The organism is Streptomyces sp. NPDC023573, from assembly GCF_055559735.1.
On the sequence record NZ_JBVHKB010000001.1, the window covers coordinates 998253 to 1055034 of the forward strand.

The 56782-nt window shown below is 71.7% G+C and carries 46 protein-coding genes and 3 pseudogenes (1 of these 49 running past the window's edge); 28 read left to right on the forward strand and 21 right to left on the reverse strand.

Features of this window, described 5'->3' with window-relative positions; translation table 11 throughout:
• Positions 1-245: pseudogene (locus ACZ32T_RS04485) on the reverse strand (hypothetical protein); the annotation flags it as partial.
• Between the two features lie 344 nt (positions 246-589).
• A complete protein-coding gene (locus ACZ32T_RS04490) occupies positions 590-1390 on the reverse strand; it encodes an HAD-IIA family hydrolase (protein WP_467262758.1) in 801 nt (266 codons plus the stop codon).
• Positions 1391-1490: 100 nt separating this feature from the next.
• Between ACZ32T_RS04490 and ACZ32T_RS04495 the strand changes: the two genes are divergently transcribed.
• The 7 genes from ACZ32T_RS04495 to ACZ32T_RS04525 all read left to right on the forward strand — a co-directional run bounded on the left by ACZ32T_RS04495 (position 1491) and on the right by ACZ32T_RS04525 (position 8790).
• Positions 1491-2765 (forward strand): phosphoribosyltransferase family protein, encoded by a 1275-nt coding sequence (locus ACZ32T_RS04495; RefSeq protein WP_467365276.1) that lies wholly within the window; start codon positions 1491-1493, stop codon positions 2763-2765.
• 160 nt (positions 2766-2925) lie between these two features.
• The gene (locus tag ACZ32T_RS04500; RefSeq protein WP_467263394.1) at positions 2926-3477 is read left to right on the forward strand and encodes a GNAT family N-acetyltransferase; all 552 of its coding nucleotides are present in this window, start codon (positions 2926-2928) and stop codon (positions 3475-3477) included.
• Between the two features lie 244 nt (positions 3478-3721).
• Positions 3722-5245, forward strand: a complete 1524-nt coding sequence (locus tag ACZ32T_RS04505; RefSeq protein WP_467262760.1) for a sugar ABC transporter ATP-binding protein — start codon at positions 3722-3724, stop codon at positions 5243-5245.
• The gene (locus ACZ32T_RS04510; RefSeq protein WP_467262761.1) at positions 5242-6294 is read left to right on the forward strand and encodes an ABC transporter permease; all 1053 of its coding nucleotides are present in this window, start codon (positions 5242-5244) and stop codon (positions 6292-6294) included. Before ACZ32T_RS04505 ends, ACZ32T_RS04510 begins: the two co-directional genes overlap by 4 nt.
• Positions 6278-7333, forward strand: a complete 1056-nt coding sequence (locus tag ACZ32T_RS04515) for an ABC transporter permease (protein WP_467365278.1) — start codon at positions 6278-6280, stop codon at positions 7331-7333. Before ACZ32T_RS04510 ends, ACZ32T_RS04515 begins: the two co-directional genes overlap by 17 nt.
• Before the next feature lie 39 nt (positions 7334-7372).
• Positions 7373-8458 (forward strand): rhamnose ABC transporter substrate-binding protein, encoded by a 1086-nt coding sequence (gene rhaS / locus ACZ32T_RS04520; RefSeq protein ID WP_467365280.1) that lies wholly within the window; start codon positions 7373-7375, stop codon positions 8456-8458.
• Positions 8459-8475: 17 nt separating this feature from the next.
• Entirely contained in the window at positions 8476-8790 is a 315-nt protein-coding gene (locus tag ACZ32T_RS04525; RefSeq protein WP_467262764.1) for an L-rhamnose mutarotase, read from the forward strand.
• A 48-nt stretch (positions 8791-8838) separates the two neighbouring features.
• On the opposite strand, the gene ACZ32T_RS04530 is transcribed toward ACZ32T_RS04525, so the two are convergent.
• The 5 genes from ACZ32T_RS04530 to ACZ32T_RS04550 all read right to left on the reverse strand — a co-directional run bounded on the left by ACZ32T_RS04530 (position 8839) and on the right by ACZ32T_RS04550 (position 16500).
• Positions 8839-10032, reverse strand: a complete 1194-nt coding sequence (locus ACZ32T_RS04530) for a wHTH domain-containing protein (RefSeq protein ID WP_467365282.1) — start codon at positions 10030-10032, stop codon at positions 8839-8841.
• 67 nt (positions 10033-10099) lie between these two features.
• Positions 10100-11050: an STM4015 family protein gene (locus tag ACZ32T_RS04535; RefSeq protein ID WP_467262766.1), complete on the reverse strand. Its 951-nt coding sequence runs from the start codon at positions 11048-11050 to the stop codon at positions 10100-10102.
• Positions 11051-11162: 112 nt separating this feature from the next.
• A complete protein-coding gene (locus tag ACZ32T_RS04540; RefSeq protein ID WP_467365284.1) occupies positions 11163-12743 on the reverse strand; it encodes a vWA domain-containing protein in 1581 nt (526 codons plus the stop codon).
• 140 nt (positions 12744-12883) lie between these two features.
• On the reverse strand, positions 12884-13774 hold the full coding sequence (locus ACZ32T_RS04545; protein ID WP_467262768.1) for an ABC transporter permease: 891 nt from the start codon (positions 13772-13774) through the stop codon (positions 12884-12886).
• Positions 13771-16500, reverse strand: a complete 2730-nt coding sequence (locus ACZ32T_RS04550; protein ID WP_467365286.1) for an alpha/beta fold hydrolase — start codon at positions 16498-16500, stop codon at positions 13771-13773. The genes ACZ32T_RS04545 and ACZ32T_RS04550 overlap by 4 nt, the downstream gene beginning before the upstream one ends.
• A gap of 127 nt (positions 16501-16627) precedes the next feature.
• Between ACZ32T_RS04550 and ACZ32T_RS04555 the strand changes: the two are divergent.
• Together ACZ32T_RS04555 and ACZ32T_RS04560 are read left to right on the forward strand one after the other, a co-directional pair.
• Positions 16628-16861, forward strand: a pseudogene (locus ACZ32T_RS04555) (GNAT family N-acetyltransferase); the annotation flags it as partial.
• Between the two features lie 109 nt (positions 16862-16970).
• Positions 16971-17645 (forward strand): annotated as a pseudogene (locus tag ACZ32T_RS04560) (phosphatase PAP2 family protein); the annotation flags it as partial.
• On the opposite strand, the gene ACZ32T_RS04565 reads toward ACZ32T_RS04560, so the two are convergent.
• From ACZ32T_RS04565 to ACZ32T_RS04575, 3 genes are read right to left on the reverse strand one after another with little or no spacing between them, the layout of a single operon-like run.
• Positions 17640-18323 carry a response regulator gene (locus tag ACZ32T_RS04565; protein ID WP_467365288.1) on the reverse strand — a complete coding sequence of 228 codons (684 nt, stop codon included), beginning with the start codon at positions 18321-18323 and terminating at the stop codon, positions 17640-17642. The pseudogene ACZ32T_RS04560 and the gene ACZ32T_RS04565 sit on opposite strands and share 6 nt — an antisense overlap.
• A gap of 7 nt (positions 18324-18330) precedes the next feature.
• A complete protein-coding gene (locus tag ACZ32T_RS04570) occupies positions 18331-19761 on the reverse strand; it encodes a sensor histidine kinase (RefSeq protein WP_467365290.1) in 1431 nt (476 codons plus the stop codon).
• Positions 19762-19816: 55 nt separating this feature from the next.
• Complete coding sequence (locus ACZ32T_RS04575; protein ID WP_467365292.1) at positions 19817-20422, reverse strand: DUF4291 domain-containing protein; 606 nt, start codon at positions 20420-20422, stop codon at positions 19817-19819.
• 171 nt (positions 20423-20593) lie between these two features.
• Here ACZ32T_RS04575 and ACZ32T_RS04580 point away from each other — a divergent pair, with 171 nt between their 5' ends.
• The 3 genes from ACZ32T_RS04580 to ACZ32T_RS04590 are packed head-to-tail and all read left to right on the forward strand — an operon-like array spanning position 20594 to position 22773.
• A complete protein-coding gene (locus ACZ32T_RS04580; RefSeq protein ID WP_467365294.1) occupies positions 20594-21175 on the forward strand; it encodes a hypothetical protein in 582 nt (193 codons plus the stop codon).
• 11 nt (positions 21176-21186) lie between these two features.
• A complete protein-coding gene (locus tag ACZ32T_RS04585) occupies positions 21187-21660 on the forward strand; it encodes an SUKH-3 domain-containing protein (protein WP_467365296.1) in 474 nt (157 codons plus the stop codon).
• Between the two features lie 33 nt (positions 21661-21693).
• On the forward strand, positions 21694-22773 hold the full coding sequence (locus ACZ32T_RS04590; protein ID WP_467365298.1) for a hypothetical protein: 1080 nt from the start codon (positions 21694-21696) through the stop codon (positions 22771-22773).
• A gap of 3 nt (positions 22774-22776) precedes the next feature.
• On the opposite strand, the gene ACZ32T_RS04595 is transcribed toward ACZ32T_RS04590, so the two are convergent.
• Genes ACZ32T_RS04595 through iolC form a run of 6 tightly spaced genes read right to left on the reverse strand, consistent with a single transcriptional unit; the run spans position 22777 to position 30220 of the window.
• A complete protein-coding gene (locus tag ACZ32T_RS04595) occupies positions 22777-23817 on the reverse strand; it encodes an aminoglycoside phosphotransferase family protein (RefSeq protein WP_467365299.1) in 1041 nt (346 codons plus the stop codon).
• A gap of 42 nt (positions 23818-23859) precedes the next feature.
• A complete protein-coding gene (locus tag ACZ32T_RS04600) occupies positions 23860-25368 on the reverse strand; it encodes a CoA-acylating methylmalonate-semialdehyde dehydrogenase (protein ID WP_467365301.1) in 1509 nt (502 codons plus the stop codon).
• 13 nt (positions 25369-25381) lie between these two features.
• Entirely contained in the window at positions 25382-27298 is a 1917-nt protein-coding gene (iolD, locus tag ACZ32T_RS04605; protein WP_467262778.1) for a 3D-(3,5/4)-trihydroxycyclohexane-1,2-dione acylhydrolase (decyclizing), read from the reverse strand.
• On the reverse strand, positions 27295-28176 hold the full coding sequence (iolB, locus tag ACZ32T_RS04610) for a 5-deoxy-glucuronate isomerase (protein ID WP_467365303.1): 882 nt from the start codon (positions 28174-28176) through the stop codon (positions 27295-27297). The genes iolD and iolB overlap by 4 nt, the downstream gene beginning before the upstream one ends.
• A gap of 29 nt (positions 28177-28205) precedes the next feature.
• Positions 28206-29096, reverse strand: coding sequence for a Cgl0159 family (beta/alpha)8-fold protein (locus ACZ32T_RS04615; protein ID WP_401623442.1), 891 nt, complete (start codon positions 29094-29096; stop codon positions 28206-28208).
• A complete protein-coding gene (gene iolC, locus ACZ32T_RS04620) occupies positions 29093-30220 on the reverse strand; it encodes a 5-dehydro-2-deoxygluconokinase (protein WP_467365305.1) in 1128 nt (375 codons plus the stop codon). The genes ACZ32T_RS04615 and iolC overlap by 4 nt, the downstream gene beginning before the upstream one ends.
• Positions 30221-30388: 168 nt before the next feature.
• On the opposite strand from iolC, the gene ACZ32T_RS04625 reads away from it, so the two are divergent.
• Positions 30389-31315, forward strand: coding sequence for a sugar phosphate isomerase/epimerase family protein (locus ACZ32T_RS04625; RefSeq protein WP_467365308.1), 927 nt, complete (start codon positions 30389-30391; stop codon positions 31313-31315).
• Positions 31316-31484: 169 nt separating this feature from the next.
• Positions 31485-31676 (forward strand): helix-turn-helix transcriptional regulator, encoded by a 192-nt coding sequence (locus ACZ32T_RS04630; RefSeq protein ID WP_467365310.1) that lies wholly within the window; start codon positions 31485-31487, stop codon positions 31674-31676.
• A 19-nt stretch (positions 31677-31695) separates the two neighbouring features.
• On the opposite strand, the gene ACZ32T_RS04635 is transcribed toward ACZ32T_RS04630, so the two are convergent.
• Positions 31696-32745, reverse strand: coding sequence for a zinc-dependent alcohol dehydrogenase family protein (locus ACZ32T_RS04635; protein WP_467365312.1), 1050 nt, complete (start codon positions 32743-32745; stop codon positions 31696-31698).
• A 224-nt stretch (positions 32746-32969) separates the two neighbouring features.
• On the opposite strand from ACZ32T_RS04635, the gene ACZ32T_RS04640 reads away from it, so the two are divergent.
• A complete protein-coding gene (locus tag ACZ32T_RS04640) occupies positions 32970-33275 on the forward strand; it encodes a heavy-metal-associated domain-containing protein (protein WP_467262784.1) in 306 nt (101 codons plus the stop codon).
• A gap of 705 nt (positions 33276-33980) precedes the next feature.
• On the opposite strand, the gene ACZ32T_RS04645 is transcribed toward ACZ32T_RS04640, so the two are convergent.
• The 3 genes from ACZ32T_RS04645 to recD2 form a co-directional block, all read right to left on the reverse strand.
• Positions 33981-37586, reverse strand: coding sequence for a hypothetical protein (locus ACZ32T_RS04645; protein ID WP_467365314.1), 3606 nt, complete (start codon positions 37584-37586; stop codon positions 33981-33983).
• A 215-nt stretch (positions 37587-37801) separates the two neighbouring features.
• Positions 37802-39100 (reverse strand): citrate synthase, encoded by a 1299-nt coding sequence (locus tag ACZ32T_RS04650; protein ID WP_073746777.1) that lies wholly within the window; start codon positions 39098-39100, stop codon positions 37802-37804.
• 197 nt (positions 39101-39297) lie between these two features.
• Entirely contained in the window at positions 39298-41529 is a 2232-nt protein-coding gene (gene recD2, locus ACZ32T_RS04655) for an SF1B family DNA helicase RecD2 (protein WP_467365315.1), read from the reverse strand.
• 179 nt (positions 41530-41708) lie between these two features.
• Between recD2 and ACZ32T_RS04660 the strand changes: the two genes are divergently transcribed.
• Positions 41709-43133 carry a hydrolase gene (locus tag ACZ32T_RS04660; RefSeq protein WP_467365317.1) on the forward strand — a complete coding sequence of 475 codons (1425 nt, stop codon included), beginning with the start codon at positions 41709-41711 and terminating at the stop codon, positions 43131-43133.
• A gap of 246 nt (positions 43134-43379) precedes the next feature.
• The gene (locus tag ACZ32T_RS04665) at positions 43380-44126 is read left to right on the forward strand and encodes a class I SAM-dependent methyltransferase (protein ID WP_467365319.1); all 747 of its coding nucleotides are present in this window, start codon (positions 43380-43382) and stop codon (positions 44124-44126) included.
• Here the strand turns inward: ACZ32T_RS04665 and ACZ32T_RS04670 are convergent.
• Positions 44116-44523, reverse strand: a complete 408-nt coding sequence (locus ACZ32T_RS04670) for a RidA family protein (RefSeq protein ID WP_467262789.1) — start codon at positions 44521-44523, stop codon at positions 44116-44118. The two genes, ACZ32T_RS04665 and ACZ32T_RS04670, sit on opposite strands and share 11 nt — an antisense overlap.
• A gap of 127 nt (positions 44524-44650) precedes the next feature.
• Between ACZ32T_RS04670 and ACZ32T_RS04675 the strand changes: the two genes are divergently transcribed.
• From ACZ32T_RS04675 to ACZ32T_RS04725, 11 genes are all read left to right on the forward strand, one after another.
• Entirely contained in the window at positions 44651-45052 is a 402-nt protein-coding gene (locus ACZ32T_RS04675) for a winged helix-turn-helix transcriptional regulator (protein ID WP_467262790.1), read from the forward strand.
• A gap of 131 nt (positions 45053-45183) precedes the next feature.
• Positions 45184-46404, forward strand: a complete 1221-nt coding sequence (gene hemA, locus ACZ32T_RS04680; protein WP_467262791.1) for a 5-aminolevulinate synthase — start codon at positions 45184-45186, stop codon at positions 46402-46404.
• A 73-nt stretch (positions 46405-46477) separates the two neighbouring features.
• Positions 46478-47371: a TauD/TfdA dioxygenase family protein gene (locus ACZ32T_RS04685; protein ID WP_467262792.1), complete on the forward strand. Its 894-nt coding sequence runs from the start codon at positions 46478-46480 to the stop codon at positions 47369-47371.
• Complete coding sequence (locus tag ACZ32T_RS04690) at positions 47359-48318, forward strand: 3-oxoacyl-ACP synthase III family protein (RefSeq protein WP_467262793.1); 960 nt, start codon at positions 47359-47361, stop codon at positions 48316-48318. The genes ACZ32T_RS04685 and ACZ32T_RS04690 overlap by 13 nt, the downstream gene beginning before the upstream one ends.
• Complete coding sequence (locus ACZ32T_RS04695) at positions 48315-49523, forward strand: ATP-grasp domain-containing protein (RefSeq protein ID WP_467262794.1); 1209 nt, start codon at positions 48315-48317, stop codon at positions 49521-49523. The genes ACZ32T_RS04690 and ACZ32T_RS04695 overlap by 4 nt, the downstream gene beginning before the upstream one ends.
• Positions 49520-51454, forward strand: coding sequence for a phenylacetate--CoA ligase family protein (locus ACZ32T_RS04700; RefSeq protein WP_467365321.1), 1935 nt, complete (start codon positions 49520-49522; stop codon positions 51452-51454). Before ACZ32T_RS04695 ends, ACZ32T_RS04700 begins: the two co-directional genes overlap by 4 nt.
• Positions 51455-51514: 60 nt before the next feature.
• Entirely contained in the window at positions 51515-52513 is a 999-nt protein-coding gene (locus ACZ32T_RS04705) for an NADP-dependent oxidoreductase (protein ID WP_467365323.1), read from the forward strand.
• Positions 52510-53769, forward strand: coding sequence for an MFS transporter (locus tag ACZ32T_RS04710; RefSeq protein WP_467262797.1), 1260 nt, complete (start codon positions 52510-52512; stop codon positions 53767-53769). Before ACZ32T_RS04705 ends, ACZ32T_RS04710 begins: the two co-directional genes overlap by 4 nt.
• Before the next feature lie 71 nt (positions 53770-53840).
• Positions 53841-55115, forward strand: coding sequence for an aminotransferase-like domain-containing protein (locus ACZ32T_RS04715; RefSeq protein ID WP_467365325.1), 1275 nt, complete (start codon positions 53841-53843; stop codon positions 55113-55115).
• Positions 55112-56377, forward strand: coding sequence for a M20 metallopeptidase family protein (locus tag ACZ32T_RS04720; RefSeq protein ID WP_467262799.1), 1266 nt, complete (start codon positions 55112-55114; stop codon positions 56375-56377). The genes ACZ32T_RS04715 and ACZ32T_RS04720 overlap by 4 nt, the downstream gene beginning before the upstream one ends.
• A protein-coding gene (locus ACZ32T_RS04725; protein WP_467365327.1) for a hypothetical protein crosses the window boundary here: on the forward strand, positions 56377-56782 show its 5' portion. 233 nt of this gene lie beyond the right edge of the window; the window shows 406 of its 639 coding nt (coding positions 1-406); it begins with the start codon at positions 56377-56379; its stop codon lies off the right edge, out of view. Before ACZ32T_RS04720 ends, ACZ32T_RS04725 begins: the two co-directional genes overlap by 1 nt.

A 56782-nucleotide genomic window follows, 5' to 3' on the forward strand; every position in this document is an offset into this window, starting at 1 on the left:
ATCTCGGCGTTCGAGCGGGAGTCGCCCGCGTAGTCGATCCGGTCCGTGCACTTCGTGTCGGACTCGGCGGGCGTGCCGGACGACTTGCCCTCCACCGCGTCGGACTGCGACGTGCTCGCGGCCGGCGCCGACGAACTGCTCGCGGCAGAGGCCGCGTCGCCGCCACCGTCGCTGCCGCACGCCGTCAGCGCCAGGCCGAGGGCCACCGCGGTCATGGTCAGTGCCGAGATCTTCCGAGTGCGCATGCTGGTCCCTGTCCTCTGCGTGGGGGGCGCGGGCGAGTCGGCTGGGTGACCGTTCGCCCGGGTGGCTTTCTGTCTTCCCAGACGGCCGCTGCGGTTGCCCGAGTTGCCTCTTGATCGTCTTCAGGACACTTTCGTGACATGACAGTGGTCACGTCGTGAACTCCGCACCGGGCGTGTCGCCCGCGGGGCAGGCTGCGGCGATCTCGCTCTCACGGCGCCCCCGGCCACAGCGCTCTTCCGTGGGTCCAGGACGAGGCCCCTCCACCGTCATCCGCTCAACCAGCAGTTCTACCGTCGCCGCGCACGGTCGGGCAGGGTTACGAACCCTTCCCATGTGACCCGCGTCAGCGCCCCAGCCGTTCCAGCAACGCCGGCACGTCCGCGAATGAGTCCAGGACGTGGTCCGGGGTCCCGTCGGCGGCCTCGTGGGTCTCCGGCCGGTACTTGCCCGTCCTGACCAACACCCCGGTGATTCCGTGGCGTCGGGCGGCGAGCACGTCCGTCTCGATGTCATCGCCCACCATCAGCGTCCCGCCGGGTCCGGTGCCGAGGTGGGCCAGTGCGGCGGCGAAGAAGGCACTGGACGGCTTGCCGGTGATGACGGCCTCAGTACGCGCGGCGCGCTCCAGGCCGGCGAGGAAGGCACCGGTGTCGAGGTCGAGCCCGTCGGCGGTGCGCCAGTAGAGGTTTCGGTGCATGGCGACGAGCGCCGCGCCCTGCTGGACGAGGCGGAAGGCGCGGTTGAGCGCCGCGTACGTGAAGGCGCCGCCCGCGCCGCCGAGGACGACGACATCGGGCACGGCCCCCTCGGTGTCCTCCTCCTCGACAAGGGCGACCCCGGACAGGTCGTCCCGCACGTCACCGGTGTTGATCAGCAGACAGCGGGCCTCCGGGTGGTGCTCGCGGAGATGGGCGGCGGTGACGGCGGGCGCGGTGAGGATGTCGCCGGGACCGACGGGGAAGCCGGAGTCCGCGAGCCTTTCGGCGATGCGGGCGCGCGTCCGGGACGTGGTGTTGGTGACCAGCGCCAGGGGGACGTCAGCGGCGCGGAGCCGTCGCATGGCCTCCACCGCGCCGGGCAGCGGTTCCCAGGACACCGTCAGTACGCCGTCGATGTCGATCAGGACCGCGCCGATCGGCTCCATGCACCCACCGTCTCCGACTTGCCCGGCCGCCGCAAATGCGGTTCCTTCGAAGGTGGGGGCAGGTGTGTTCTGCTCTTCCCTCGGTTGGAGGTGAACCCCCGTGCTGTTCACCGACCGCACGGACGCCGGGCGTCGGCTCGCCGTGGCGCTGCGGCACCTGGAGCGCAGCGATCCCGTCGTCCTGGGGCTGCCGCGCGGCGGCGTCCCGGTGGCGTACGAGGTGGCGCAGGCCCTCGGCGCCCCGCTCGATGTGATCGTGGTCCGCAAACTCGGCGTTCCTCGTCACCCCGAGCTGGGTTTCGGCGCGATCGGCGAGGGCGGGGTGCGGGTCATCAGCGACGAGATCGTCCGCCATGCCGGTGTCCGGGAGAAGGACCTCGACTCCGTCGAGCGCGCGGAGGAAGCCGAGCTCCTCCGGCGGGCACAGGCCTACCGGAAGGGACGCCCACGCCTGCCGCTCAAGGGGCGCGCGGTGGTCGTGGTGGACGACGGGGTGGCCACCGGAGCGACCGCGCGGGCGGCCTGCCAGGTGGTGCGGGCGCAGGGTGCCGCCCATGTCGTACTGGCCGTGCCGGTCGCGTCACCGGATGTCGCCGACAGGCTGCGCGAGGACGTCGACGAGGTCGTCTGCCTCTCCGCACCGCAGCTCTTCTCCGCCGTGGGTGAGTGGTACCGGGACTTCTCCCAGACCTCCGACGAGGAGGTCGTCTCCCTGCTGGCACGGGCCGGTGGGGGTACCGCCGCGGCCGAGGAGGTCGAGGTGGACGCGGGCGGCGTCCCGCTCCCCGGGGACCTCGTGCTCCCCGGGGACGCGGGTGCGGTCGTGGTGTTCGCCCACGGCTCGGGCAGCAGCCGCCACAGCCCGCGCAACCGCGCCGTGGCGACGGCGCTGAACCGTGCCGGCCTGGGCACCCTGCTCTTCGACCTGCTCACGCCCGGGGAGGAGGGCTACCGCGCCAACGTCTTCGACATCGGCCTGCTGGCCGGGCGGCTGGCGGACACGACCAGTTGGCTCCGCCGCCGGGTGTCCCTCCCGGTCGGCTCCTTCGGGGCGAGTACGGGCGCGGCGGCTGCGCTGCGGGCCGCCGCGGCGACGGACTCGGGTGTCGGCGCCGTGGTCTCCCGCGGCGGGCGCCCCGATCTGGCCGGGGCGGAACTGTCGGCGGTGCGTGCGCCCACCCTGCTCATCGTGGGCGGAGCCGACACCACGGTGATCGGCCTCAACCAGCAGGCGCAGGCGGCGCTGCACTGCGAGAACCGTCTGGAGATCGTCCCGGGCGCCACGCACCTGTTCGAGGAGCCGGGGGCACTGGACCGGGTGGCGCGGCTGGCCGAGGACTGGTTCACCACGCACCTGGTGCGGCCGGCCGGCTGATCGGGGAATCCTCCCGGGAGTTGTGGCCCGATGGATCGGCCCCTCCTATCCTGTCGTGAGCAGTCCTGTCGTGAGCAGTCCTGTCGTGAGCAGTCCTGTCGTGAGCAGTCCTGTCGTGAGCAGTCCTGTCGGGAACGGTCCAGGGGCGGGTGGTGCGGTCGTGCGGGTCCGGCTGGTCGAGGGCGAAGGCCTTTCCGCGCACGCCGACGGGATCCGGCGGGTGTACACCGAGGTCTTCTCGGCACCGCCCTGGCACGAGGAGCCCTCCGCGGGCGCGCTGTACGTCGAGCGGCTCGCAGCCGACGCCCTGCGCCCCGGATTCACCGCCGCGCTGGCCACCGACGGGGGCATCGTGGGCGGCTTCGCCACGGCCTGGACCACGCCCTGCGCGTTCCCCTCCGGCCGCAGTTACGGCCACGTCGCCGAGGCCCTCGGTCCCGGCCGCGTCGCTGACTGGCTGTGCGGGGGCCTGGAGGTCGACGAGCTGGCCGTCGCCCCCGACGCGCGCCGCACCGGACTGGGCGCGGCCCTGCTGTCGGCGGTCACCGGGGCCGCCCCGGACGGGCGGTGCTGGCTGCTCACGTCCGTACACGCCGGGGCGACCATGCGCTTCTACCGGCGCGCGGGCTGGCACCAGGTGCCGGTGCCCGTGCCCGGCAGGGCCGGCCTTGTCGTCCTCCTCGGGCCGGGGCATCCCGCAGCGCGGTCGTAAGCGGAGCGATGCGCGCCCACCCTCATGAATCGATTCAAAAGCCGGGAAGATAGTGGCCCACCCCGAAGGCTGTCAAGGGTGCCCATCCCTTCCCCTCGTTCGGCTCGCACATCGCTTCTCTTCCTGGAACTTCCCGCCATCAACCCATTGACGGCGCCCGCAATCCCCGTTTAGCTTCCGAGCAACCTCATTGAAACCTTTCACGGCGGGCGGAGCGGAACAGTCCCTCCGCTGAGGAGCTCACATGAACCAGTCCGCCCCGGGCCCGGCCCCGGTCCTGGCCCTGAAGGGCGTGAGCAAGTCCTTCGGCGCCGTACGGGCCCTGAGGGACGTGTCCTTGCAGTTGTTCCCCGGCGAGGCTCACGCACTCGCGGGTGAGAACGGCGCCGGCAAGTCGACTCTGATCAAGGCCCTCGCCGGGGTGCACCGCCCGGACGGCGGCGAGGTGCTGCTCGACGGCGAGCCCGTCGTCTTCCACGGCCCGGCGGACGCCCGTGACGCCGGCATCGCCGTCATCTACCAGGAGCCGACGCTCTTCCCCGATCTGTCCATCGCCGAGAACATCTTCATGGGCCGTCAGCCCCGGCGCTCACTGGGCCGGATCGACCGCAGGGCCGTGCACGGGACGACCGCCGGACTGATGCGGCGGCTGGGGGTCGATCTGGCACCGGACCGGCCGGCGCGCGGACTGTCGATCGCCGACCAGCAGATCGTCGAGATCGCCAAGGCGCTCTCCTTCGACGCGCGCGTCCTGATCATGGACGAGCCGACGGCGGCCCTGACCGGCAGTGAGACCGCCAGGCTCTTCTCCGTCGTCCGTACGCTGCGCTCCGAGGGCGCGGCGGTGCTGTTCATCTCGCACCGCCTGGACGAGATCTTCGAGCTGTGCCAGCGCGTCACGACCCTGCGCGACGGCCGGTGGATCTCCTCCGAGCCGCTGGAGGGGCTCACCGAGGACGACCTGGTGCGCAGGATGGTCGGCCGTGACCTCGACGACCTCTACCCCAAGCAGGACGCCGAGGTCGGCGAAGTCGCCCTGTCCGTACACCGGCTGACCCGTGAGGGTGTCTTCCGCGACGTGTCCTTCGACGTCCGCCGCGGGGAGATCGTGGCGCTCGCCGGACTCGTCGGCGCCGGGCGCACGGAGGTCGCCCAGGCCGTCTTCGGCGTCGACCGCGCCGACGCGGGCGAGGTGAAGGTGGCCGGTGCGGTGCTGCGCCCCGGTTCACCGACCGCCGCGATGGGCGCCGGGCTCGCGCTCGTACCCGAGGACCGCCGCCAGCGCGGGCTGGTCATGGATATGTCGATCGAGCGGAACATCGGCCTCACCGGCCTCGGCGAGGTCCGCAGGCGCGGGCTCGTCAGCCGGGCCCTGGAGCACGACCGGGCCGCCGACTGGGCGGTGCGTCTCCAGCTCAAGTACAACCGGTTGGCCGACACCGTGGGCGTGCTCTCCGGCGGCAACCAGCAGAAGGTCGTGCTGGCCAAATGGCTGGCGACCGCGCCCACCGTGCTGATCGTCGACGAGCCGACCCGCGGGATCGACGTCGGCACCAAAGCGGAGGTCCACCGGCTGCTCTCCGCGCTCGCGGCCGACGGCCTCGCCGTGCTGATGATCTCCTCCGACCTCCCCGAGGTCATCGGCATGGCCGACCGGGTACTCGTGATGCACGAGGGCCGGCTCGTCGCCGAGATCCCGCGCGGGAGCGCCACCGAGGAGTCGGTCATGGCCGCGGCCACCGGACGCGACGAGAGGGCAGCGGCATGACCACCACCGTCGAGAGCCCCCCGGACGCCGCGAAGGCGCCGGAGCGGAGTGCTTCCTCGCTCGTGGACGCGGTCTTCCGGGCGCGGGAGATCTCCATCGCGGGGGCGCTGGTCCTGCTGATCCTCGGCACCTACCTGGCCAACCCGCGCTTCCTCTCCGACCAGGGCGTCAAGGACCTGCTGCTCAACGCGTCGATCCTGGTGCTGCTCGCCGTCGGCCAGTCGGCGGTCGTGATCACCCGCAACATCGACCTGTCCGTCGGCTCCGTCGTCGGCCTCTCCGCCTTCGCCTGCGGCAAGTTCGTCGCTGGCAGCGACCACGGTGTGCTGACCGTGATGCTGCTCGGCGTCGCCATCGGCGTGGTCTGCGGCCTGGTCTCCGGCGCCCTCGTCAGCTTCGGCGGGGTCCCGGCGCTCGTCGTGACCCTGGGCATGCTCTACATCATTCAAGGTGTCGACTACTGGTGGGCGCAGGGCGAGCAGATCAGCGCCTCCGACGTCCCCGAGGCCGTCCTGGGGCTCGGCAGCGGCAGCGTGCTGGGCGTCCCGTACCTCCCGCTGATCGCCCTGGCCCTGCTCGCGGCGACCGCGTACTTCCTGCGCAGCTACCGCTCGGGGCGCGAGCTGTACGCGATCGGGTCGAGCCCCGAGGCCGCCCGCCTCGCAGGAATCCCGATCCGGCGCCGGGTGCTCGCCGCGTACGCCTTCTCCGGGGCCGTCGCCGGCTTCGCGGGGGCGCTGTGGCTGGCCCGCTTCGGCACCGTCGTCGCGGACAACGCGCACGGCTGGGAGCTGACCGTCGTCAGCGCCGTCGTCGTCGGCGGCGTCGCCATCACCGGCGGCACAGGCACCGTCTGGGGCGCCGCCCTCGGCGCCCTGCTGCTCACCACCATCGGCAGCGTCCTGGTCGTGCTGAAGGTGGACTCGTTCTGGCAGGGCGCCATCACCGGTGCGCTCCTCCTGCTGGCCATCAGCGTCGACCGGATCGTGAACCTGCGGATGACCGCCGCCCTGAGGAAGAGGAACGCCCGCCATGACGACGGCGCCTGACACCGAGTCGGCCCCCACGCCGCGGGCCGCCACGAAGCCCTCTCCCCTGCGCGCCCTCGCGCTGCGCTGGGACACCGCGGTCGGTGTCCTGCTGGTCGCGGTCCTCGTCGTCGGGCTCGGGTCCACGGAGGGTTTCGGTTCGGCTGAGAACCTCGCGTTCGCCTTCAACGACATCGCCGAAGTCGCCCTCATCGCCCTGCCGATGACCCTCCTGGTCGTCGCCGGGCAGGTCGACCTGTCGGTGGCCTCCATGCTGGGCCTGGGCAGCGCGCTGACCGGCGCGCTGTGGGAAGCGGGCTGGGCCTTCGAGATGATCGTGCCGGTGGTGCTGCTGGTGGGCGTCGCCGGAGGCCTCCTCAACGGCTGGCTGGTCACCAAGGTGGGCCTGCCCTCCCTGGCCGTCACCATCGGCACCCTCGCGCTCTACCGGGGTCTGGCATCGGTGGCGCTCGGCAGCGACGCGGTGACCGACTTCCCGCAGGTCTACACGGACTGGGCGGTCGACACCACGACCGTCCCCGGCACCTTCCTCACCTATCCGGTGCTGCTCTTCGTCGTCCTGGCCGCGGTCACCGCCGTGGTGCTGCACGCCACCGGGTTCGGCCGCTCGCTCTTCGCGATCGGCGCCCAGGAGGAGGCCGCGTACTTCGCCGGCATCCGGGTCAAGCGGGTCAAGCTGCTGCTCTTCGTCGTGACCGGCCTGTTCTCCGCCTTCGCGGGCGTCGTCTTCACCCTGCGCTACGGAAGTGCCCGCGCGGACAACGGACTCGGCTTCGAGATGCTCGTCATCGCGTCCGTCCTGCTCGGCGGGATCGACTTCGACGGCGGGAAGGGCACGCTCTTCGGCGCGGTCGCCGGTGTCCTGCTGATCGGCCTCCTGAAGAACCTGCTCACGCTCAACGACATCGCCAACGAGGTGCAGGTCATCGTGACCGGGCTGCTGCTCGTGGCGTCCGTACTGACCCCGAGGATCATCGCCACGGTCGTCGAACGCCGGCACAGACGGGCCGCGAACGCCCCCGCCCCCCAGTCGTCATAACGCCCCTCCCCCGGACCCCTCCGAAAGGCACACGCCGCCATGATGCTCCGCAATGCCGCTGGGCGCCGCGCCGTCGCGACCGCAGCCACCGCCGTCTCCCTGGCCCTCGCCCTCACCGCCTGTTCCGGCACCACGAAGGACAGCGAGGAGAGCGGGAGCGCGAAGGCGGGCAGCTCCGCGAAGGCCGATCCGGACGCCCCGCTGAAGAAGGGGCTGAAGCTCGGTTTCCTGCCCAAACAGATCAACAACCCGTACGAGAAGCTCGTCGACGAGGCGGGCATCGCGGCGGCGAAGGAGTACGGCGGCACGGGCAAGGAGGTCGGCCCGTCCGACGCGAACGCCTCCTCGCAGGTCTCCTACATCAACACCCTGATCCAGCAGCGCCAGGACGCGATCCTCATCGCGGCGAACGACCCGAACGCGGTCTGCGGCCCGCTCAAGCAGGCCATGAAGAAGGGCATCAAGGTCGTCGCCTACGACTCGGACACGGCGAAGGACTGCCGCCAGCTCTTCATCAACCAGGCCGGCTCGGAGGAGATCGGCCGCAGCCTGGTCCAGCACCTCGGCGAGCAGATCGGCTACAAGGGCAAGGTCGCGATCCTGTCGGCGACCCAGAACGCGACGAACCAGAACACCTGGATCGAGTACATGAAGGAGGAGCTGAAGCTCCCGGAGTACAAGGACATGGAGCTGGTCAAGGTCGCCTACGGTGACGACGCGGACCAGAAGTCCTTCCAGCAGACGCAGGGCCTCATGCAGGCCTACCCCGACCTCAAGGGCATCATCTCCCCCACCACGGTCGGCCTCGCCGCCGCGGCACGCTACCTGAGCGACTCCTCGTACAAGGGCGAGGTCGTACTCAACGGCCTGGGCACACCGAACCAGATGCGCAAGTACGTCAAGGACGGCACCGTCGAGCAGTTCTCGCTCTGGAACCCGGAGGAACTCGGTTACCTCGGCTCGTACGCGGCCGCGGCGCTGGCTTCGGGGCAGATCACCGGTGCGGAGGGCGAGAAGTTCAAGGCGGGCAAGCTCGGTGAGTACACGATCGGCAAGGACGGTGAGGTCATCCTCGGCGAGCCGACCGTGTTCGACGCCGAGAACATCGACTCGTTCGACTTCTGACCGGAAGGGCCGGTTCCATGCAGCGCGTCTGCTTTCTGCTGAAGGTCCGCGAGGACCGCAAGGACGAGTACCGCGAGCGCCATGCCGCGGTGTGGCCGGACATGCTCGCCGCGCTGTCGGAGGCGGGCTGGCACAACTACTCGCTGTTCCTGCGTGAGGACGGCCTGCTGGTCGGCTATCTGGAGACGGAGGACTTCGACGCGGCCCGGGAGGCCATGGCGGTGACCGAGGTCAACGCACGGTGGCAGCGGGAGATGGGCGAGTTCTTCGAGCAGCCGGAGGCCGCCGACGAGGCCATGGTCCCGCTGACCGAGGTCTTCCACCTCGCCTGACCGGTGGTGCCCGCCCCGGCTGTCCGCGACAGCCGGGGCGGACGTGCGTCAGGGGGCGGCGAGAACTCCTCGTACGTCCGGGTACCGCACCTCGTCGGGGAGCGTGTGGCCGAGGGCGGTCAGCCGGGCCGCGACGTCCGCCGGGCTCCGGCCCGTCAGGCTCGCGCCGCGCAGGACGTGCTCCAGGTGGACGTTGTCCCGGTACGAGCGGTCGAGGGTGTCCAGCAGCCTGATGTCCGCCTCGTCGGCGGTCGCGGGGAGCTTCGCGTTCTCGTGCAGCCAGTGGCCCAGTTCGGTCAGCCGCGCGGTGATCTCCGCCGGGCTGCGCCCCGTGGCGAGCGACGCGCGCAGGACGTGTTCCATCCGCAGTCCGACGACGGTGTTCCTCCGGAGCCAGGGCCCGCGGCCGTCGAGGTTCTCGCTGAGGATGACGAAGTCGTCCTCGTCCGGGGTCCCGGGCACCGCTCCGCCCGGCTCACCGAGCCCCAGCACCTTCAGCCGGTCCACGACGTCCCTCGCGCTCCGCCCCGTTTCCCTCGCGACGGTGAGTACGTGGCCCATGGACACCGGCGTGTAGCGGCCGAGCCAGCGTGCGCCGGGGCTGTCACCGACCCTGAGCAGCAGTTCGTCGTCGGCTTCGGGGACGTACGGCAGCCGGAGGCCGAAGGAGGCCAGTCGCGCGGCGGCGGCGTGGGGGCTGCAGGACAGAGCGGCGGCAGCCCCCAGCACATGTCCGGCGGAGACCTCGTCGCCCCGGTCGAGCCAACTGCCGTCGCCCCGGGGATCGGTGCGGATCAGCATGAGGTCACGGGGGTCCCGCGACTCGGGGAGCGGGCCGCTGCCGCCGATCCGGTAGCCGAGAGCGGTCAGACGCCGCCCGACGTCGGCGGGAGAGCGTCCGGCGTGCTCCGCCGTTTCGAGCAGCTGGAGCAGGGACACGGGCCGGCCGACGTCGATCCATCGCCGCACGTACCTGTCGTGGCTCTCCCTCTTGACCAGCGCGGCGTCCTGCATGCCGATGGAGGCGGGGAGGGGGGACCCGGGCTGCTGGACCTCGGTGTATCCCAGGGCGGCCAGCCGCGAGACGGCGGCGGCCGGGGTCTCCTGCCGCACCGCCGCCGCGTACAGCACGTGCCCGTACGGCACTGGCTCGGCGGGGTCCAGCCAGGGGTGATGGCCGTTGAGGTTGCGGCTGACGAGCCGGAGATCGTCCGGGTCCTGGAAGTCGGGGGTCGGTGTCATCGTGCGGGCCTTTCGACGGCGGCGGTGCCGACGGGACGGGAGGGCGACGGGCGGGGCCGGCCGGCGGTCATTCGGCGACCGCGACGTATCTGCTGGGCGCGTCGTCCCAGTCGGGGTCGTCCTCCTCCTGCCTGCCGGTGAGGTCGACGCGCACCCCCTGCGGCTCCAGCTCCGTCCAGAGCCGCAGCATCATGTCCTGGCTGAGGTAGTGGTGCGAGAGGTCCAGCTCCCGCAGGTGGGCGAGGGACTGTCCCTCCAGGAGTGCCTCCGCGCCCTCGTCGCCCAGCGTGCCCATCGACAGGCTGAGCGAGGTGAGCCCGCCCACGACCGGCGCGGAGGCCAGGGCCGCGGCCAGCTCATCCTGGACCGGGCTGTTCTGCAGCCCCAGGTGGCGCAGGGCGGGCTTGCCGACGCCGGCGAACAGCGGGGCCAGATCCTCGGCCGTGGTGCCGCCGCCGTAGTCCTCGTCGCCCAGCCACAGCTCCAGGTGCTCCAGCGACGGCAGGGAGGCGGCGGCGATCTGGGCCGCGGCCTCGGGGGGCAGCCCGCCGGACTCGACGCGCAGCACGCGCAGCTCCGCGTGGCCGGTCACGGGGAATTCCAGGTCGTCACCGCCTCGCAGGGCCAGCTCCCGCAATCCCGGGAAGGCGTCCAGGAGCTCCGCGATCCCGCCCTGCCCGATCATGGAGATCATTCCCTCCTCGTCCTCCAGGTCACCGAGGAACACCGCCTCGAGCGCGGTGAACCGGGACCGCAGGCCGATCAGCTCGTCGGGGCTGCTCCCGCCGTCGTTGCCGTACCAGGGGCTGCCGAAGAGCAGAGCCCGCACCCCGCCCAGGTCGACCGACTCGGTGAACCGCTTCCAGTAGGACCCGGAGTCCTCGTCGGTCACGTACGGACCGCAGTGGAGGCGCCAGGCCACGGCGTCCGCGTCGGGCAGGTCCGCGGGGTGCGCGTACTGCGGGAAGGTGAAGACCGGCAGTCCGTGGAACTGCTCGACATGATGGACATAGGACAAAGCAAGGCTCCTGACATTCCGTTCGGTGGCTGTTCGACGTGTTCTATCAGCAGCCTCCGACAGGGACGGGCCCGGCAGGGGTGATCACCTGCCGGGCCAACGTCCCCGCGTGTCAGCCGAGTTCGCCTTCGCCGCTGTCGCCCGCCGGTTCGTCGCCGCCGTTCCTGAGCCGGTCGGCCTGCTCGATCGCGGTGGCGAGCTTCTCCACCGAGCTGTCCTCGGTGGCGGCCGCCAGCTTCCGGGCGCGGCCGGCGAGTTCCCCGAGCGTGGGCGTTCCCTGGAGGTCACCGCCGCGCAGGGTGTCCGCGAAGTACGCGGCCACCGCGGTCACCTGGAGCCGTGCGCCGGCGTCGTCCCAGAGCTTTCCGTCGATCGCGGCGGTCCGGACCGACCCGGTCTCCTCGTGCGCCTCGCGTGTCTTCGGGTCCAGCCAGCGCACGGTCGCCGTCGCCACGTGGCCGGAGGCACCCTCACGGAGGCGTACGGCGTAGAGCGCGGTCACCGTGTGGCCGGGACCCACCTCGCCGCCGTCGACGCTGTCGTCCCGGAAGTCGTCGTCGGCGACCTCGCGGTTCTCGTAGCCGATGAGCTGGAACTGCTTGACCGTCTTACGGTCGAACGCCACCTGGGCCTTGGCGTCCCGGGCCCGGAGTTCCACGTGGGCGGGCAGCTGGTCGACGAAGACCTTCCTGGCCTGTGTCTCGTCGGCGATGTAGGTCGTGTTGCCGTCGCCCTTGTTGGTGAGGCGCTCCATCAGCTCGTCGCCGTAGTCGCTGCCGACACCGACGCCGAAGAGGGTGATGCCGTACTCCTCGCGTGCGTCCCCGACGCGTTCCAGGATCGCGTCGGCGTCCGTCTCACCGGTGTTGGCGAGGGCGTCGGAGAGCAGGACGACGCGGTTGTTGGCGCCCTTGCGGTGGCCTTCGACCGCTTCCTCGTAGCCGCGCCGCACGCCGGCCGCGACGTTCGTGGAGTCGGCGGGTTCCATCGCCGCGACGGCGTCGCGGATCTTGGTGCGGTTGCCCTGGAGTCGGGTCATCGGCAGCCGGGTCTCGGCCTCGTCACTGAAGGTGACCAGGGAGACGGAGTCGTCGTCGCGCAGTTCGTCGGCGAGGATGCCGAGTGAGGTCTTCGCGAGGTCGAGGCGGCCCGGTTCGGACATCGAGCCGGAGATGTCGACGACGAAGGTCAGCGCGGCGGGCGGGCGCTCGCCCGAGTCCGCGGCGGCCTTCGTCGCCAGCCCGACCCGTACGAGCGACCAGTCGGCGGCGTCGGTCCGTGCGCCGTCGACGTTGACCGAGAAGCCGTTGCCGTCCGGCCGCTCGTAGCCCTGGCGGAAGCTGTTGACGAACTCCTCCGGGCGCACCGTGCCGGCCGCGGGGAGCTGTCCGTCGCCCAGGGTGCGGCGCGCGTATCCGTAGCTGGCGGTGTCCACGTCGAGCGCGAAGGTGGACAGGTAGTCGGGCGCCACGCTCTCCCGCACCGTGTCGTCCTCGGCCTGATCTGCCCCGCCCTCCTGCGGCCCCGCCGCGGCGGAGGGCTGCCTGCCCCCCGCCGGCCCGCGGTTTTCGGCGACGCCGCGGTCGGCGGAGGTCTCGGTGGGCGTGCCCCCCGCGCCGCAGCCGGTGATCAGGATTCCGCCCGCCAGCAGGAGCGCGAGCGCTCCGCGATGTGTCCGTGCCCTGTGTTCCATGTGTACCCCCCACGTCGTCGACAACTGTGAATGTGACGTGCGAGGTGGCCGGGCGGAGTCGTCAGAAGCGTTGCGGAACCGTCTCGATGGCGCAACGACGGACGTCGGCGGGGCGGAACATCAAGGGCCTTTCGTTTGGATCAGGACACGATGTCCTTACGGCTGAACCCGCGGAAGGCGAAGGCGAACAGGATCAGGGCATAGGTGACCGATACGGCCGCGCCCTTCACCATCCCGCCCCATGCCAGGTCGGGCTGGAGGGCGTCCGCCCAGGCGAACTGCCAGTGCGCGGGCAGGAACTCACGCCAGGTGCCGAGTGCGGTGACCGCGTCCAGGACATTGCCGACGATGGTCAGCCCGACCGCGCCCCCCACCGCGCCGAGCGGTGCGTCCGTCCTCGTCGACAGCCAGAACGCCAGCCCCGCGGTGACCAGTTGGGAGACGAAGACGAAGGCGACGACGAGGGCCAGGCGCGGCACGGTGTCCGATGTGGTGAGCGCGCCCCCGGTGGGCAGCTTCAGCGGCCCCCAGCCGTACGCCGCCGCTCCCGCGCCGAGGGCGACGAGCGGCAGCAGCACCATCGCTGCGAGGCTGAAGCCGAGCGCCACGACGAGCTTGCTCCACAGCAGCCTGGCCCGGGGGACGGGCGCAGCGAGCAGATAGCGCAGCGAGGACCAGCTGGCCTCGGAGGCGACGGTGTCCCCGCAGAACAGGGCGACGGGCACCACGAGCAGGAAACCGGCGGAGACGAAGAGACAGGTCGCCGCGAAGTTCGCGGCGGACTCCGTCGCCACGTCCATGAGGTTGATGCGCGAACCGCCGCCTCCGCCGCCGCCCTCGCCGCCGCCGGGGGTTCCGCCGACCGCGAAGGCGATGATCAGGACGAACGGCAGCGCCGCCAGCACCCCGAACATGAGCAGGGTGCGCCGCCTGCGCAGCTGCCTCATCGCCTCCACGCGCAGCGGCAGGGTGCGGCGGGCACGGTAGCCGGGGGCTTCGGCGAGTGCCTGGATCTCAGTTGCGGAGCTCATGCGGATCCTTGGGAGATGAGGGTGAGGAACGCGTCCTCCAGGCGGCGGTGCGGCCCGACACCCGTCACCGGCACGTCCAGTCGGACCAGGTCGGCGACCAGTTGTGCGGCCGTGGCGCCGTCGAGACGGACCAGCAGGCCGTGCCCGTCGTCGAGGCGGACGGCGGAGCCGATGCCCGGCAGTTCGGCCACCTTGTCCACGAGCGGTTCGGCCACCTCGGTGCCCGTGGTGACGAGCAGCATGTCGCCGGATCCGGTGATCTCGGCGACCGGACCGGCCTGGACGAGCCGGCCCCGGTCCATGACCACCAGATGGGTGCAGGACTGCTCCACCTCGGAGAGGAGGTGGCTGGAGACGATCACGGTCCGGCCCCCGGCCGCGTACCGGATCATCACGTCCCGCATCTCGCGGATCTGGGGCGGGTCGAGACCGTTGGTCGGTTCGTCGAGGATGAGGAGGTCCGGCATGCCGAGCATGGCCTGGGCGATCGCGAGCCGCTGCCGCATGCCCTGGGAGTACGTGCGCACGGCGCGGGCCAGGGCGTCGCCGAGCCCGGCGATCTCCAGGGCCTCGTCGATGTGGGCGTCCTCGGCGGGCCGCCCGGTGGCCTGCCAGTACAGCTCCAGGTTGGAGCGGCCGGACAGGTGCGGGAGGAAGCCGGCGCCTTCGACGAAGGAGCCGACGCGCGACAGCACGGGTGCGCCGGGGCGGATCGCGTGCCCGAAGACGCGGATCTCACCGGCGTCGGGGGTGATGAGCCCCATCAGCATGCGCAGGGTGGTGGTCTTGCCGGCGCCGTTCGGCCCGAGGAGGCCGAGTACCTGCCCCTTCTCGACGCGGAAGCCGAGATCGCGGACCGCGTACCGGTCGGTGGACCTGGCGTACTTCTTGGAGAGCCCGGTGATCTGCAGCGGGACTCCGGTCAGCGCCGGGTCGGGGGCGGGGGCCGCGGTGCGCCGGCGTGCGGTGAGCAGCACGGCGGCGGCGATGACGAGTCCGGCCGCCGGGAGCCCCCAGGTCCACCAGGGCAGAGCGGCCGCGGCGGTCTTCACGGCGGGCGCCGTGGGGACGGTCAGGGGCCCGTCGAGGGAGACGGTGTACGTCGCGGGCTCGGCGGGTGAGGCGTAGGCGAGGTCGGTCGCGGAGAGGACGAGGCGGAGGCTGTGCCCGGCCTCGACCTCGTGGTCGACGGCGGGCAGGGTCAGCTCGACCGGCTTGCCCTGCTCCTCGGGGGTGATCCGGTACGGGGAGACGAGCTGCGAGGGCAGGACCTGCTGCTTCCCGTCCGGCGACACGTCGTAGACCTTGCCGAAGAGCACGGCGTCGCCCTGGTCCGCCTTCACGTTCACGCGGACGGTCGGCGACCCGGTGACGTGTACGGCGCTGTCCAGCGGGGCGGAGTCGAAGCGGGCGTACTGCCCGGGGAAGTCGAGGGAGAAGCCGACTCCGAGCGAGGACAGCTGGGAGAGGCCGCCTCCGATGCCGGGGACGGCCGAGATGGAGGGCGGGTTGGCGCCGGCGGGGTTGCGGAAGGTCTGCGTCAGGTTCTTGGCGGGGGCGCTCTGCCCACTGCCGGTCCCGGGCCGGTCCATGGCGCCGCCCGTCGCGGGCCGCTGCCCGGCGCCGGTGAGGGGGATCTCCCGTCCGCCGCTGCTCAGGCCGGGGTAGGAGGCGCTGCTCGCGCCGCGCTTCAGGGCGGCGCCGTCGGTGGAGTCGACGCCGCCGGTACGGGTCACGCGGAACCCGGGGCCGGTGTCGGCGCCCTCGTCCTTCTTCAGGTACCGGTCGAACCAGTCGCCGACCCGGCCCTCGACGCGGTCGCCCTCGTCGTCCCCTCCGTCGTGTCCGCCCGCGATCCAGTCGACGGAGACGGGTGCGCCGTTGGCCTTGATGGCCTCGGCCATGGCGTCGGACTGGCCGAGCGGGAACAGGGAGTCGCTCTGGCCCTGGAGGATGAGCGCGGGCACGTCGATCCGGTCGGCCACGGCCTCGGGGGAACGTTCCGTCAGCAGTTCGCGTGCGGCGGCGTCCGGTCTGCCGCTGACGGCCACCCGCTCGTACATCTCGCACAGCTGCTTCTGGAACTTCTGGCAGCCGCCGCCGGAGCTGACGAAGATCCCGGCCCAGAGTTTCTTGAAGACCCCGTCCGGGAAGAGCGCGTCGGCGAGGTTCCAGTAGCTGATCACCGGTGCGATGGCGTCGACCCGGTCGTCGTACCCGGCGGCCAGCAACGACACGGCGCCACCGTACGAAGCGCCGGTGACCCCGACGCGCGGGTCGCCCTTCGCGTCGAGCTGCACCTCGGGCCGGCCGGCCAGCCAGTCGATGAGGCCGGACACGTCCTTGACCTCGCCGTCGGGGGCGTTGAGCGTGATCTCGCCGCTCGTCCTCCCGAAGCCCCGGGCGGACCACGTCATGACGGCGTATCCGTCGGCGGCCAGCTTCTCGGCCTGGGCGCGCACATCGTTCTTGCTGCCGCCGAAGCCGTGCCCGATGAGCACGGCGGGCCGGCGCTGCGTGCCGCCCGACGTGAAGTAGGAGGTGTCGACCGACACCCCGTTCATCTTCATCATCCGGTCATGCCGGTGCACGGTCGGCGGGCTGTCGTCGGCGACGGCGCTCCAGGTACCGGCCCCCACGAGCACGGCGAGGGCGGCGACCACCGCGGCCCACCGGCCTGGGGTACGGGGCAGCCGGTGCCGCCACCGGGAAGTCGGTTCATCCATGACTCGACCCTAAACGGAGCGCGCGGTGGGCCAGGATGCCGCCAGGGGGAAGTACGCGGCCTCCCTGAGAGGTACGACACGGCCCGCCCGTACTCCGCTTGCGGTACGCCGCCGTCACGAAAGGCCCATACGTGCACATTTGCCCTGCCACGGGTGGGCGGCCCGTTTCGTGGCGGCGGAGGGGCACCTGACGCTGATCGCGTACGTGGACGGTGTCCCGGCCGGATTCGTGGCGGGCATCGAGGTGCTGCACCCGGACAAGGGCACGGAGATGTGCCTGTACGAGCTCTCCGTCGACGAGCCGTACCGCCGCCGGGGCGTCGGGCGGGCGCTGACGGAGGCCCTGGCGGCGGAGGCTCGGGCGCTCCCGGCCCGGCGTGAGCCCGGGCCCCGCCCCTGACGAACGTCGCATACGTGACCTGCCGTTCGGCCCGGGTGCCGGGACTGCTGCCGCTCGTACGTTCTGCGGCATGACGAACCCACATTCCCGGACCGCCCGCCTGCTCGGCGCGGCAGCCCTTCTCGCTTCGGCCGGCGGCGCCGTCGCGCTCCTGTCACCGGGTGGGCTCGGCCGGGCCGAGCCCACCGAGGTGACCCAGGGTGTCTCCGTGTCCTTGTACCGGTCGTTGACCGGGATGGTCGCGGACGCGCCCGACGGGCCGGCCCACCTCCTGGAGCCGGTCACCGAGCTCACCCTGATCGCCCTGGGTCTGCTGCTGCTCCTGCTCGGCTGGACGGCCGTACGCCGCGGGGACGCACGCCTGGCTGCCGGCACCGCCCTGACCGGCGTCGGGACCGTCGTGGCGTACGCCTTCAGCGAGGCGCTGAAGCTGGTGGCCGACGAGGAACGCCCCTGCCGGGCCGTGCCCGGGGCCGAGGGGTTGGCCGCGTGCCCGGAGGCCGGTGACTGGTCGTTCCCCAGCAACCACGCCACGCTGGCCGCCGCACTGGCGACGGGGCTCGCGATCCGGCGGCCTCGTCTGGCCGCCGTGACCGTGCCGCTGGCCGTGGCGGCGGCGCTGCTGCGTGTCCTGACGGGAGTCCACTACCCGCACGACGTGCTGGCGGGCTCGTTGCTGGGCGCGGCCGTGGTGGCCGCTCTCCTGGTCGTGGCGCAACAGCCGGTGGAGCGGCGCGCGTCAGCCGTTCTCCGTCGTGTGCGCGGGCACGACACCCGCCTCATGGGCCATGACGGCGGCGGCGGCCCGGTTCTCCACCCCGAGACGCGACAGGACGGAGCTGACATGCGCCTTGACGGTCCCCTCCACCACGAGGAGCCGCCGGGCGATCTGCCCGTTGGACAGCCCGCTCCCGAGGAACGACAGCACCTCGCGCTCCCTGGGGGTCAGCCGGGCGACCTTCTCCCGGGCGGCGGCCCGGCGCCCGGCCCGGTCACCGGCTCCGCCGGACGCGAGGTGCGCGACCACGCGCGCGGCGACCTTCGGTGACAGATAGGCGGCGCCGTCGGCCACCGCCCGTACGCCCGCGAGGAGTTCCCCGGGCTCGCCCGACTTGATCAGGAAACCGGTGGCCCCGCAGCCGAGCGCCCGGAGGATGTAGTCGTCCTCACCGAACGTCGTCAGCATGATGATGCCGGTGCCGGGAACGGTCCGGCTGATCTCCGCCGCGGCGTCGATACCGTCGGTCCTCGGCATCCGTACGTCGAGGACGGCCACGTCGGGGCGGTGGAGCCGCGCGAGCTCCACCGCCTGCCGTCCGTCGCCCGCCTCGGCGACGATCTCGACCTCCGGGTCGGTGGACAGCACGGCCCGGACACCGGCCCGGATCATCGGCTCGTCGTCGGCGATCAGCACCCTGGTCATCGCGCGCTCACCCGGCCAGGGCGTCGAGCGAGATCAGCGTGTCGTCGCGGAAACAGAGCCGGTAGGCGTCCCCGGACCGGCTGTCGAAGCGGTCGGCCGTCATCGCGTAGTACTCGCACGTCACTCCTCGTCCCTCGGGGCGCTCGCCACCGGAGGGCCGGTGGACCGACTGCCGGTCCGGCAGCACCCGCTGCACCTCCGCACGATCCTGCCCCACCCGGAGCCGTGCGTAGTCACCCGGATCGAGGGCCGACCGTGCCGCCGCCACCATGTCCCACCCCGTCACCGCCGCGCCGAGCACCGCGCCCGCGCCCAGCGGGACCAGGAGCGCGGCGGCCAGGGTGCGGCCCGTACGGCGCCGCGCTCTGCGGAACTCCCCCGACGCACCGGCCGGGGACTCAGGTGTGCGACGGTCCGGCAGCCGCGCGGGAAGACGGCGCGGCAACCGGGCGGACACGGCGAAGCCGCCGTCGTCCCGGGGCCCGTGCTCGAAGGTGCCGCCGGCGAGCCGGACCCGCTCGTCGAGCCCGATGAGACCACGCCCACCCCCGCCGGACGGCCGTCCGGCAGGGGCCTTGGCGGCGCCGTTGACCACGGCCACCTCGGTCTCGGTCTCCGCATGCCTGACCTGGACGGTCACCGCCGCGCCGGGCGCGTGCCTGGCCACGTTGGTCAGTGCTTCCTGCACGACCCGGTGCACGGCCCGTGCGACGACGGGAGGAAGCCCGTCCGCCTCCCCGTCCACCCGCAGTTCGACCCTCAGCCCGGACTCGGCCGCATCGCCGACCAGTTCGCTCAGCTCCCCGCCGTGCGGCCGCAACGGCGGCGGTTCCGCGTGGCCACTCAGAACGCCGACCACTTCGCCCAGGCGCTCGACCGCCGTCGCCGCCCGTGCCCTGATGTCCTTGGCGGCCCGCCGCTGCCGGTCGTCGAGCCCCGGTGCGAGCTGGAGAGCGCCCGCCGACAGGGCGATCAGGCTGAGGTCGTGGCCGAGCACGTCGTGCATGTCCTGCGCGATACGGGCCCGCTCCGCCAGCCGGGCCTGTTCGGCGACCAGCTGCCGCTCCCGCCCGAGCCGTTCGGCCTTCTCCCAGCCGGCCCGGGCCAGCTCCTGGTACTGCCGCCAGAACCGCCCCGCGAACCAGGGCAGCAGGACGCCCAGGACCGTCACCCCGACGAACCGGGTACCGAGTGCCAGCAGGGGCGGCGCCAGCGATACGGCCACCACACCGGCGGCGAGCACGGCTGCCAGCGAGCAGACGACCACTCCGGCACGCGCGGGGCCGCGCCCCGTGAGGAACGCGGCGACGACGGTCGGCACGGCCCACCACGGACTCACCAGGCTCAGCCCCCCGGACACGGCCATCGCCGCGGGCACCAGGACAGCCGCCACACGTTCCCCGCTCACGTTCCCGCACGGAATCAGGTTCAGGTTCACCGGCCCGACGGTACGGAACCCGGGGCCCGGCGGGCACTGCCGAAAGTCATGGTGCTCACGGGGCGGCGGGAACCGGCCGGGGAGCGCTGAGATCCAGCGGTGTCTCCACGGGCAGCAGGGCGGCGGCCCTCTCCCGCTCCCCCGCCCGAACGGCCGCATGCGCCTCGCGGGCCAGCGGCGTGACATCGCGGATGGACACGGCCCACTCGTCGGCGTACCGCCGGGCGGCCTCCCCGGAGAGTCCGAGCTGGAGCGAGCGGTACGGGAGCGGGTTCAGGTCGAGATCACGCTCGGGATCCCACTGGACGCGTGCGGGAGCGGACCGCAGCGCCTGCTTCCACGCGCTCCGGTCCTCGTGCACGCCGCGTACGTAGTGCGAGAGTTCAGCGTTCTCCAGCGCCCAGGCGAAGCCCTCACGGGCGATCTCCACGGCGAGCACGGTCTCCTGTCCCTCCTTCGTACCCCAGCCGCAGCGGTACATCATCCACAGGAAGCTCGGCTTGATCCAGGTCATGCGGTCGCGCTTCCAGACAGGCGGGAAACGCCCGTCACGGGCGGCGGGCAGCCCGATGGCCGGCCGGTAGGCCTGGTACACGGTGACGGTGGAGTCGGTGTGCCGCGCGCGGATCTCGTAACGGGGCGGGTGTGTCCGGTCGTTCATATGCCTCAGGATGCGGGCCCGGACGCCCGGCAGCACCTGGTTTTCCCGACGCGGTACGGCCCGTGGCGAGACGCCCCCTGATGAACGCGGACCACACGTGGCCCGCGCGAGGCCGACAAGTCAGGACACCGGCAGGCCCATCTGACAGGGACGGTGGTCCAGAATCAGGGCATGGACGTCCCCGCGCTGCTGGAAGCCGCTTCCCTCCTGGTCCCCGAGAAGGTCGCCACCGAGAACGACATCACGGTGAACGACGTCTGGGACTACCTCACGCACGACGAGTGGGAAGTGGCCCTCGGACTGCTGGAAGAGCTCGGTGACGTCCGACCGCTCCCGCTCAGCTTCTGGGAAGCCCTGGCCACCGCGGCTGAACAGATGCGACTGGACAGGAGCGCGGCCTGGTGCAACTGGCGCTGCTACGAGGCGCGCAACGGCATCATCCGCGCCGACCTCACGCTGCTCCGCGCTGCCGAAGCGCGTCGGAAGACGGCCATCTCCGGGGCCGGCGTCCTGCGGCCGATGTGGAACATCGGGAACCGTTCTCCGACCGGTGACCCGGCCGTCGACATCGCCCGGCTCTGGGTGGAGTTCATGCCGCTCCTGGAGCCCGGTGGACAAGCCTCGGTGCGGCTTGCCCCTCTGGATCCCTCACAGTGGCGGCACCTCGAGCCGGGCCAGGTGATCACCATGCACGAGGACCGGTCCGTCGCGGGCACGGCGGTTGTCCTGGAAGCCGTCACGGCACACGGGTAGGCGAGGGCAGGATGCCGATTCTTTCCACGATCGAAGAAGTGGACGCCTGGCTGACAGAGGCCGGGTGGCACCCAGGGCGCGATGTCGGAGACTTGGCATACCGAGCGATTGCGGCCGTCGTCGAGCGGTATCGGTCCTACGGTGTGGAGATCGAACCTTCCGGTCCCGCACTCGCTTTCATCCGGGAGCACGCGTTCCTTCGGGCCGTCATCGACACCGCGCCGGAGAATTTCGCCGTCTTCACGCCGCATCTGGTCTTCAGGGGAGATGCCGAGGAGATCTCCGAGCTCGCCGTGGACCTCGGCGTGCGGATTTTTCCGGTGGCGTACGACACCTATGACGGTTCCACCCTGCTCATGGACACGAACGGGCGCTTCTTCTGCTCGCATCACACGGGGGCGTATTATCTCGGGCCCGAAAAATACGAGGCGATGATGAGCCTCATGAGCAGCGAGATGGAAGATGCGGAGGACTACTTTGTCTGACCTTGTGACCTTGTCGGGTCGGAGACGCCACCCATGACTCGCACCACCCCGCCACGTCCCCTCGACGTGGAAGCGGTATTCCCCGCTCTGGCAGCCCACCGGCGCACCACCACACGGCTGCACCCCCGTCACGGCTCTCCCGAGGCCCGGGAAAGCTCAGTGGCAGGTCCCCTGCTGTGGCCGGCCGACGAACCGTGGCCGGTGTGCACGGCCGTCCACCCGAAGGGCACGGGCCACCTCCTCTCCGACGTGCGGCTGAGCCGCAGGATTCTGGGGGACTCCCGCGGACGGGAGCAGACGGAGGAGGAACGGCGCCTGCTCGACGGCATGAGCGAGGGCGGCCACGCCCCGGAACTTCAGGACGATGCCCCGCTGCCGATGCTGGCCGTCGCCCAGCTGTACGCGCGAGACATTCCCGATCTCGTGGGGCCCGATGGCCACGACCTTCTGCAGGTCTTCTGGTGCCCCTTCGAGGTGCACGGCGCCGACCGCACCCTCGACGTCGTACTGAAGTGGCGCCGGTCCGCCGACGTCGGCGCCGTACTCGTGCCTCAGCCCGAGCCGCCGGTGGTCGGCCGGAAGGAATGCGTGCCGAACATGTGCGTCGTACACCCCGAGCGCGTCGTGGAGCACGAGTACCTCGGCCTCCTGGAGGAGGAACTCCAGGAGGAGATCGACGCGTGGGAGGAGGCGCGCCTCGACGAGGACGACGAGGACGAGGACAGCTCCGCTTCACCGGCAAGCTACGCGACGTACGAGGAGTACGCAGAGGCGATGGCCCTGGCCCTGGCTGCGGAGCCTGAGGAGATCAACTACATGAGCGATCTGTCGATCGCTCCTGGCTGGAAGGTCGGCGGCTTTGCTTCCTGGCACCTGACCGACCCCGCTCCGGTCGACTGCGGGGGGTGCGGGGCAGCGATGCCGCCCCTGCTCACCGTGGACATGTGGGAGTGCGACGGGGCCTCACGCAGCTGGCTGCCGGTCGAGGACCGGGACTCCGGCCGCGACCCGCACGCGACCAACCCGACCGAGGTCTACCTCGGCCGCGGCCTGATGCGCGTACACACCTGCCCGACCGACCCCACTCACCCGCACCGGCTCAGCTTCCAGTGACTGCTACGGCCGCCGTTCCGGCACCGGACGGACCGTAGGCCACCGGTCCAGGACCGCGCGGCGCAGGTCCGCCGCGAGCGCTGCGAGATGCCGCAGGTCTCCGCCGTCCGGGGTCATGCCGGCGACCACCCCGAGCCGGTGGGCCAGGCGTTGGCGGGCGGTCGCCGTGCCCCAGGTCCAGTCCTCGTCCGGGAGGCGGGCCAGGTGGTCGGTGGTGCCTCGGTGGGCCCGCTGGACCAGGGCGTCACCCCGGATCAGCCAGCCCGCGCAGGCGTCGGCGAGGCCGGTGTCCGGGAGTGCGGCGCCGGTCTCGGCGTGCCAGGCCGTGCGGTAGGCGGTCTCGGCCCGTTCCAGCAGGGGGCCGGCGGCTCTCGTGACGCACCAGCAGGTCGGGAAGCCGATGCGGAGATAGGCGAGTTCCATCAGGCCGCTGCCCAGGGACGCCTGCTCGAAGTCGATGAATCTGACCCCGTCCGAGGTGTGCAGGTCGTTGCCGGGGCACGGGTCGCCGTGGAGGAGGGCGGTCCCTTCCGCCCGGTCCAGCCGCTCCACGAGAGCGTGGAGCTCGTCCCGTACGCCTGACGGCGCGAGGACCCCGAGGGTCTCGGCGAGGGTGAGGAAGGACCTGACGTCGGCGCCGGTCGGTCCCTGCCAGCGGGGCAGGGTTCCCGTGTCGCCCGGGCGGCCGGTGCTGTGCAGCCTCGCGAGGGCCGCCGCGTAGTCGACGATCCAGTCGGCGGCGGGGCGGCCCTCGTCGAGGTGTTCGAGGACGAGGACCCGCTCGGCCGGATCGGTCCCGAGGAGCGCGGGCACGACCGGGGTGCCGGATGCCCGGCCCGCGATGCGCAGGGCGGCCACCTCTCGGTCGTACCGCTCGTCGGCCTCGGTGCCCGCCACCAGCTGCTTCAGCACCGCCGGGCGCCCGGACAGCTCGATCCGCCAGACCCTGGAACGCGGGCTGCTCTCCAGGGCCGTGGGGTGTGCGGGCGGGCCCAGACGGTGCCTCAGGGTCTCGCCGAACGGGAGCTGCGACGCCGTCACCATGCGGTCAGTCTTCCATCCGGCGAGTTGCCGCGTGGTGCCGTGTCAGTGGTTGCGGGGGAAGCCGAGGTCCACGCCGGCGGGAGCGTCGGCCGGGTCGGGCCAGCGGGTCGTGACGACCTTGCCCCGGGTGTAGAAGTGCACGCCGTCGTTGCCGTAGATGTGGTGGTCGCCGAAGAGGGAGTCCTTCCAGCCGCCGAAGGAGTGGTAGCCGACGGGCACCGGGATGGGGACGTTGACGCCGACCATGCCGGCCTCGATCTCCAGCTGGAAACGGCGGGCCGCCCCGCCGTCGCGGGTGAAGATCGCGGTGCCGTTGCCGAAGGGCGAGGCGTTCATGAGGGCGACGCCGTCCTCGTACGTCTCGACGCGCAGGACGCACAGGACGGGGCCGAAGATCTCGTCGCGGTAGGCGTCGGAGTCCGTGGAGACGTTGTCCAGGAGGGACAGGCCGATCCAGTGGCCGTCCTCGAAGCCGTCGACCGTGTGGGCGGTGCCGTCGAGGACGACGTCGGCGCCCTGTGCGGCCGCGCCGGTGACGTAGGAGGCGACCTTGTCGCGGTGGGCGGCGGTGATCAGCGGGCCCATCTCGGAAGTCGGGTCGGCGCCGGGGCCGATCTTGATCTTCTCGGCGCGCTCGCGGATCTTCGCGACCAGCTCGTCCGCGACGGAGTTCACGGCGACGACGGCGGAGATGGCCATGCAGCGCTCACCGGCCGAGCCGTACGCGGCCGAGACGGCGGCGTCGGCCGCGGCGTCCAGGTCGGCGTCCGGGAGGACCAGCATGTGGTTCTTCGCGCCGCCGAGGGCCTGGACGCGCTTGCCGTTGGCGGAGGCGGTGGCGTGGATGTACCGGGCGATGGGGGTGGAGCCGACGAAGGAGACGGCGGCGACGTCGGGGTGGGCGAGGAGCCCGTCCACGGCGACCTTGTCACCGTGCAGGACGTTCAGCACGCCGTCGGGCAGGCCCGCCTCGGCTGCGAGTTCGGCCAGCAGGTTGGCGGCCGACGGGTCCTTCTCGCTGGGCTTGAGGACGAAGGTGTTCCCGCACGCGATCGCCAGCGGGAACATCCACATCGGCACCATCGCCGGGAAGTTGAACGGGGTGATGCCCGCGACGACCCCGAGCGGCTGCCGGATCGAGGAGACGTCGACCCGGCTGGAGACCTGGGTCGACAGCTCGCCCTTGAGCTGGGTGGTGATGCCGCAGGCCAGCTCGACGATCTCCAGGCCGCGGGCGACCTCGCCCAGCGCGTCGGAGTGCACCTTGCCGTGCTCGGCGGTGATCAGCGCCGCGATCTCGTCGCGGTGGGAGTCCAGCAGGGCGCGGTAGCGGAAGAGGACGGCGGTACGGGCCGAGAGCGAGGAGGTGCCCCACGTCGCGTACGCGGTCTTCGCGGCGGACACCGCGGCGTCGACCTCCTCGGTGGAGGCGAGCGCCACCTGCGTCGTGACGGCGCCGGTCGCCGGGTCGGTGACCGGACCGTAGTTGCCCGACGTGCCCGCGGCCCGCTCGAAGGGCCTGCCACCGATCCAGTGGTTGACGGTCTTCATGACGGGGTCTCCTTCACAGGTGGCGGCGTCGGGCTGCGATCTGCCGGTCGTACTCTTTCCTGGCCTCGACCGCCGACGGGCGGGTCGCGGTTTCGGCTACCGGAACATCCCACCACGCCTGTGCCGGGGGAGGCCCCGACACTGTGTCTGCCGTTTCGGTCTCGACGTAGACACAAGTGGGGCGGTCCGCGCCGCGCGCCTTCTCGAGGGCCCCGCGCAGCTCCCCCACCGATCCGGCGCGCAGTACGTCCATGCCCAGCGAGGCGGCGTTGGCGGCGAGGTCGACGGGCAGCGGGGCGCCGGTGAACGCCCCGTCCTCGCCGCGGTGCCGGTAGGCGGTGCCGAAGCGTTCGGCGCCCACGGACTCGGAGAGGCCGCCGATGGAGGCGTAGCCGTGGTTCTGGAGGACGACGAGCTTGACGGGCAGGCCCTCCTGCACGGCGGTGACGATCTCGGTGGGGTTCATCAGATACGTGCCGTCGCCGACGAGCGCCCAGACGGGGCGGCCCGGCGCCGCGAGCTGGACGCCGAGGGCGGCGGGGATCTCGTATCCCATGCAGGAGTAGCCGTATTCGACGTGGTACTGGCGCGGGGAGCGGGCCCGCCACAGCTTGTGGAGGTCGCCGGGGAGGGAGCCCGCCGCGTTGATCAGGATGTCGTCCTCGGTGACCAGCTCGTCCAGCAGCCCGAGGACCTGCGCCTGGGTGGGGCGGGCGTCCGGGTCGCCGGTGGCGAAGGCCGCGTCGACGCGGCTCTCCCAGCGCTCCTTGGCCTCGGTGTACTCGCTCTCGTAGGCGGGGTCGACGTGGTGCCCGCGTGCGCCGAGGGCCTCTCCGAGGGCTTCGATCGCGGTGCGGGCGTCCCCTACGAGGGGGAGGGCGGCGAGCTTGTGCGCGTCGAATCCGGTGATGTTGAGGTTGAGGAAGCGGACGGCCGGGTCGGCGAAGAGGGTGCCGGACGCGGTCGTGAAGTCGGTGTAGCGGGTGCCGATCCCGATCACCAGGTCGGCCTCGCGGGCGAGCGCGTCCGCCGTGGCGGTGCCGGTGTGGCCGATGCCGCCCACGTCCGCGGGGTGGTCGTGGCGCAGCGATCCCTTGCCGGCCTGGGTGGAGGCGACGGGGATGCGGGTGGCGGCGGCGAACGCGGCGAGGGTCTCCTCGGCTGCGCTGTGGTGGACTCCGCCGCCCGCGACGATCAGGGGGCGCCGTGCGGCGCGCACCGCGCGGACGGCCTGTTCGAGTTCGTGCGGGTCGGGGGCGGGCCTGCGTACGTTCCAGACGCGCGTGGCGAAGAACTCCGCCGGCCAGTCGTACGCCTCCGCCTGCACGTCCTGCGGCAGCGCGAGCGTGACGGCGCCCGTATCCGCCGGGTCGGCGAGGGTGCGCATGGCCTGCAGGGCGGCCGGGATCAGTGCCTCGGGGCGGGTGATCCGGTCGAAGTAGCGGGAGACGGGGCGCAGGCAGTCGTTGACCGACACGTCGCCGGTGTGGGGCACTTCGAGTTGCTGGAGAACGGGGTCGGCGGGTCGGGTCGCGAAGGTGTCGCCGGGCAGGAGCAGCACCGGCAGGTGGTTGACGGTGGCGAGCGCGGCACCGGTGACGAGGTTGGTGGCGCCGGGGCCGATGGAGGTGGTGACGGCGTGTGCGGAGAGCCGGCCCGACTGGCGGGCGTATCCGACGGCGGCGTGCACCATGGCCTGTTCGCTGCGGCCCTGGAGATACGGCATCGCGGGGCCGGCCTCGACGAGTGCCTGCCCGACGCCCGCGACGTTGCCGTGGCCGAAGATGCCCCAGGTGGCGTCGATCAGGCGGTGGCGCCGGCCGTCGCGCTCGGTGTACTGGCGGGCGAGGAAGGCGACGAGCGCCTGGGCGGTGGTGAGCCTGCGGGTGGGCTTCGAGGCCGTAAGGGGCGTGCTGCGTGGTGTGGTCACCGGCCGGCCTCCGTGCTGTGGAGCGGCAGCCGTGGGTCGACGGGCTGCGTGGGCCAGGTGTCGCGGATCCAGCGGTGGTCCGGGTGGTCGCTGATCAGCCACTCGCGCTGCTCGCCCGGGCCCGCCATCACGTTCAGGTAGTACAGGGTGCGGCCGGGCGGGGCGATGGACGGGCCGTGCCAGCCGTCGGGGATGAGGACGGCGTCGCCCGTGGCGACTTCGGCGAGGACGTCCGTGCCGCCGGGGCGGGACGGCGACACCCGGTGGTATCCGACGGCGTCGCCCTCGACCTCGAAGTAGTAGATCTCTTCCAGGACGGCCTCGGTGCCGGGGTGGTGCTCGTCGTGCTTGTGCGGGGGGTACGAGGACCAGTTCCCGCCGGGGGTGAGCACCTCGACGGCGATGAGCCGGTCGCAGTCGAAGGTGTCGGCGGCGGCGAAGTTGTTCACCTGGCGCGAGCAGGCCCCGGCGCCGCGGAGCTCGACCGGTACCTCCGGCGCGGGGCCGTAGCGAGCGGGGAGTCGTCGCTCGCACTTCGCTCCTGCCAGGGCGAAGCGGCCTCCTGCGCCGGAGGCGATCTGGGCGCGGGCGTCGCGTGGGACATAGGCGAAGTCGGTCGCCGCGCTGAACACGTCTTTCCTGCCCAGCAGTTCAAAGATCTCACCTGCTGCCTGCACCGTACAGCCACCGGACAACGGCAGGATGATCCATTCACTCTCCCCGGTTACCAGGGTATGAACACCTCCTGGTCCGAGCTCCAGGACGCGCAGACTCGACCGCTTCCAACCGGCGCGCTCCGGGTCGATGTCGAGGGCGTAGGGGCCGCGTGCGGCCTGCCCGGCCCTGAGGTGGTGCCTCTGCTCGTCGCTCGTCGTCATGCCCGATCCCTACCCGTCGTCCGGCTCGTTCACAGCAGCCCCACGGCCGTGTCGACCGCGCCGGCCACGTCCCCGTCGGCGGGGTAGAGCAGGGAGCGCCCGACCACCAGCCCCTGGACGGTCGGCAGCCGCAGCGCGCCGCGCCATTTCTCGTACGCCGTGTCGGGGTCCCCCGTGACCTCCCCGCCGAGCAGCACGGCGGGGAGGGTCGAGGCACGCATCACCCGCTCCATGTCGTCGGGGTCGTCGGTGACGGGGACCTTGAGCCAGGTGTACGCGGACGTCCCGCCCAGGCCGGAGGCGATGGCGATGGAGGTGGTGACGGCGGTGGCGCCCAGGTCGGTGCGGAGCCCGGCGGGGGTCCGGTGGCAGAGGAACGGCTCGATGAACACCGGCAGCCGGAGGGCGGCCATCTCGTCCACGGCGCGGGCGGCGGTGTGCAGCGTGTCCAGGGACCCTGGGTCGTCGTGGTCGATCCTCAGCAGGAGTTTGCCCGCGTCGTAGCCGTGGCGGGAGAGATCGGCGGGGCGGTGGCCGGTGAAGCGGTCGTCGAGCTCGAAGGCGGCTCCCGCGAGCCCGCCCCGGTTCATGGAGCCGAGGACGACCTTGCTCTCCAGCGCGCCGAGGAGGAGCAGGTCCTCCAGGACGTCCGCGCCCGCGAGCACCCCGTCGACGCCGGGGCGGGCGAGGGCGAGGCAGAGGCGTTCGAGGAGGTCGAAGCGGTCCGCCATGGCCAGGTCGTCGTCGCCGACGGCGAGGGCGCCGCGGGCCGGGTGATCCGCCGCGATGATCATCAGGCGTCCGGTGGGGCCGAGGAGGGGGCGTCTGCGGCGGGCGGCGGCGGCCTCGGCGACGGCTTCGGGGCGGTGGGCGCGGAGCCGGACGAGATCGGCGACGCCGGCTGCGGCGGGCGGGGTCATGGGGTCGCCCCAGGGGGCTCTGCGGCTCCCGGGGGTGTTGTGACTCCCGGGGCTCTCGGATCTCCCGGGTCTCCCGGGGGTGCTGTGGCCCCTGCGGCGCCGGAGGCTTCTGTGACTCCCGAGGCTCCCGTGGCCGCACCGGCCGTGCCCTCGGTGAGAGCCCGCTCGACCTCCTGCGGGAACGGCATCGCGGACGAACAGGCGAGGCGCGAGGCGACGATGGCCCCGGCCGCGTTGGCGTAGCGCATGATGTGCGCCGTGTCCCAGCCGGCGAGGAGGCCGTGACAGAGGGCGCCGCCGAAGGCGTCCCCTGCACCCAGGCCGTTGACGACGTCGACGGGCAACGGCGGGATCTCGGCGGTGGTGCCGTCGCGGTGGACGGCGAGGACGCCCTCGGGCCCCTGTTTGACGACGGCGAGTTCGGGCCCTGCGGCGAGCAGGGCCCTGGCGGCCGCGTGCGGTTCGCGTTCGCCGGTGGCGATCTCGCACTCGTCGAGGTTGCCGACGGCGACAGTGGCGTGGGCGAGTGCCTCGCGGTAGTGGGCGCGGGCGGCCCCGTCGTCCTCCTCGCCCCAGAACATGGGGCGCCAGTCGAGGTCGAAGACGGTGGCACGCGGGTGGCCCGGCGTGCCGGGTGGACCTGTCGCGCCGCGGGCGCGGAGCGCGGTGAGGGTCGCGGTGCGGCTGGGTTCGGCGCAGAGACCGGTGCCCGTCATCCAGAAGACCCGGGCCGCCCGCACCGCCTCCAGGTCGAGCTCGTCGCTGTGGATCTCCAGGTCGGGCGCCTTGGGCTGCCGGTAGAAGTAGAGCGGGAAGTGGTCCGGCGGGAAGATCTCGCAGAAGGTGACCGGGGTCGGATACTTGGCCACCGCGCCCACCCACCGGTCGTCCACCCCGAACTCCCCCAGCGCCTGGTGGAGATAGTCGCCGAACGCGTCCTGGCCGGTCCGGGTGATCACAGCCGTGCGCCGTCCCAGCCGGGCGGCCGCCACGGCCACGTTGGACGGGGAGCCGCCGAGGAACTTCCCGAAGGTCTCGACCTGGGCCAGCGGTACACCGGTCTGCAGGGGGTAGATGTCGACCCCGATCCGCCCCATGGTGATCACGTCGTACGGCTCAGGCATACGCATCCCTTCGACCCGGTGCTCCGGCCCGTCACCTCGTCCCGGCAGGCGGCCACGGCCGGACGGCCGCTCCCAGGTCTAGCCCTCACCCGGAGCCCTGTCAACACTTTGTCCGGACATTCGGACGAAGTCTTGACACCCCTTCCGGGGAACTGGAGGGTGGGCGATATGACCTCCTCCGTACCCTCTCCGGCCCGCATCCGCATCGGTTCGGCTCCCGATTCATGGGGAGTGTGGTTCCCCGACGATCCGCAGCAGGTGCCCTGGGAGCGATTCCTCGACGAGGTCTCCGAAGCGGGTTACGAGTGGATCGAGCTCGGTCCCTACGGTTATCTGCCGACCGATCCCGCCCGGCTCGCGGACGAGACCGCACGCCGGAATCTCGCCGTCTCCGCGGGCACCGTCTTCACGGGATTGCACCACGGCCCGGCGGTCTGGGACCGGACCTGGGAGCATGTCGCGGGCATCGCGGCACTCACCCGGGCGATGGGCGCCGGGTATCTGGTGGTCATCCCGTCGTTCTGGCGGGACGACAAGTCGGGTGAGGTGCTGGAGGACCGCACGCTCACCGCCGCACAGTGGCGCGACCTCACCACCCAGACGGAACGCCTGGCCCGCGAGGTCCGGGACCGGTACGGGCTGCGGATGGTGGTGCACCCGCACGCCGACACGCACATCGACAGCGAGGAGAACGTCAACCGCTTCCTCGACGCCACCGACCCCGACCTGGTCTCCCTCTGCCTCGACACCGGTCATTACGCGTACTGCGGCGGGGACAGTGTGAAGCTCATCCGGACCTACGGCGAGCGGATCGGCTATCTGCACCTCAAGCAGGTCGACCCGGAGGTGCTCGCGGACGTCGTGGCGAACGAGGTGCCGTTCGGTCCGGCCGTGGCGCGCGGCGTGATGTGCGAACCGCCGGGCGGGGTGCCGGCGCTGGAGCCCGTGCTGGATGCCGCGCGCGCCCTGGGCACCGACCTGTTCGCCATCGTCGAGCAGGACATGTATCCCTGCCCGCCCGACAAACCGCTGCCCATCGCACGCCGCACCCGCGAGTTCCTCCGCATCTGCGGACCCGCGCGGCCGTCCTCCTGAGCTTCCTCTCCAGCCACTCGACCCCCTGCCTCCACACCAGTCACCCCTCTGTCACGGATGTCCGCGTTCCGCTGGGTCCCTGTCACGGGCTCGCGACGCCCCCTGCCCGACCCGGGCCGCTCTCGTTCACCGGAACAGAGGCGCACGGACGTACAGAGAGGTGTCATTCATGACGGACAGAACGCTCTGGTCGTACAAGGACATCGCGGCACACATCAGGGTCCAGCCCGACACGATCCGTTCGTATCGCAAGCACGGACTTCTTCCGCCTCCGGACGATGTCAGGAACGGGAAGCCGTACTGGTACGTGGCCACCGTCCTGGCGTGGATCGCGTCCCGGCCCAGCAACCGGGGGCGTTGAGCCGGCCGGACACGAACGCTCAGGTCCCCGCCGCCGGTTCGATGATCGTGACGCCCGCTCCCGGGGCGGCGCCCATCGCGGCGAGGGCCGCCGGTGCGGCTTCCAGCGCGATGGTGGACGTCACCAGCAGATCCGGCCGCAGGGTGCCGGCCCGGACCAGGTCCATCATCGGCGGGTAGTCATGGGCGGCCATTCCGTGACTGCCGAGGATCTCCAGCTCCAGTGCGATCACCCGCGCCATGGGCACGACCGGATCACCGGCCGCCGGCGGCAGCAGCCCGACCTGGACGTGGCGGCCCTGCCGGCGCAGGCTCCGCACCGAGGCGGCACAGGTGACGGGGGAACCCAGCGCGTCGAGCGACAGATGGGCGCCGCCGGTCAGTTCGCGTACGGCCGCGTCGGCGCCGACGGGGTGGGCCGAGGCGTCCACGCAGGCGGACGCGCCGAAGGCCCGCGCGAGCTCCAGTGCCTGCCGCGACACGTCGACCGCGACGACCCTGGCCCCGCACGCCACCGCGATCATCACGGCCGACAGCCCGACCCCGCCGCAGCCGTGCACGGCGACCCACTCCCCCGGCGCCACCCGCCCCTGTCCCACGACGGCGCGGAACGCGGTGGCGAAACGGCATCCGAGCCCGGCCGCCGTGGCGGGCGACAGCCCCTCGGGCACCGCGACCAGATTGACGTCGGCCTGCTCCAGGGCCACGTACTGCGCGAAGGACCCCCAGTGGGTGAAGCCCGGCTGGGTCTGCCGCTCACAGACCTGCTGGGCACCGGCCGCACAGGCTGAGCACCGGCCGCAGGCACAGACGAAGGGCACGGTGACCCGGTCGCCGGGACGCCAGTTGTGCACGTCAGGGCCCACCTCCTCGACCACCCCGGCCAGTTCGTGCCCAGGCACGTGCGGCAGGACGATGTCCGGGTCGTGCCCCATCCAGCCGTGCCAGTCGCTCCGGCACAGCCCCGTGGCCTCGACCCTGACCACGACACCCCCGGCCGAGGGGGCGGGGTCCGGGAGGTCCCGTACCCGGGCCTCCTGCCCGAACTCCTCGAACACCACTGCCCGCATCGCCCCCGCCTCCCATGCCCCGGCCCGCGCCGTCCCGTTCCGCCGGGCGCACCGCCCGCGGTCCGGCGAATCTACGCCCTGGCCCAGAACCCGCTGCGGACGAGGCCGCATGCGATCGATACCCCCTAGGGGTATAGTTGTCAGGAGAGTGGGCGCACCGGGCTTCCCGGCGCCCCCTCGCACCACAACCGTCACATATCTGTGCCTGCGAAGAGGAGAACGTCATGACCGCCGAAACCGACACGCCCCGGACCGCCGGCTCCTGCTGCTCGTCCACCGGTTCCTGCCACGACGGGGCGACCGACGCCCAGGCGGGCGGCGTCACCACGGTGTACGAGGTGAAGGGCATGACCTGCGGCCACTGCGAAGGAGCGGTCACCGAGGAGGTCTCCGGGATCGAGGGCGTCACCTCGGTGAAGGCGGAGGCCGCCACCGGCCGGGTGACCGTCGCCTCCGCGGCACCCCTGACCGACGAGGCCGTACGCGCGGCCGTCGACGAGGCGGGCTACGAGCTCGTGGGCCGCGCCTGAGGATCGGCGCCCCCGCATGGGCGGGCGGCTCGCGTCCAGGGCGGCCTCGTGCCGTTTCATGGAGATCTCAAGGTGACCCCTGCCATCACCCACCCCTTGAGGCGTACTCTGTGCACCACCGGAAGCAACCGCTTCCCGGCCTGCGGCCACCCTGTGGCCACTCTGCCGCTCACCACGTCATGGCTGGTCAGAGCCATATCCGCAGGTACGGCAGGGGACGTCACCGGCGACTTCCGTCGTGACGGGCGGCCTGCGGTCGCACCCCTTCACACAATTTCTACAAAGAGACTTAGATCACACCGATTCGAGGGTAACCATCTGATGGGTTGGTGAGTCTAAGAGTGCGATGCCAAGGATGTCTTGGGGGACGTCCGACGGAGTGTCTTGGGGGACGCTCCGGGCAAGCATGGCCGGGGCACGTGCACCGGGGAGCTTTGAGCGGCCCTCCCGTACGTACCCCGGCAGTCGCACAGCAGGACCGAACTGAATACGCACCACCGGAAACAAGGGAGTTCAGGCTCCCGCGCAAACGCCCGGCCGGATCCCGTGGGGGGAATCCGCTCCGGGATATGGGAAGCGCCCCGTCCGTCGACCCGTGGGGGGATCGGCAGACGGGGCGCTTCTCGCGTTCCGCGGCTTCACGGTCCGGAGCGCTCCTTCAGAGGTGCCGGCCGTCGAAGCTGGGGTGCCGGCGTAGTACCGCGCTCACCGGTTCAGCAACGCGGTCACCGTCGACAGGTGCTCCCAGCCAGGGGCGCCTCCGGTCAGCCTCTGCGCGACCAGTGCCCAGGCCGCCCCGTCCGTGCCGAGCCGGGTGCGTACGAGAACAGCGAGCTCGGCCAGCGCGGCAGCGGCCTCGGGGGGTGCGTCCGTGCGGCGGGCGGCCGCGTTCAGGTAGGCGAGCATCTGGACGGCCGGGGTCGCCGGAGTCAGCAGATCCGTGGCGCCCAGCAGGCCCGTGGCGAGCAAGCCGTCCAGCTGAGTGGCCGGTGCGCAGCGGTACTGACCGCCCAGCCCGTGCCGGGCCCGCTCCCGGACCTGTCGCACGTTCTCCGGCAGGTCGCCGGGCAACGGCTCCGGCAACTGCGCCGCGTGCCGCAGCCGTACGTCCTCCGGGACCCCGGACAGATTGACCAGATCACGCCAGTACGGCAGCGGGTCCTGTTCGTGGGCGGCTTCGAGCGCCTCCCAGTCGACGGGCTCGCCGGGCGGGAGCGCCTCGACGATGCCGCGCGCCTGGGCCGCGTGGCGGGCTCGCCTCAACTTCACGACGAGCTTCTCCGGGGCCAGCTCACGGTCCAGCCGGGCGCGGAGCACCGCAGCGGGGTCGGCGGACGCCAGAGCCTTCGCGCACAGCGAGGTGGCCGCCCGCCCCAGCACACCCCGGCCCGCGACGTCGGCCAGCAGATCGGCACCGCCGTGTTCGAGCAGCCGCAGACATCCCGACAGCTGGTGGCCGAGCCCCAGCCGGGTGCCCTCCCTGGTGAGGAGCTCCTCGATCAGACGAGGTTCGGCCGAGCCCAGCCAGGTCAGGCCCCCAGCCGGCCGCGCTCCGCCCTCGGCGTGCCACGCGGCCAGCACGCGGGCCCCCAGCGACGGAGGCTCGGCCCCCCGGTGAGGGCGGGAGCGGGTCACGATCCGCCGGACGGTCGGCCGGTACGTCAGGTTCCGCAGGAGCACGAGGTCGAAGTCCGGGTCGTCGAGATCGGCGAGCCGCTCGGCCGAGCCGTGGTCGAGCCAGCGGCACTGCGCGGCCAGCACGCGGAGCGCGTCGGGGTCACGGTCGGTGAGCAGCCGGTCGAGGACATGGCGCGGAGTGCGACTGTGGCGCAGGAGATAGGCGGCGAGGAGCCAGGGCCCGTCGGAGCCCAGCCGGGGCAGCACGGCGTCGAGGACCTCGGCGTCGGCCAGGCACAGCAAGGTGCCTTCCGGCCACACCCACAGGTGGTCGCCGCGTTCCAGCAGCTTGATCGCCTCGTCCGGGGTGCGCGGCCGGGACGGGCGCGTGAACCATCCCTGCGGCGGCGTGGGGGCTGCGGCGCGCGGGGCGGGTCCGTCACCGGAGCGTGCCGAACGCAGCAGCTCGTCCCAGGTGGGCCCCTCGGAGGCTCCGGTGGATTCGACGGCGGCGGACGCTGTCACCGTGGCGGCCAGGTGCAGCCATGCGTCCGGGTCGGTGCCCAGCTCGGCACGCAGCCGACGGGCGAGCGCCGCTCGCCATGCGTGGGCGAACGCGAGCCGGTGCCAGTCGTTGGGGAACTGCAGCAGGTGGTGGGCCGGAAGCCGGGAGAGCAGCTCCTCGACGGGCAGGAGGCCTTGGACGTAGGCGTGTTCGGTGAGGCGGGTGCTCGACCCGTGGGTCTGCGGAGGTCGCGCCCGTACGTCCGCGAGGCCGGGCGCGACATGGGCGGGTCCCTCCTCGGACGGCGCGATGCCACGGGCGGAACAGGCCTCGGCGAACCATTGCGGCGTGGCGAGCCCGGGAGCGTCGGCCCAGGCGCACTCCGCGAGGGTGCGCAGCACGTCGGGGTCGTCGGGCAGCGGTGCGCCGGTGGGGGCGAGGGAGTACAGCAGGTCCAGCGCCGGCAGGGCGAGGGACCGCTCGTGGCGGGTCAACCGCGGCGGGGCCGGAGCCTCGACGCGTACCTCCGGCCGATGTGCCGTGTGCTCCTCCGGGGTACCCGCTCCGGGCTTCGCGGTGCCGGAGGCGGCGGCCTCGCCCGCCTCCGCGAACAGTTCCGCCACGGTTCCGCGGTGCCCCGGCAGCAGGCCGTCGAGGACGGCCCAGGCCCCGGCGTCCTCGCCCAGGTGGGTGTCGGCCAGTCCGCGCAGGGCGGCCAGGGACTCGTCCGTCAGCAGGGCCCGCTCGGCGAGTGCGGCGAGCGCGGCAGTCGCGTGTCCGGCGGGTCGCGCCTCGTGTATCAGCGCGGCCGGGTCGAGCAGCCCCGCGGCGGCCATGCCCTCCGCCCACCGGGGAGCGCTGTCGTCGAGCATTTCGTCGGCCAGGCGCTGTCCGGGCAGGGCGGTGTTCCCCGCGCGGCGGCCGCCGGCCCGCCACGGCTCGTTGAGGACGCTCAGCCGGAACGACAGGCGCTGCGCGTCGCTCGCTGCTTCATGGCGGGCCAGTTCCTCACACGCCTTGGGCATGAACGGGCTCTGGGCATGGGCCAGGGCCAGGGCGTCGAGGTCATGGACGTACGGCTCGGAGAGCAGGTCGCGCAGGGTGCTGGTGCCCCGGGCGGTCGCCAGCAGACCAGGCAGGCGGGCGGGGTCCTCATACGGCTCGCACCGTTCCCGCAGCCGCCGTACGGCGTCCGCCGGGCGGCCGTCCTCGGCGTCGGCGTCCGACAGGGCTGCGCCGACCGCCGTCACGACGGCCCGGCTCAGATGAGAGGCCACGGCCGGGTCGTCGAGCAGGGCTCGGACCGCGTGCGGTCCCGCGCACTCCCAGACCCTCACCAGTGCGTACTGCTGGGCGACCTGCCGGGGCTCGGCCCGCAGGGCCGAAGCCGTCAGCTGGGGGTCGCCGGAACCGAGCAGAGGCGCGAGCCAGGCACGCGGTACGCCGTCGGGCGGCCCCGTGAGCTCCCGGCGCAGCGTGGCGTCCATCGGCACGGCGTGGAGGCGGTGCGCGACGCTGCGGCGCAGGGACGGGGTGGCCCGGGGGTTGCGGTAGACGACCGCCGCCACCCCGGAGTCGCCGACGGCGAGCAGACGCGCCAGGACCCGGGTGTCGATCCTCGGGTGGCGGGCCAGTGCGGTCCGCACCCGGGAATCGCCGTGCGCCAGGACCGCGGTGACGAGGGACGGCGTCGGAGGCGCTCCTCCGGCGAGCAGTTCCACCGCGACCTCGTCGGGGAGGACGGCCAGCGCGGCGGCCGCGTACCGCGGTTCGACGTGTTCCAGCAGCAGACCGAGCGTGGCGTGCACGCTGCGAGGCGTCGGCGGACGGACCATGCCCTCGGCAGGGCGCTCCGCGGGCGCCGGTGCCTGGGCGAGCAGTGCGGGCAGGCTGTCCTTGTGGCCGATGAGCGCGTCGTGCAGGCCACGCCACCGCTCGGCTTCACCGCCGAGGTGACGGCTCGCCACATCGCGAAGGAACGCAGCGGTCGCGTGGTCGGCTCCGCCCGCCGCGGCGACCTTGGCCGCGACCGTACGCGCCGGACGTGTCTGCCGTACGGCCCGGAGAGCGGTGCTCACGTCGTCCGGGGCCGGCGCGGGGGAGCTCGCGGTGTCCCGGGGTGCGCCGCCGGAGGGGTCGAGGAGTCCGCGCAGCACGCCACCGGCCGGTTCGGCCCGCATCCCTGTCATGGCCGCCATGTTAGGGCCCGGCTTGTGTGCCGTTCGGCCGGCTCTGCCCGCATGCGATCAGTGGGCCGGGCACGGCTCGGCCCGCCGGGCACCCGCCCCCGCGCCCGCCCCCGGAACGCCGAATCGCCCCGACACCGTGCTCGATGATCGAGCACGGCACACGGGGCGAAGGATGCCGGCCGGCGCGGCCGGGTACTGCTGGTGGGTCCGGGGCGTCAGCGGCCCTCGACCGGGACGAAGTCGCGCAGGACCTCGCCGGTGTAGATCTGGCGCGGGCGGCCGATGCGGGATCCCGGCTCCTTGATCATCTCGTGCCACTGGGCGATCCAGCCGGGGAGGCGGCCGAGCGCGAACAGCACGGTGAACATCTCGGTCGGGAAGCCCATGGCGCGGTAGATCAGGCCCGTGTAGAAGTCCACGTTGGGGTAGAGGTTGCGCGAGACGAAGTACTCGTCGGAGAGCGCGTGCTCCTCCAGCTTGAGCGCGATGTCGAGCAGCTCGTCGGACTTGCCGAGCGACGACAGCACGTCGTGGGCGGCGGCCTTGATGATCTTGGCGCGCGGGTCGAAGGACTTGTACACCCGGTGGCCGAAGCCCATCAGGCGGACGCCGTCCTCCTTGTTCTTCACCTTCTGGATGAACGAGTCGACGTCGCCGCCGTTGGCCTGGATGCCCTCGAGCATCTCCAGCACCGACTGGTTGGCGCCACCGTGCAGCGGGCCCCACAGGGCCGAGATGCCGGCGGAGATCGAGGCGAACATGTTCGCCTGCGAGGAGCCGACCAGACGCACGGTGGAGGTCGAACAGTTCTGCTCGTGGTCCGCGTGCAGGATGAGCAGCTTCTCGAGCGCCGAGACGACGACCGGGTCCGGCACGTACTCCTGGGCCGGCACGGAGAACGTCATCCGCAGGAAGTTCTCGACGTAGCCGAGGTCGTTGCGCGGGTAGACGAACGGGTGACCGATCGACTTCTTGTACGCGTACGCCGCGATCGTCGGGAGCTTGGCCAGCAGCCGGATCGTCGAGAGGTGACGCTGCTCCTCGTCGAACGGGTTGTGGCTGTCCTGGTAGAAGGTGGACAGCGCGCTGACGACCGAGGACAGCATGGCCATCGGGTGGGCGTCGCGCGGGAAGCCGTCGAAGAAACGCTTGACGTCCTCGTGGAGCAGCGTGTGCTGGGTGATCTCGTTCTTGAAGGCCGACAGCTCGTCGACCTTGGGAAGGTCGCCGTTGATCAGCGTGTAGGCGACCTCGAGGAACGTCGAGCTCTCGGCGAGCTGCTCGATCGGGTAGCCGCGGTACCGCAGGATGCCCTGCTCGCCGTCGAGGTAGGTGATGGCGGATTTATAGGCGGCTGTGTTGCCGTATCCGCTGTCCAGCGTGACCAGGCCCGTATTGGCCCGGAGCTTCCCGATATCGAAGCCCTTGTCGCCGACGGTGCTGTCGATCACCGGGTAGGTGTACTCGTCATCGCCGTACCGCAGTACTACAGCGTTGTTGGTGTGCTCGCTCACGTCATCCCTCACCGACGTAGTGCCTCTTCTTCGAGGTGCCCTGACTGTCTCCACCCTCCCCCATTTGGCGCAGGAGAGTGCACTCGGGGTCGTCCATTGGACCTACCGACGGCACTGAGTGCCGCCAACTTGCCCATCCTGCCCCTTCCCCACCGGTTCCGGAAGGGCTCAGTGATGTATCCCACCGTTTTGATCGATCATTTTTTCGGGAAGTCTTCCGACGCCTCGCCGCGGAGCCGGAAATCCAGTGCCGTGCAGCGCCTGCCTGCGGAAACCGTGCGGACGGCCTGGCCGATGGCCTTCCGGGAGCCGACCAGTACGACGAGCTTCCTGGCTCTGGTCACCGCGGTGTACAGCAGGTTCCGCTGGAGCATCATCCAGGCGCTGGTGGTGACCGGAATGACGACCGCCGGGTACTCGCTGCCCTGCGAACGGTGGATGGTCATCGCGTAGGCGTGGGCCAGTTCGTCCAGTTCGTCGAAGTCGTACGCGATCTCCTCGTCCTCGTCGGTGAGAACTGTCAGCGTCTGCTCGTCCGTGTCGAGACCGGTGACGACGCCGACCGTACCGTTGAAGACGCCGTTCTCACCTTTGTCGTAATTGTTTCTGATCTGCGTCACTTTGTCCCCGACCCGGAAGACCCGGCCGCCGAACCGCTTCTCGGGCAGGCCGGGACGGCCCGGGGTGATGGCCTGCTGGAGCAGCCCGTTGAGGTGGCCGGCGCCCGCCGGGCCACGGTGCATCGGAGCGAGGACCTGCACGTCACGACGGGGGTTCAGGCCGAACCTGGCCGGGATGCGGCGGGCGGCGACATCCACCGCGAGCACTCCGGCGTCCTCCGTCTCGTCCTCCACGAACAGGAAGAAGTCGTCAAGCCCCTGGGTCAGCGGCGGCACCCCGGAGTTGATCCGGTGGGCGTTGGTGACGACACCGGACTTCTGGGCCTGCCGGAAGATGGTGGTCAGCCGGACCGCCGGGACCGGGCCGCCCGCGGCCAGCAGATCCCGCAGCACCTCCCCGGCGCCGACCGAGGGCAGCTGGTCCACGTCGCCGACCAGCAGGAGATGGGCACCGGGTGCCACCGCCTTGATCAGCTTGTTGGCGAGCAGCAGGTCGAGCATCGACGCCTCGTCGACGACGACCAGATCGGCGTCCAGCGGCCGGTCACGGTCGTACGCCGCGTCCCCGCCGGGCTTCAGCTCCAGCAGCCGGTGCACGGTGGAGGCCTCGGCGCCGGTCAGTTCCGAGAGCCGTTTGGCGGCCCGCCCGGTGGGGGCTGCCAGCACCACCTTCGCGTTCTTCGCGCGGGCAAGCTCGACGACGGAGCGGACGGTGAACGACTTCCCGCAGCCGGGGCCTCCGGTCAGCACGGCGACCTTCTCGGTGAGGGCGAGCCGGACGGCCGCCTCCTGCTCGCGCGCCAGCTTCGCCCCCGTGCGCCCGGCGAGCCAGGACAGCGCCTTGTCCCAGTCGACGTCCCCGAAGGCCGGCATCCGGTCCTCCGGCGTACGCAGCAGGCGCCGCACCTGTGCGGCGAGGGAGATCTCGGCACGGTGGAAGGGGACGAGATACACGGCGGTGACCGGCTGCCCGTCCTCGGGGCCCGGCACCTTCTCCCGGACGACGCCCTCGGGGTCCTCCGCGAGCTCGGCCAGGCAGTCGATGACCAGGCCGGTGTCGACCTGGAGCAGCTTCACCCCGTCCGCGATCAGCCGCTCCTCGGGGAGGAAGCAGTGCCCCTGGTCGGTGGACTGCGACAGGGCGTACTGCAGCCCGGCCTTGACCCGCTCCGGGCTGTCGTGCGGGATGCCCACCGCCTGGGCGATGCGGTCGGCGGTGAGGAATCCGATGCCCCAGACGTCGGAGGCCAGCCGGTAGGGCTGGTTCTTCACCACGGAGATCGAGGCGTCCTCGTACTTCTTGTAGATGCGGACGGCGATCGAGGTGGAGACGCCGACGGTCTGGAGGAAGACCATGACCTCCTTGATCGCCTTCTGCTCCTCCCACGCCGCGGCGATCATCTTCGTCCGCTTGGGGCCGAGCCCGGGCACCTCGACGAGCCGCTTCGGCTGCTGCTCGATGATGTCCAGGGTGTCCACGCCGAAGTGGGTGGTGATGCGGTCGGCCATGACCGGCCCGATGCCCTTGATCAGGCCGGAGCCCAGGTAGCGGCGGATGCCCTGGATGGTGGCGGGCAGGATCGTCGTGTAGTTCTCGACGGTGAACTGCTTGCCGTACTGCGAGTGGGAGCTCCAACGCCCTTCCATCCGCAGCGACTCACCGGGCTGCGCGCCGAGCAGCGAACCGACGACGGTGAGCAGGTCCCCTGCCCCGCGCCCGGTGTCGACGCGGGCGACCGTGTAGCCGTTCTCCTCGTTGGCGTACGTGATCCGCTCCAGGACGCCTTCGAGGACGGCGGTGTTGGACATGGCTCCGACGGTACCGGGCGGGTCCGACAGCACACCGGGGCCGCGTCCTCTGCGGCATGAGGCAGGCCGGACAGCTTCGCGGAAACGGGGAGCGGGGGCAGCCGGTGCCGCCTCTTCGGGCATGTGCTGTGCCCCATGGCTTCCTGACTCGGCACCATTGCCACGTTTAACGTCCGGGAGTGAGCCTCTGGACTTCCCTTGAGCCCGCCTCCACGACCGTGGACCCGGGTGGCAGTGCGACTGTGCGGCTGCGTCTGCGTAACACCGGTGACGTGGTGGAGGAGTACCGCTTCGAGGCGGTGGGCTCGCTCGCACCCTGGACCGTCGTCGAGCCGCAGACGCTGCGGCTGTATCCGGGGACGACGGGGTCGGTGGACCTGACGTTCGCTCCGCCGCGTACGCCGGACGCGACGGCGGGGCCGAATCCGTACGCGGTGCGGATCGTGCCGACGGAGCATCCGGAGGCGACGACGGTCCCGGAAGGCAACGTCACCATCACTCCGTTCACGCAGGTGCGGGCGGAGTTGGTTCCGCCGACGGTGAAGGGCCGTTTCCGTGGCCGTCCGAGACTGGCCGTCGACAACCTGGGCAACACGAAGCTGACGGCTTCGGTGAGCGGCAGCGACAACGGCGATCAGCTGTCGTACGACATCCGTCCGGGCAACGTGCAGATCGAGCCGGGCCGTGCCGCGTTCGTGAAGACGACGCTGAGGCCACGGCAGATCATCTGGTTCGGGTCGGCGGAGGAGCGGCCGTACACCCTGGCCGTGCAGCGGTCCGGGGCGACGCCGCTGGACGTGGAAGGCACGTACGTGCAGCGGGGTTTCCTGCCGGGCTGGCTGATGGCGTTCCTCAGTGTCCTCCTGGCGCTCGCGATCACGTTCGTGATGCTGTGGATCGCCTACAAGCCCCAGGTCCGCAGCACCGCCACCGAGAAGACCCAGCAAGCCGGCGTCAGCACGCTGCCGCCCTCCCCCTCACCGTCCGCCGGGGCGCCGAAGGCCCCGTCCGCCGAGGCCGCGGCGCCTCCGGCCGCGGCGAAGACGGAGCAGCCGGGCGGAGCGGGTGCGGGAGGAGGCGGTTCCGAGGAGGAGGCCGAGGCCCCCGAGAGGACCGCGGCGACCGCCGTCCAGCAACTGGCCGTGGACGATCCGAGCGGTCGGCACATCTGCTATCGGGTCCATGCGGCGGGTAAGGGGTGGACCGACGCCGTGTGCGACGGCGAAGCCGCGGGCGAGGCGGGCTCGGGGACGCCGCTCACGGCCGTCAACATCGCCGTGTCCGGCACCAAGGGCACGTCCGGTGGCCCCTTCGTCGCCGACCCCGCGTCGACCGAGGGCAGGGGAGACTACTTCGATCCGTGGACGAACGCCGCCGACGGCATCGACAACTACGTCGGGAGCACCAAGAAGGACGCCCCGGACCTGATGGGGTTCTCGATCAGTGTCGACGGGGGCAAGGGCACCGTCTGCCAGTCCACCTACGTCCACAACGACGCCTGGCTCGACCTGGCATGTGACGACCCCGGGGCCGGGCTCGAGTTCACCTACGCCGGCACCCACGACAACACGTTGTGGATCGAGGCGGTCAAGCTCAGGGTGTGATGCGGCCGTCCCTTCGGCGACCGCGGCCTGCCGGCTCCGGGAAACATGTCCTGGGGGAGCCAGGATCGCCCCCGTGCGGGCCTTCCAGAGGGGCGTGGGGCGGAGCGCGCACCGGAGTCGGGCCGAGAGGTCCCCGCGCTTCCCCCGCAGCGCTCCAACGGCTGCGAGACCTCCCACGCATAGGCTCTGACCTGGCCTTATGTATGCGGCGAGCGTAAAATCCCGTCATCGGGAAGGGGGTTCCGGATGCACCGGAACGTGCGCTCCGTCGAGGACGTACTGCAGCTCATGGACGGCCTGTTCGCGCCTGAGGCCGACCGGTGGACCAGCGGGGCGGGTGACTGGTGGGACGGGTTCTACGAGGACCGGTCGAAGCCCGTGCCGTTCTTCGTGGCGAAGCCCGACGAGAGCCTCGTCTCGTACGTGGAGCGGGGGCTGGTCGTCCCGGGGCGGGCGCTCGATCTCGGGTGCGGTCCGGGGCGCAACGCGCTCTGGCTCTCCTCGCGCGGCTTCGGGGTGGACGCCGTCGATCTGTCGCCCGGCGCCATCGCCTGGGCGGAGGAACGGGCCCAGGAAGCGGGCGCGGACATCCGTTTCCGCTGCGGCGACGCCTTCGCCGAGGACGCTCCGGCCGGTCCGTACGACCTGATCAACGACTCGGGCTGTCTCCACCACCTGCCGCCGCACCGGCGCGTCAGCTATCTCCGGCTCCTGGAGCGGTCCCTGGCGCCCGGCGGGCATCTCGCCCTCACCTGCTTCGCCTCCGGGGCGATGGGCTCCGAGCTGCCGGACGCCGAACTCTACGGCCCGGAAGGGCTGCAGGGCGGTCTCGCCTTCACCCCCGAGTCCCTGCGCTGGATCTTCGAGGGGATGGAGGAGGTCGAGCTGCGCCGGATGCGGGACGAGCCGGACGGCTCCCCGTGCTTCGGTGAGGACTTCCTCTGGGCCGCGCTCTTCAGGAAGCCTGGCGGCCCCGGTCCCCTCAGTCCATGACCGCGGTGGCCTCGATCTCCACCAGGTGGGCGGGGACGTCCAGCGCCGCGACGCCCAGGAGTGACGCCGGCGGGGCCGCGGTCGTACCGAGCCTCTCGGCGGCCCGGGAGATGCCCGCGAGGAGCAGGGGCATCTTGTCGGGGGTCCAGTCGACGACGTACACGGTCAGTCTCGTGACGTCCGCGAACGAGCCGCCGACGCCGGCCAGGGCGGTGCCGACGTTCAGGTAGCACTGTTCGACCTGGGCGGTGAGGTCGCCCTCGCCGACGGTGACGCCGTCGGCGTCCCAGGCGACCTGACCGGCGACGGAGACCAGCCGCGATCCGGTCGCGACCGACACCTGGTGGTAGACGCCGGTCTCCGGCAGTCCCGCGGGATTCGTCAGGGTGATGGCCATGCTGTCCGCCTCCTTGCCGCGCGGCCCGACGGGGCCGACACGTGCTCTCTTGTGGTTACTGGGAAACCGTAGGAGAGTGAGGCCTGACGTGGAAGAACGCACTTTTCGGTGACAGGGGAACCTGAAGGTGACCAAGCAGTTCAGTGGCTCCATAGAGGAGCAGGCGGATCTGAGGCGCGCGGACTCGCTGGCGCGGGAGATCTTCTCCGACGTCGCCAACAAGTGGGCGCTGCTGATCATCGAGGCCCTGGGCGACCGCACCCGGCGCTTCAGTGAGCTGCGGAGCGCTGTCGAGGGCATCAGCCACAAGATGCTCACCCAGAACCTGCGCATGCTGGAGCGCAACGGTCTGGTCGAGCGGACCGTGTATCCCACGGTCCCGCCGAAGGTGGAGTACACCCTGACCGAACCGGGCCAGGGGCTGCGGAAGACGGTCGACGTGATGTGCGAATGGACCCACCGCAACCTCGGCCACATCGAGGCGGCCCGGAGCGGCTTCGACGGCCGAGGCGACGTGACCAGCGCCTGATAGCCACGCCGTGCTGTCAGCGGCTTCCCCCCGACCGCTCCAGGAGGTGCGGGAACGAAGGGGGATCGGATCGGGAACGGAGGGATCCATGGTGATCCCAGTCCGAGTCACCGACCCGAGAGGGCAGCACAGTGATCTCCACCCTTGCTCCGCCACGTGCCCCGGATACCTACGCCGGCCTCCGCGCCGGACTCGACCGCCTGAGGGCGGAAGGCCTCTACCGCGACTTCGTCGCCTGCTCCTACCTGGCGGAGGACCGGGGTCACGCCCTGCACCAGGGGCGCCGCATCCAGGTGTGGTGCACCAACGACTACCTGGGCATGAGCCAGCACCAGCACGTCATGAACGCCCAGCTCACCTCCACCCTGCGCCATGGGACGGGCAACGGCGGTTCGCGGAACATCGCGGGCACCAGCGAGGCGCACGTGGAGCTGGAGACGCTCCTCGCCGGCTGGCACGCCAAGGAGCGGGCGCTGATCTTCACCAGCGGCTACGTCGCCAACGTGGAGACGCTGGCCACGCTGCTGCGGGCGGCGCCGGAGACCATGGTGTTCTCGGACGCCCTCAACCACCGTTCCCTGATCGAGGGCGTACGGACCTCGGGCAACACCAAGCACATCTTCGCCCACAACGACCTGACCGACCTCGAACTGGCGCTCGCCGAGCAGCCGTTGGACCGCCCGAAGCTGATCGTCTTCGAGTCCGTGTACTCGATGGACGGCGACATCGCGCCGATCCGTGAGATCTGCGACCTGGCCGAGCGGTACAACGCACAGACCTACCTGGACGAGACCCACGCGATCGGGGTCTCGGGACCCACGGGCGCCGGTATCAGCGAGGCGATCGGTGAGGACCGGGTCACCTTCGTCCAGGGCGTGTTCGGCAAGGCGGTGGGCACCACCGGCGGGTATGTCGCCGGTCCCGACGTCCCGTTGGACTACGTACGCTCGCACGCCCCCGGGTTCATCTTCACCACGACCATCCCCCGGGCCTCCCTGGACGCCACCCTGGCGAGCCTGGCCGTCATCCGCAGCGCCGAGGGCGCCGCGATGCGGGCGGAGCTGCACACCAAGGCGGAGCTGATGCGCCGCCGGCTCACCGAGGCGGGCATCGGCCATGTGCCCGCCCCCACTCACCTCGTCCCGGTCCTGGTTCCGGGCGGTGACCGGGTGAAGCGGATATCGCGCCGGCTGCTCGACGAGTTCGCCGTCTACGTGCAGCCCATCAACTTCCCGTCGGTGCCGAAGGGCGGCGAGCGCTTCCGCGTGACCATCGCCCCGTTCCGCACGGAAGAGCAGATCGACCGGTTCGTCGAGGCGCTCGCCCGGTGCCTCGCGGACGACCCCAGCTGAACGGCTTCCCGTTCCGCCGGACCCCCGCGTTCCCCTTCACGTTCACGTTCCCGTCCGAGGAGACGACAGAACCATGACCATGACCGTGCCCGAGACCGACGCCGCCACCGGCATCCGGATCAACGACCTCACGCCGTTCATCGGCGCCGAACTGACCGGGGTCACCTACGAGGATCTCCAGGACTCCGGGCTCTGGGACAAGGTGAGCACGCTGCTGCACGAGCGGGAGCTGGTCGTCATCCGCTCCCTGGACATCACCTCGGAGCAGCAGATCGAGCTGGCGAGCCGTATCGGCCGGCCGAAGCCCTTCCTGATGGCCAAGTACCGCCACCCGGAACACGAGGAGATCATGATCTCCTCCAACGCCAAGAAGAACAACATGGCGATCGGTGTCGCCCGGGTCGGCAACTTCTGGCACCAGGACTCCTCCTACCAGAAGGGTGCGCCGCCCTACACGATGCTGCACGGCATCGACGTCCCCGGCACCAGCGGCCACACCCTCTACGCCAACGCGGCCGACGTCTACGACCGCCTGCCCCAGGAGTGGAAGGAGAGGATCGAGGGGCGCACGGCGGTCCACACCGTCTCCAAGCGCCAGCGCATCTCCGAGAAGCACGCGGGCCTGTCCATCGCGGAGTTCAAGGCGCTCGTGGAGGTGGAGTACCCGCCGGTCCAGCACCCGCTGGTGAAGACCGACCCCACGACCGGCCGCCGGTACGTGTACGGGGCGCCGGAGTACATGGAGCGGGTGATCGGCTTCGACGCGAACGAGAACGAGGAGTTCTTCGCCCTCCTGGACCGGCTGATCCAGGACCCGGCGCACGTCTACGAGCACCGGTGGACCCCGCGGGACCTGGTGATCTGGAAGTGCGAGCTGACGTACCACGCGGCCACCGCGGTCGAGCCGGGCGTCGACCGCACCGTGCACCGCGTGAGCATCGAGGCGAGGGACCCGTGGGCGGCATAGTCGACTTCGACGTGTGCTTCCCGTCCGCGACGGCCGACATCCGGGACATGCACCAAGTCTCCGGGGTGTCCGTCGCGGACCTGGCCGCCATCACCCACACCGAGTCGTTCCCGGTCCTCGCGGACGGGGAGACGGCGTCGGGGCTGGCGGTCCGGGCCGCGTCCCGGCTGCTGGACCGGCTGGGGACGGAACGCTCGGCCGTACACGAGGTGATCTACACGGGCTCCGGCGAGTGGGACATCCCGTTCTGGTCGCCGGCCGCCAAGGTGGCCGACGAACTCGGCATCACGAACGCCCACTGCTACGAGCTCACGAACTTCTGCAACGCGGGCCTGACGGCGATCCGGCTGGCGGCCGAGTCCACCGGCAAGAGGCCCGGCACGTACACGCTGGTTCTCCTCGGGGACCGGCTGAGCAGGATGGTGGACTACGGTGACCCGGATTCCAAGGCGCTCTTCAATTTCGGTGATGCGGGCGCGGCGGTGCTGCTGGCGGATGACGACCCTCTTTTCCGGGTCCTCCACTCGGCGATGCGCACCGACCCCGGATGGGCCGACTACTACCAGGGCGAGTGGCGCGACGGCCGGGTCGTCATCCGGCGGGGCGCGCACCGCCGGGGCCTCGCCTCCGCCTACGTGGACAACTTCACCCGCCTGGTCGACGAGACCCTGACGGTGACCGGCCGGACCATCGGTGACGTCGCGTGGTTCCTGATCAATCAAGGCGACAAGGGGATGCACGAACGTCTGCTGACGACGCTCGGCATCCCCGCTGAGCGCAGCGTTTTCAACTACGGACGGCTCGGTCACATGGGCGGAGCCGACACCCTGATCGCCCTCGACGGCCTCATGGAGGAGAAGAAGCTCCGTGAGGGGGACCTGATCCTGCTGGCCACCAGTGCCATGGGATTCAGCTGGGGCGTCACAGCCTTGGAGTACTCCGGATGAAGATTCTCGTGATCCATCAAGTGCCCTACCGCAAGATCTCCTACCACCGCGGTGTCGACCACGACCAGCACGAGGTGACCTACATCGGTCGGCCGGCGTCACTGCGGCAGATCCCCGGTGACCTCCGCTGCTCGCGGATCCCGATGGGTGAGGACGAAGACCTGGTGGCCGGGGTGACGGCCCGGGTGACGCCGTCCGACGGCTACGAAAAGGTTTTGTCCCTCTCGGAGTTCGGAATTCTGGAAGCGGTACGCGTCCGCCGCCACCTGGGGCTCCCCGGCCCGTCGGAGAGCCGTATCGAACTCGTCCGGGACAAGGTCCGGATGAAGGAGGCGTTGGCGGGATCAGGAATCCGCCACCCGCGTTTCGTCAGCGCGCCTCCCCCGTGCGGACCGCTGCCCTGGAGCGGGAAGACCGTGCTCAAACCACGCAACGGGGCGTCCAGCGACGGGGTCATGGTCCTGGAGACCGCCCGTGAGGCGCTCTGCGCCTACCGGAAGCTGGCCGACCCGGAGAACTACCAGATCGAGGAGCACATCGAGGGCGACATCCTGCACATCGACGGGCTGATGCAGGACGGCAGGTTCGTGGAGCTGGCGACCAGCCGGTACGTCAACAAGCCGGTGGAGTTCGCCGACGGTCTGCCGCTCGGCTCGCACCAGATCCCGCTGACGGACGCGCACCGCGGCCTGGCACAGGAGGTGTCCATCGCCCTCGGTATCGAGGAGGGCTGTGTCCACCTGGAGGCGTTCCACACGGCCGACGACGAACTGGTCTTCCTCGAGGTCGCCAACCGGGTCGGCGGGGCGGGTGTGGTCACCGCGCACGAACGCCGGACCGGTGTCCATCTGCCGTCCCACGAGATCGCGGTGCGCCTCGGTCTGGAACGCCCGCCGTCGGACGAGCCCAGCGGCCGCTACCACGGCTGGCTGGCCTTCCCGGGCCACCACCTCCCCGGTGGTACCGCCGAGGTCACACTGCCCCCTGGGCTGGCCCGCCACCCCTGCGTGGACCAGCTGTACGTGCTGCCCGCCGACCGTCCGCTGACCGCGCACATCACCTACCAGGAATGGGAGTGCCCCGTGTTCATCGAGGCCTCGCACACCGACGCCGCGGAACTGGGCCGGTTTCTGCGGGAGTGCGCGGACAGCATCACCGTCGTCTCCCGGACCCGTGAGCCGGCCTTCGTGGGGAGCGCCGCATGAGCCGCCACCCGGTCCGCCACTATCCGACCGATCTCCTGCTGGCCGTGCAGCACGTCCAGCGGGCACTGGCCGACGACGCGTCGTCGCCGGTGGCCGGAGCCCTCAAGGAGGCCGACCTCCTCGAAGTCGGCGGCCTGCTGGACGCGGACGCCCTGGCCCACGCCCTCGACGAGGCGCTCGGTGGTCTGAGCCAGTTCCCCTGGCGTCCGCTCACCGACACCGGCGACGTCTGGGAGCAGGCACCGGTGGGCCGTGTCGTCCTCGACGACGACAGGGCGGGAAACACGCTGCGGGGGCTGCTCCTGGCCTGGGCGGTGGGCAACGACGTTCTCGTCCGTACCTCCCGGCCCGCCCTGTGGACCACGGTGACCGAGGCGCTCCGCGAGCCGGGGTTCCCGCTGCCCGCGGCCGAGGTGGCGGCGGCCGGGGCCGAGGTGGAGGGAACCGTCGTCGTGGTCCCCGACCTGGTGGTGCTCAGCGAGGAAGCGGTGTCCGCCTCGGGTGAGCTGTACGCGGGATCCGGGCGTCCCGGGGTCCCGTCGGTGCGGGTCAGGGTGACGGCCGGTCAGGACGGCCCGCAGGCGCCCGTGGCCGACATCGACTGCCGGTCACCGTGGTTCCGGGAGCTGTTCACCTCCGTCTATCTGGCCGGCACCTCGCTGGACGCCGCGCGCCGCGCCGACCCCGGCCGGGCGTCGCGTATGGACGCCAGGGTCCGCTATCTGATCGGAATGGCCCGGCGCACGACCCACTACCGGGACCTGCCGCGGGTCGACGGCGTATCCGGTCTGGCCTCCCTGCCCGTCCTGGAGAAGGCGGCCCTGGAGGCCGGGTCCCTGCCCCGCGCCACCGGCATGTCCAGCGGTGCCCGCCCCAGCGGCGAGGTGCTCCGCAGCGGGGCGTCCAGCGGGGAGCCGCGGTACATCGTGTACTCGCGGACCGACTGGGAGAACATGGTCCGCGAGGCGATCCCGCTCCTGCGGGCGCTGGGGATCCACCCCGGGGACCGGGTCCTCAACGCGCTGGTCGGCGGGGGTCTGTACGGCGGACTGCTGACGACGTCCAGCGAGCTGACCCGGATGCCGGTGGAGGCCTTTTCCGCCGGCCAGCAGGTCACCGCCGACCTGATGCTGATGCTGGTCCGCGACTTCTCGGTGAACGTCCTGCTGGGCCAGCCCGCCGTGGTGCTGCCCCTGCTCCGGGAGGCCAGGCGGAAGGATCCCGGTCTGCGTCTGGAGAAGGTCGTCTACGGCGGCACCCCGATGACCGAGTCCGACAAGACGTGGTTGCGGGAGGAGCTCGGCACCCGGTCGATCACGAGCATCCTGGCGGCCAACGACGGTGCCCAGATCGGCTACCAGTGCGAGGGGCTCGGCGGCACGCTGCACCACGTCAACGACGACTACAACCTCGTCGAGGTCGTCGACGAGGACGGCTCCCCCCTGCCCGACGGCGAGACCGGACACCTGCTGATCACCGCGATGCAGAAGTTCGAGGGACCGCTGATCCGCTACCGCATCGGCGACATGGGCCGGGTGACCGAACGCGACTGCGACTGCGGGGTCTCCGGGCGGGTGCTGGAGTACCTCGGACGCAGCGACGGCCTGCTGAAGTTCAAGTCGGCGACCGTGCACTACGGCGAGATCGCCACCGCCCTGGAGGAGTTCCAGGTGTCCCAGCTCCAGGCGGAGCTGACCACCAGGGAGGGCACCGAGACGCTGGTGCTGCGCACCGAGTCGCGTGAGGAGCTGGACCCGCAGGCGCTGAAGTCCTTCCTCGCCGGCGCCTTCCCGGCGCTGAGCGGTGATCACCTCTACGACGACGGGCTGCGGCTGTTCGAGCTGGTGGTCGAATGCCACCCGGAGGGCGGACTGGAGCGGAACCCGGTCAGCGGAAAGATCCGGACCGTGATCGACCGCCGGCTCAGCTGACGCCTCCGTATCTCCCCCCCCTCCGTCCGTCCTTCCCCGCACAGTTCTGGAGCTCTCCCGATGTCTCAGACCGCCCGATCCGTTCAGCAGGTCAGCCGCCCCCGTGGCCGGCCGACCGGTGCCGAGTTCGTCTTCACCGAGGAGCCGGTGCCCGTACCGCAGCGCGGCACCGCGCTCGTCGAGAACGAGCTCCTCTCCGTGGACCCGTACATGCGGGAGAACATGGACGCCGGGTGGGACCTGTCGGCCCCGCTGGAGGGCCGCTCCATAGGCCGGGTCACCGACTCCCGCACCCCCGGACTGGAAGAGGGCGACCTGGTCTTCCACCGCCAGGGCTGGCGCACCCACGCCGTGGTGCGCCCCGAGGACGTACGCGTCCTGCCGCAGACCCCCGGAGTGCCGCCCGAGACCTACCTCGGCATCCTCGGCGGCACCGGCCTCACCGCCTACGTGGCGCTCAGCCGCATCGCCCGGCTCGCCCCCGGGGAGACGGTCTACATCTCCGCCGCGGCGGGCGGCGTGGGCAGTGCGGCGGGGCAGCTGGCGCGGCTGATGGGCGCCGGCAGGGTCGTCGGCAGCGCCGGCTCCCCGGCGAAGGTCCGCCTCCTCACCGGGGAACTGGGCTTCGACGCGGCGTTCGACCACCGCGAGGGCCGGCTCGCCGAACAGCTGGCGAAGGCGGCGCCCGACGGGATCGACGTGTACGTCGACAACGTGGGCGGGGAGCACCTGGAGGCCGCGATCGGGGCGATGCGTGAGTTCGGGCGGATCGCCTGGTGCGGCGCGATCTCCCAGTACGACGCCGCCGAGCCGCCCCCCGCTCCGCGCAATCTCTTCGACCTGGTGGAGAAGAGCGTCCGGCTGGAAGGCTTCCTCGTACGCAACCACCGTGACAAGCAGGATGAGTTGGAGCAGATGCTGCTGCCCGCGCTCGCCTCCGGCACGGTCACGGACCGGCACACGGTGACCGAGGGCTTCGACCGGATCGTCGACGCCTTCCTCGGGATGCTGGCCGGCGGCAACACCGGCAAGGCGACGGTCCGGGTGGTGGGGTCATGATCCTGCGGGACACCACGGCGCGCACCATGCTCGGCTCGATGCTCGTGTCGAGCATCGGTATGGGCCTGTACACCCTGGCACTCGGGCAGACGCTGTTCCACCACACCGGGGACGCCCAGGCGTTCGCCATGATCTTCGCCCTCCAGGGGCTGGGGGCGGTGGCGGTCCTCCCCTTCTCCGGGCCGGTGGTCGACGCCTTCGACTCCAGGACCGTCTACGTGCTGTGCAGCCTGCTGAGGGCTCTGACCGTGGGCGTCATCGTGGTCGCCCTTTCCACGGGCGAGGGGAGTGTCGTCACCGTGGTCGGCACGGCCGCCGTGTTCCTGGCGGTCTTCGACAACGTCCAGCGCACGGCGTTCTTCAAGTTCACCGCGCACCACATCGCGGGCGGACGTGCCGTGGCCTTCAACAGCCTGATCGGCATCGCGATCCAGGCGGGCAGCCTGATCGGGATGGCGGCGCTCGGCCTGGTCCTGATGATCGGTACGGCCACCCAGGCCCTGCTGGTCGACGTGGCGGTCTCGCTGGTCGCGGCAACGGTGGTGTCGAGGCTGCGTGCCCCACGCCAGGAGTCGGCGGGACGGCTCCGGGACAGCACCCTGCGCTCGGCGCTGCCCGACCTGCTCCGCGACTGGGCGGGCCTCTTCCGCCGGCACCGCCACGAGGCCGTGGTCTTCGGGATGGTCCTGATGTGCGCGGGCGACTTCGTGTACTCCTACAGCCTGTCCACCCTGGTGGTGCCCCTCGTCGACGCCTGGCACGGCGGGCAGCCGTGGGCCATCTCGGCGCTGGAGGGCACCCTGGGAGCAGGGATGATCGCGGCGACCTTCTTCACCCGGCACACCGTGCGTCTGGCACTGCTCCCGCTCTGGGTGTCGCTCCAGGCGGTGATCGCGGTGGCGCTGGCCTTCACCACCACGCCCGCCCTGCACTACGCCGGGTTCTTCCTGGCCGGCTTCGCCAACCTGAACGCCATCACGCTCCTCCTGACGCTTCTTCAGCAGCAGGCCGGCCCCCTGGACAAGGCGAAGATGGCCTCCTTGCGGCTGCTGGCGATCGGCGGGGGAACCGCCGCTCTGATGCCGGTGCTGGGTGTCGCCGCCCGGCAGTCGCTCACCGCCGCCTTCCTCACCCTCGCCGCCCTGCTCGTGCCCTTCGCGGCCTGCGGTTTCTGGGCCGCGTTCCGCTTCGTCCCCCGCGCCGCCGGCGTGGCGAAGGACGAGGCCGGGACGCAGCCGGAGCTGACACCCGCCTGAGCCGCCCGGAGCCCGCACCGCTCGCACCACCCCTCCACGTCATCCGCCACGCCACGCCTTCTGGAGACACCATGCTCTCGTTCCAGCCGGTCCCGCCCCTGGACACGGTCACGGCCCCACCGCTGCTCCTCGCCGAGCGGGCCCGCCGCATGGTGCCCTCGGAGACCAGGGCCCTGTTCTCCATGGCCGCCCGGGAGGACGTCGTCTCGCTGGCCGGGGGGATGCCCAGTCCCGAAGCGCTGCCGGCCCAGGCGCTGCGCACGGTCCTCGGGGACGTGCTCGGCACCGACGGGCCGGGTGCGCTCCAGTACGGCTCCGCGCAGGGGGACCCGGTGCTGCGCGAGCGTATCTGCGAGGTCATGGCGGCCGAGGGCGTCGCGGCGACCCCGGACGAGGTCATGGTCACGGTCGGATCGCAGCAGGCGCTCGATCTGGTGACCCGGGTCCTCGTGGACCCGGGCGACACGGTGGTGACGGAGGGCCCCACGTACGTCACCGCGCTGAGCACCTTCGCGGCGGGCCAGGCACGGGTGGTCGAGGTCGCCATGGACCAGGACGGTGTGGTGCCCCAGGCGCTGGCCGACGCCTTCGCCCTCTGCGCGGCCGAGGGGCGCCCGGCGAAGTTCTTCTACACGGTGCCGACCTTCCACAACCCCACCGGCCGGGTGCTCGGCGCCGACCGCAGGAGGGAGGTCCTGGAGATCTGCCGGCGGGCCGGTGTCCTGGTCGTCGAGGACAACCCCTACGGGCTGCTGCACTTCGGGGAGCAGCCGCACCGGGCTCTGTGCGCCGACGCCCCGGACGGGGTGGTCTATCTGGGCTCGTTCTCCAAGACCCTCGCTCCCGGCTTGCGCGTGGGCTGGGTCCGCGCCCCGCGCGCCCTCACCGACACGCTGGTGCTCGCGGCGGAGAGCGCGATGCTCTCCCACTCGGCACTGGCCCAGCGGGCGGTGAGCCGGTTCCTTGGCGAATGGTCCTGGCAGGGCCATCTGGACGCCGCCCGGAGCCTGTACCGCGGACGCCGTGACGCCATGCTCGACGAACTGGCCGTCACCATGCCGGACGGTGTGTCCTGGACGGTGCCCGAGGGAGGGTTCTTCGTCTGGATGACCCTGCCGGGCCGGCTGGACGCACGCGCGATGATGCCGCGTGCGATCGAGGGCGGGGTGGCCTACGTGCCGGGTTCCGGATTCCACACCCGGGGCGGCGCGCGGAACCTCCGGCTCTCCTACTCCTACCCGACGACGAGTGCCGTCCGGGAGGGCGTGCGGAGGCTGTCGGACGTGATTCGCGACGAGGTGGCCGGGGCCGGCACGCACCAGCTGCGGGAAGCGGTGGCCCGATGAGCGGCCGCCCGACCGACGGTCTGCTGGACGACGCGCGGAGCCTCCAGGACGACCTGGTCCGGCTGCGGCGCACCCTGCACGCCCGGCCCGAGGTGGGCCTGGACCTGCCGCACACCCAGGAGGCCGTGCTGAACGCCCTGGACGGGCTGGGGCTGGAGATCACCACCGGGCGGCGGCTCAGTTCGGTGACCGCGGTACTGCGGGGAGCCCGGCCCGGCCCGACGGTGCTCCTCCGCGGCGACATGGACGCCCTGCCGGTGACCGAGCTCACCGGGCTGGACTTCGCCTCGGGCAACGGTGCCATGCACGCGTGCGGACACGATCTGCACACCGCGATGCTGGCCGGCGCCGCCCGGCTGCTCGCCCACCACCGGGACCGGCTGGCCGGCGACGTCGTCCTGATGTTCCAGCCCGGCGAGGAGGGCTACGACGGGGCACGCCACATGCTCGACGAAGGTGTCCTGGACGCGTCGGGGAACCGGCCGGCAGCCGCCTACGCGCTGCATGTCACGGCCTCCGGGCGGCCGTCGGGGAGATTCAGTGCCCGCGGCGGGCCGACCATGGCGGCGGTCGACAACCTGACCGTCACGGTCCGCGGCACGGGCGGTCACGGGGCGACGCCGCACTCGGCGAAGGACCCCGTGCCGGTGGCCTGCGAGATGGTCGTCGCCCTGCAGACCCGGGTCACCCGGGCGTTCGACGTCTTCGACCCGGTCGTGGTGACGACGGGTTCCTTCCACGCCGGGACGCAGAACAACATCATCCCGGACACCGCCGTCTTCGAGACCACGGTCCGCACCTTCTCCCCCCAGGCCCGGGCCCGCGCCGAACAGGCCCTGGCCGAGGTCTGCCACGGGGTGGCCGCGGCACACGGGGTGGAGGCCGACGTGCGGTGGCAGCCCCTCTACCCCGTGACCGTCAACGACGAGGCCGCGGTGGACACCGTGACCCGTACCGTCGGCGAACTGTTCGGGGCGGACGGCTACGAGACACTGCCCCGGCCGATGACCGGCTCCGAGGACTTCTCCCGGGTCGTCGGCGAGGTGCCCGGGGCCATGGTGTTCCTCGGCGCCACCACACCCGGGGCCGACCCCCTCACCGCCCCCGACAACCACTCCCCCCGCGCGGACTTCGACGAGTCCGTGCTCTCCTCCGGTGCCGCCGTCTACGCGGCGCTGGCCGCCGGACATCTGCACGCCCCCGGTCCGGCAGCACCCCACGACCCCTCCGGCCAGGCCGGATCACGAACGAGGCGAATCTGATGTACAAGCCCTGCCGCGTCCTGCTGCTGACACCCGACGCCGGACTGGTCCGGGCCGTCTCGGACACCGGGCTGGAGCCCTGGGCCCTGCGCCGCACAGGCGCCGGGGCCCCCGGCGGGATACCGCCGGAGCGGACCCTGACCACCGACGACCCGGCCCGCACCCTGCGGGACCTGGCCGCGGGCGAGGACGCCGGGCACGGCATCGACTTCGTCGTGAGCGGCGGCACCGACGAGCCCGCCGTGCTCGACGCCCTGCGGGGACTCGCCCTCGGTCCCGGGCAGACGGGGTCATGGCTTCCGGACCGTGCCGAACTGAGGGAGATCCTCCGCCGGGGCCCGGTGCCCGGGCCCGCCGCGGCCGGTGACGACCCGGCGCCCGTGTGCCAGGTCGACACGGTGTCCG

What these genes read in the sequence shown, in the direction of transcription:
- ACZ32T_RS04530 (WP_467365282.1), bottom strand. Translation starts at nt 10,032, where the DNA reads ATGACACCGACCCCCGACTTCCAGGACCCGGACGATCTCCGGCTCGTC.
- ACZ32T_RS04510 (WP_467262761.1), top strand. Translation starts at nt 5,242, where the DNA reads ATGACCACCACCGTCGAGAGCCCCCCGGACGCCGCGAAGGCGCCGGAG.
- ACZ32T_RS04630 (WP_467365310.1), top strand. Translation starts at nt 31,485, where the DNA reads ATGACGGACAGAACGCTCTGGTCGTACAAGGACATCGCGGCACACATC.
- iolC (WP_467365305.1), bottom strand. Translation starts at nt 30,220, where the DNA reads ATGCCTGAGCCGTACGACGTGATCACCATGGGGCGGATCGGGGTCGAC.
- ACZ32T_RS04700 (WP_467365321.1), top strand. Translation starts at nt 49,520, where the DNA reads ATGAGCCGCCACCCGGTCCGCCACTATCCGACCGATCTCCTGCTGGCC.
- ACZ32T_RS04615 (WP_401623442.1), bottom strand. Translation starts at nt 29,096, where the DNA reads ATGACCCCGCCCGCCGCAGCCGGCGTCGCCGATCTCGTCCGGCTCCGC.
- ACZ32T_RS04580 (WP_467365294.1), top strand. Translation starts at nt 20,594, where the DNA reads ATGGACGTCCCCGCGCTGCTGGAAGCCGCTTCCCTCCTGGTCCCCGAG.
- ACZ32T_RS04685 (WP_467262792.1), top strand. Translation starts at nt 46,478, where the DNA reads ATGACCATGACCGTGCCCGAGACCGACGCCGCCACCGGCATCCGGATC.
- ACZ32T_RS04515 (WP_467365278.1), top strand. Translation starts at nt 6,278, where the DNA reads ATGACGACGGCGCCTGACACCGAGTCGGCCCCCACGCCGCGGGCCGCC.
- ACZ32T_RS04720 (WP_467262799.1), top strand. Translation starts at nt 55,112, where the DNA reads ATGAGCGGCCGCCCGACCGACGGTCTGCTGGACGACGCGCGGAGCCTC.
- ACZ32T_RS04525 (WP_467262764.1), top strand. Translation starts at nt 8,476, where the DNA reads ATGCAGCGCGTCTGCTTTCTGCTGAAGGTCCGCGAGGACCGCAAGGAC.
- ACZ32T_RS04665 (WP_467365319.1), top strand. Translation starts at nt 43,380, where the DNA reads ATGCACCGGAACGTGCGCTCCGTCGAGGACGTACTGCAGCTCATGGAC.
- ACZ32T_RS04590 (WP_467365298.1), top strand. Translation starts at nt 21,694, where the DNA reads ATGACTCGCACCACCCCGCCACGTCCCCTCGACGTGGAAGCGGTATTC.
- ACZ32T_RS04565 (WP_467365288.1), bottom strand. Translation starts at nt 18,323, where the DNA reads ATGACCAGGGTGCTGATCGCCGACGACGAGCCGATGATCCGGGCCGGT.
- ACZ32T_RS04490 (WP_467262758.1), bottom strand. Translation starts at nt 1,390, where the DNA reads ATGGAGCCGATCGGCGCGGTCCTGATCGACATCGACGGCGTACTGACG.
- ACZ32T_RS04670 (WP_467262789.1), bottom strand. Translation starts at nt 44,523, where the DNA reads ATGGCCATCACCCTGACGAATCCCGCGGGACTGCCGGAGACCGGCGTC.
- ACZ32T_RS04505 (WP_467262760.1), top strand. Translation starts at nt 3,722, where the DNA reads ATGAACCAGTCCGCCCCGGGCCCGGCCCCGGTCCTGGCCCTGAAGGGC.
- ACZ32T_RS04625 (WP_467365308.1), top strand. Translation starts at nt 30,389, where the DNA reads ATGACCTCCTCCGTACCCTCTCCGGCCCGCATCCGCATCGGTTCGGCT.
- ACZ32T_RS04705 (WP_467365323.1), top strand. Translation starts at nt 51,515, where the DNA reads ATGTCTCAGACCGCCCGATCCGTTCAGCAGGTCAGCCGCCCCCGTGGC.
- ACZ32T_RS04645 (WP_467365314.1), bottom strand. Translation starts at nt 37,586, where the DNA reads ATGACAGGGATGCGGGCCGAACCGGCCGGTGGCGTGCTGCGCGGACTC.
- ACZ32T_RS04635 (WP_467365312.1), bottom strand. Translation starts at nt 32,745, where the DNA reads ATGCGGGCAGTGGTGTTCGAGGAGTTCGGGCAGGAGGCCCGGGTACGG.
- ACZ32T_RS04595 (WP_467365299.1), bottom strand. Translation starts at nt 23,817, where the DNA reads ATGGTGACGGCGTCGCAGCTCCCGTTCGGCGAGACCCTGAGGCACCGT.
- rhaS (WP_467365280.1), top strand. Translation starts at nt 7,373, where the DNA reads ATGATGCTCCGCAATGCCGCTGGGCGCCGCGCCGTCGCGACCGCAGCC.
- ACZ32T_RS04695 (WP_467262794.1), top strand. Translation starts at nt 48,315, where the DNA reads ATGAAGATTCTCGTGATCCATCAAGTGCCCTACCGCAAGATCTCCTAC.
- ACZ32T_RS04600 (WP_467365301.1), bottom strand. Translation starts at nt 25,368, where the DNA reads ATGAAGACCGTCAACCACTGGATCGGTGGCAGGCCCTTCGAGCGGGCC.
- ACZ32T_RS04715 (WP_467365325.1), top strand. Translation starts at nt 53,841, where the DNA reads ATGCTCTCGTTCCAGCCGGTCCCGCCCCTGGACACGGTCACGGCCCCA.
- ACZ32T_RS04640 (WP_467262784.1), top strand. Translation starts at nt 32,970, where the DNA reads ATGACCGCCGAAACCGACACGCCCCGGACCGCCGGCTCCTGCTGCTCG.
- ACZ32T_RS04545 (WP_467262768.1), bottom strand. Translation starts at nt 13,774, where the DNA reads ATGAGCTCCGCAACTGAGATCCAGGCACTCGCCGAAGCCCCCGGCTAC.
- ACZ32T_RS04550 (WP_467365286.1), bottom strand. Translation starts at nt 16,500, where the DNA reads ATGGATGAACCGACTTCCCGGTGGCGGCACCGGCTGCCCCGTACCCCA.
- ACZ32T_RS04540 (WP_467365284.1), bottom strand. Translation starts at nt 12,743, where the DNA reads ATGGAACACAGGGCACGGACACATCGCGGAGCGCTCGCGCTCCTGCTG.
- ACZ32T_RS04710 (WP_467262797.1), top strand. Translation starts at nt 52,510, where the DNA reads ATGATCCTGCGGGACACCACGGCGCGCACCATGCTCGGCTCGATGCTC.
- ACZ32T_RS04585 (WP_467365296.1), top strand. Translation starts at nt 21,187, where the DNA reads ATGCCGATTCTTTCCACGATCGAAGAAGTGGACGCCTGGCTGACAGAG.
- iolB (WP_467365303.1), bottom strand. Translation starts at nt 28,176, where the DNA reads ATGACGACGAGCGACGAGCAGAGGCACCACCTCAGGGCCGGGCAGGCC.
- ACZ32T_RS04575 (WP_467365292.1), bottom strand. Translation starts at nt 20,422, where the DNA reads ATGAACGACCGGACACACCCGCCCCGTTACGAGATCCGCGCGCGGCAC.
- recD2 (WP_467365315.1), bottom strand. Translation starts at nt 41,529, where the DNA reads ATGTCCAACACCGCCGTCCTCGAAGGCGTCCTGGAGCGGATCACGTAC.